Origin of the sequence: Bradyrhizobium sp. 153 (genome assembly GCF_023073835.1) — a bacterium.
Classification (GTDB): domain Bacteria; phylum Pseudomonadota; class Alphaproteobacteria; order Rhizobiales; family Xanthobacteraceae; genus Bradyrhizobium.
The window spans coordinates 1-46397 of the sequence record NZ_JADPKH010000072.1 but is presented as its reverse complement, the minus strand read 5'-3'; the positions used below and the strand labels follow the sequence as shown (position 1 = coordinate 46397).

51 protein-coding genes and 1 tRNA gene are annotated in these 46397 nt (G+C 63.1%); 4 read left to right on the top strand and 48 right to left on the bottom strand.

Annotated features, from left to right (window positions below):
- On the top strand, nucleotides 1–145 hold a 145-nt coding region (locus IVA91_RS16090; protein WP_247279377.1), incomplete at its 5' end, for a porin.
- Nucleotides 146–186: 41 nt separating this feature from the next.
- Here the strand turns inward: IVA91_RS16090 and IVA91_RS16085 are convergent.
- On the bottom strand, nucleotides 187–564 hold the full coding sequence (locus IVA91_RS16085; RefSeq protein ID WP_018647266.1) for a helix-turn-helix domain-containing protein: 378 nt from the start codon (nucleotides 562–564) through the stop codon (nucleotides 187–189).
- 123 nt (nucleotides 565–687) lie between these two features.
- On the opposite strand from IVA91_RS16085, the gene IVA91_RS16080 reads away from it, so the two are divergent.
- The gene (locus IVA91_RS16080) at nucleotides 688–1701 is read left to right on the top strand and encodes a zinc-binding alcohol dehydrogenase family protein (protein WP_247458966.1); all 1014 of its coding nucleotides are present in this window, start codon (nucleotides 688–690) and stop codon (nucleotides 1699–1701) included.
- A 50-nt stretch (nucleotides 1702–1751) separates the two neighbouring features.
- On the opposite strand, the gene IVA91_RS16075 is transcribed toward IVA91_RS16080, so the two are convergent.
- The 45 genes from IVA91_RS16075 to IVA91_RS15855 all read right to left on the bottom strand — a co-directional run bounded on the left by IVA91_RS16075 (nucleotide 1752) and on the right by IVA91_RS15855 (nucleotide 41836).
- Nucleotides 1752–2048 carry a DUF1330 domain-containing protein gene (locus IVA91_RS16075; RefSeq protein WP_247279376.1) on the bottom strand — a complete coding sequence of 99 codons (297 nt, stop codon included), beginning with the start codon at nucleotides 2046–2048 and terminating at the stop codon, nucleotides 1752–1754.
- Between the two features lie 7 nt (nucleotides 2049–2055).
- Nucleotides 2056–2844, bottom strand: coding sequence for an SDR family oxidoreductase (locus IVA91_RS16070; RefSeq protein WP_247279374.1), 789 nt, complete (start codon nucleotides 2842–2844; stop codon nucleotides 2056–2058).
- Nucleotides 2845–3268: 424 nt separating this feature from the next.
- On the bottom strand, nucleotides 3269–3685 hold the full coding sequence (gene rplQ, locus IVA91_RS16065; protein WP_247279373.1) for a 50S ribosomal protein L17: 417 nt from the start codon (nucleotides 3683–3685) through the stop codon (nucleotides 3269–3271).
- Nucleotides 3686–3806: 121 nt separating this feature from the next.
- Nucleotides 3807–4838 carry a DNA-directed RNA polymerase subunit alpha gene (locus IVA91_RS16060; protein WP_247279372.1) on the bottom strand — a complete coding sequence of 344 codons (1032 nt, stop codon included), beginning with the start codon at nucleotides 4836–4838 and terminating at the stop codon, nucleotides 3807–3809.
- A 113-nt stretch (nucleotides 4839–4951) separates the two neighbouring features.
- On the bottom strand, nucleotides 4952–5341 hold the full coding sequence (gene rpsK / locus IVA91_RS16055; RefSeq protein ID WP_007603045.1) for a 30S ribosomal protein S11: 390 nt from the start codon (nucleotides 5339–5341) through the stop codon (nucleotides 4952–4954).
- A 123-nt stretch (nucleotides 5342–5464) separates the two neighbouring features.
- Entirely contained in the window at nucleotides 5465–5833 is a 369-nt protein-coding gene (gene rpsM, locus IVA91_RS16050) for a 30S ribosomal protein S13 (RefSeq protein WP_247279371.1), read from the bottom strand.
- Nucleotides 5834–6018: 185 nt separating this feature from the next.
- On the bottom strand, nucleotides 6019–6888 hold the full coding sequence (locus IVA91_RS16045; RefSeq protein ID WP_247458965.1) for an adenylate kinase: 870 nt from the start codon (nucleotides 6886–6888) through the stop codon (nucleotides 6019–6021).
- 273 nt (nucleotides 6889–7161) lie between these two features.
- A complete protein-coding gene (gene secY / locus IVA91_RS16040) occupies nucleotides 7162–8493 on the bottom strand; it encodes a preprotein translocase subunit SecY (RefSeq protein WP_247279369.1) in 1332 nt (443 codons plus the stop codon).
- Nucleotides 8494–8765: 272 nt separating this feature from the next.
- Nucleotides 8766–9251, bottom strand: a complete 486-nt coding sequence (gene rplO / locus IVA91_RS16035; protein WP_247279368.1) for a 50S ribosomal protein L15 — start codon at nucleotides 9249–9251, stop codon at nucleotides 8766–8768.
- Nucleotides 9252–9327: 76 nt separating this feature from the next.
- Nucleotides 9328–9522, bottom strand: a complete 195-nt coding sequence (gene rpmD / locus IVA91_RS16030; RefSeq protein WP_011088137.1) for a 50S ribosomal protein L30 — start codon at nucleotides 9520–9522, stop codon at nucleotides 9328–9330.
- A gap of 25 nt (nucleotides 9523–9547) precedes the next feature.
- Nucleotides 9548–10144: a 30S ribosomal protein S5 gene (rpsE, locus tag IVA91_RS16025; protein WP_247279367.1), complete on the bottom strand. Its 597-nt coding sequence runs from the start codon at nucleotides 10142–10144 to the stop codon at nucleotides 9548–9550.
- 47 nt (nucleotides 10145–10191) lie between these two features.
- Nucleotides 10192–10554 carry a 50S ribosomal protein L18 gene (gene rplR / locus IVA91_RS16020; protein ID WP_007603036.1) on the bottom strand — a complete coding sequence of 121 codons (363 nt, stop codon included), beginning with the start codon at nucleotides 10552–10554 and terminating at the stop codon, nucleotides 10192–10194.
- Between the two features lie 11 nt (nucleotides 10555–10565).
- The gene (gene rplF, locus IVA91_RS16015) at nucleotides 10566–11099 is read right to left on the bottom strand and encodes a 50S ribosomal protein L6 (protein WP_247458964.1); all 534 of its coding nucleotides are present in this window, start codon (nucleotides 11097–11099) and stop codon (nucleotides 10566–10568) included.
- Nucleotides 11100–11115: 16 nt separating this feature from the next.
- Nucleotides 11116–11514, bottom strand: coding sequence for a 30S ribosomal protein S8 (gene rpsH / locus IVA91_RS16010; RefSeq protein ID WP_008549240.1), 399 nt, complete (start codon nucleotides 11512–11514; stop codon nucleotides 11116–11118).
- Between the two features lie 14 nt (nucleotides 11515–11528).
- Complete coding sequence (rpsN, locus tag IVA91_RS16005) at nucleotides 11529–11834, bottom strand: 30S ribosomal protein S14 (protein ID WP_018647251.1); 306 nt, start codon at nucleotides 11832–11834, stop codon at nucleotides 11529–11531.
- A gap of 46 nt (nucleotides 11835–11880) precedes the next feature.
- On the bottom strand, nucleotides 11881–12438 hold the full coding sequence (gene rplE / locus IVA91_RS16000; RefSeq protein ID WP_247458963.1) for a 50S ribosomal protein L5: 558 nt from the start codon (nucleotides 12436–12438) through the stop codon (nucleotides 11881–11883).
- Nucleotides 12431–12745, bottom strand: coding sequence for a 50S ribosomal protein L24 (rplX, locus tag IVA91_RS15995; protein ID WP_011088142.1), 315 nt, complete (start codon nucleotides 12743–12745; stop codon nucleotides 12431–12433). The genes rplE and rplX overlap by 8 nt, the downstream gene beginning before the upstream one ends.
- Nucleotides 12745–13113: a 50S ribosomal protein L14 gene (gene rplN, locus IVA91_RS15990; protein WP_008549246.1), complete on the bottom strand. Its 369-nt coding sequence runs from the start codon at nucleotides 13111–13113 to the stop codon at nucleotides 12745–12747. Before rplN ends, rplX begins: the two co-directional genes overlap by 1 nt.
- Before the next feature lie 83 nt (nucleotides 13114–13196).
- Entirely contained in the window at nucleotides 13197–13445 is a 249-nt protein-coding gene (rpsQ, locus tag IVA91_RS15985) for a 30S ribosomal protein S17 (RefSeq protein WP_008549247.1), read from the bottom strand.
- A gap of 13 nt (nucleotides 13446–13458) precedes the next feature.
- Nucleotides 13459–13665 (bottom strand): 50S ribosomal protein L29, encoded by a 207-nt coding sequence (rpmC, locus tag IVA91_RS15980; protein WP_011088144.1) that lies wholly within the window; start codon nucleotides 13663–13665, stop codon nucleotides 13459–13461.
- A 5-nt stretch (nucleotides 13666–13670) separates the two neighbouring features.
- Nucleotides 13671–14084: a 50S ribosomal protein L16 gene (gene rplP / locus IVA91_RS15975; RefSeq protein ID WP_018647247.1), complete on the bottom strand. Its 414-nt coding sequence runs from the start codon at nucleotides 14082–14084 to the stop codon at nucleotides 13671–13673.
- 30 nt (nucleotides 14085–14114) lie between these two features.
- Nucleotides 14115–14840 (bottom strand): 30S ribosomal protein S3, encoded by a 726-nt coding sequence (gene rpsC, locus IVA91_RS15970; protein WP_247279364.1) that lies wholly within the window; start codon nucleotides 14838–14840, stop codon nucleotides 14115–14117.
- 17 nt (nucleotides 14841–14857) lie between these two features.
- Nucleotides 14858–15247 carry a 50S ribosomal protein L22 gene (gene rplV, locus IVA91_RS15965; protein WP_035729589.1) on the bottom strand — a complete coding sequence of 130 codons (390 nt, stop codon included), beginning with the start codon at nucleotides 15245–15247 and terminating at the stop codon, nucleotides 14858–14860.
- 10 nt (nucleotides 15248–15257) lie between these two features.
- On the bottom strand, nucleotides 15258–15536 hold the full coding sequence (gene rpsS, locus IVA91_RS15960; RefSeq protein ID WP_008136357.1) for a 30S ribosomal protein S19: 279 nt from the start codon (nucleotides 15534–15536) through the stop codon (nucleotides 15258–15260).
- 12 nt (nucleotides 15537–15548) lie between these two features.
- Nucleotides 15549–16382, bottom strand: a complete 834-nt coding sequence (gene rplB, locus IVA91_RS15955; protein ID WP_194467932.1) for a 50S ribosomal protein L2 — start codon at nucleotides 16380–16382, stop codon at nucleotides 15549–15551.
- Nucleotides 16383–16394: 12 nt separating this feature from the next.
- On the bottom strand, nucleotides 16395–16697 hold the full coding sequence (locus IVA91_RS15950) for a 50S ribosomal protein L23 (protein ID WP_247279363.1): 303 nt from the start codon (nucleotides 16695–16697) through the stop codon (nucleotides 16395–16397).
- Nucleotides 16694–17314: a 50S ribosomal protein L4 gene (gene rplD, locus IVA91_RS15945; RefSeq protein WP_018647243.1), complete on the bottom strand. Its 621-nt coding sequence runs from the start codon at nucleotides 17312–17314 to the stop codon at nucleotides 16694–16696. The genes IVA91_RS15950 and rplD overlap by 4 nt, the downstream gene beginning before the upstream one ends.
- 1 nt (nucleotide 17315) lies before the next feature.
- Nucleotides 17316–18029 (bottom strand): 50S ribosomal protein L3, encoded by a 714-nt coding sequence (rplC, locus tag IVA91_RS15940; protein ID WP_247279362.1) that lies wholly within the window; start codon nucleotides 18027–18029, stop codon nucleotides 17316–17318.
- A 52-nt stretch (nucleotides 18030–18081) separates the two neighbouring features.
- Nucleotides 18082–18390, bottom strand: coding sequence for a 30S ribosomal protein S10 (gene rpsJ / locus IVA91_RS15935; protein ID WP_002712302.1), 309 nt, complete (start codon nucleotides 18388–18390; stop codon nucleotides 18082–18084).
- A gap of 87 nt (nucleotides 18391–18477) precedes the next feature.
- Complete coding sequence (gene tuf / locus IVA91_RS15930) at nucleotides 18478–19668, bottom strand: elongation factor Tu (RefSeq protein ID WP_211406468.1); 1191 nt, start codon at nucleotides 19666–19668, stop codon at nucleotides 18478–18480.
- A gap of 40 nt (nucleotides 19669–19708) precedes the next feature.
- Nucleotides 19709–21781, bottom strand: a complete 2073-nt coding sequence (fusA, locus tag IVA91_RS15925; RefSeq protein ID WP_247279361.1) for an elongation factor G — start codon at nucleotides 21779–21781, stop codon at nucleotides 19709–19711.
- A gap of 33 nt (nucleotides 21782–21814) precedes the next feature.
- Nucleotides 21815–22285: a 30S ribosomal protein S7 gene (gene rpsG / locus IVA91_RS15920; protein WP_035709569.1), complete on the bottom strand. Its 471-nt coding sequence runs from the start codon at nucleotides 22283–22285 to the stop codon at nucleotides 21815–21817.
- Nucleotides 22286–22300: 15 nt separating this feature from the next.
- Nucleotides 22301–22672, bottom strand: coding sequence for a 30S ribosomal protein S12 (rpsL, locus tag IVA91_RS15915; protein WP_007603006.1), 372 nt, complete (start codon nucleotides 22670–22672; stop codon nucleotides 22301–22303).
- 890 nt (nucleotides 22673–23562) lie between these two features.
- Nucleotides 23563–25587, bottom strand: coding sequence for an ABC transporter ATP-binding protein (locus IVA91_RS15910; RefSeq protein WP_247279360.1), 2025 nt, complete (start codon nucleotides 25585–25587; stop codon nucleotides 23563–23565).
- A 132-nt stretch (nucleotides 25588–25719) separates the two neighbouring features.
- Nucleotides 25720–27780 carry an FAD-dependent oxidoreductase gene (locus IVA91_RS15905; RefSeq protein ID WP_247458962.1) on the bottom strand — a complete coding sequence of 687 codons (2061 nt, stop codon included), beginning with the start codon at nucleotides 27778–27780 and terminating at the stop codon, nucleotides 25720–25722.
- A gap of 192 nt (nucleotides 27781–27972) precedes the next feature.
- Entirely contained in the window at nucleotides 27973–32169 is a 4197-nt protein-coding gene (gene rpoC, locus IVA91_RS15900) for a DNA-directed RNA polymerase subunit beta' (protein ID WP_247416824.1), read from the bottom strand.
- A gap of 128 nt (nucleotides 32170–32297) precedes the next feature.
- Entirely contained in the window at nucleotides 32298–36416 is a 4119-nt protein-coding gene (gene rpoB / locus IVA91_RS15895; protein WP_247279357.1) for a DNA-directed RNA polymerase subunit beta, read from the bottom strand.
- Between the two features lie 482 nt (nucleotides 36417–36898).
- Nucleotides 36899–37276 (bottom strand): 50S ribosomal protein L7/L12, encoded by a 378-nt coding sequence (gene rplL / locus IVA91_RS15890; RefSeq protein WP_124157674.1) that lies wholly within the window; start codon nucleotides 37274–37276, stop codon nucleotides 36899–36901.
- Nucleotides 37277–37330: 54 nt separating this feature from the next.
- A complete protein-coding gene (gene rplJ / locus IVA91_RS15885) occupies nucleotides 37331–37849 on the bottom strand; it encodes a 50S ribosomal protein L10 (protein WP_247279356.1) in 519 nt (172 codons plus the stop codon).
- Nucleotides 37850–38435: 586 nt separating this feature from the next.
- Complete coding sequence (locus tag IVA91_RS15880) at nucleotides 38436–39389, bottom strand: 2-hydroxyacid dehydrogenase (RefSeq protein WP_247279355.1); 954 nt, start codon at nucleotides 39387–39389, stop codon at nucleotides 38436–38438.
- A gap of 106 nt (nucleotides 39390–39495) precedes the next feature.
- Nucleotides 39496–40188, bottom strand: coding sequence for a 50S ribosomal protein L1 (gene rplA / locus IVA91_RS15875; protein ID WP_018647230.1), 693 nt, complete (start codon nucleotides 40186–40188; stop codon nucleotides 39496–39498).
- Between the two features lie 6 nt (nucleotides 40189–40194).
- Entirely contained in the window at nucleotides 40195–40623 is a 429-nt protein-coding gene (gene rplK, locus IVA91_RS15870) for a 50S ribosomal protein L11 (RefSeq protein ID WP_012045056.1), read from the bottom strand.
- Between the two features lie 132 nt (nucleotides 40624–40755).
- Nucleotides 40756–41310: a transcription termination/antitermination protein NusG gene (gene nusG, locus IVA91_RS15865; protein ID WP_247279354.1), complete on the bottom strand. Its 555-nt coding sequence runs from the start codon at nucleotides 41308–41310 to the stop codon at nucleotides 40756–40758.
- Nucleotides 41310–41501, bottom strand: coding sequence for a preprotein translocase subunit SecE (gene secE / locus IVA91_RS15860; RefSeq protein WP_027564420.1), 192 nt, complete (start codon nucleotides 41499–41501; stop codon nucleotides 41310–41312). Before secE ends, nusG begins: the two co-directional genes overlap by 1 nt.
- Nucleotides 41502–41760: 259 nt before the next feature.
- A tRNA-Trp gene (locus tag IVA91_RS15855) sits at nucleotides 41761–41836 on the bottom strand.
- 150 nt (nucleotides 41837–41986) lie between these two features.
- On the opposite strand from IVA91_RS15855, the gene IVA91_RS15850 reads away from it, so the two are divergent.
- The gene (locus IVA91_RS15850) at nucleotides 41987–43210 is read left to right on the top strand and encodes a serine hydrolase domain-containing protein (RefSeq protein ID WP_247279353.1); all 1224 of its coding nucleotides are present in this window, start codon (nucleotides 41987–41989) and stop codon (nucleotides 43208–43210) included.
- A gap of 116 nt (nucleotides 43211–43326) precedes the next feature.
- Here IVA91_RS15850 and IVA91_RS15845 read toward each other — a convergent pair whose 3' ends face one another.
- Both IVA91_RS15845 and IVA91_RS15840 read right to left on the bottom strand, forming a co-directional pair.
- Nucleotides 43327–44094, bottom strand: a complete 768-nt coding sequence (locus tag IVA91_RS15845; RefSeq protein ID WP_247279352.1) for an SDR family oxidoreductase — start codon at nucleotides 44092–44094, stop codon at nucleotides 43327–43329.
- A 70-nt stretch (nucleotides 44095–44164) separates the two neighbouring features.
- A complete protein-coding gene (locus IVA91_RS15840) occupies nucleotides 44165–44863 on the bottom strand; it encodes a histidine phosphatase family protein (protein WP_247279351.1) in 699 nt (232 codons plus the stop codon).
- A gap of 133 nt (nucleotides 44864–44996) precedes the next feature.
- Here IVA91_RS15840 and IVA91_RS15835 point away from each other — a divergent pair, with 133 nt between their 5' ends.
- Nucleotides 44997–45782 (top strand): SDR family oxidoreductase, encoded by a 786-nt coding sequence (locus tag IVA91_RS15835; protein WP_247279350.1) that lies wholly within the window; start codon nucleotides 44997–44999, stop codon nucleotides 45780–45782.
- The last annotated feature ends 615 nt before the right edge of the window (nucleotides 45783–46397 follow it).

Below are 46397 nucleotides of genomic sequence, written 5' to 3'. Positions count from 1 at the left end.
GCTCAACTGGTACGTCAACGGCAACGTCCGCTTCATGCTCGACTACCTGCACGGAACTGTGTCACGGCAGGCCTCGCCGATCTCGACCGCCGATGTCGGCTCGAAGTTCGACGCCGTCGCGATGCGCACACAGTTCGCGTTCTGAGGCAATCTCATCCGGGAGCAGAACGATCCGCTCCCGGATGTTTACGCCGCGCGCTTCGGCTTCTTCACCACGACCGGCGGCGGCGCACAGGACAGCCGCTGCTGGTGGCTCTCGCCCCAGGCCTTCAGGATGTCGATGACTGGCTTGAGGCTCTCGCCGAGTTCGGAGAGGCAATACTCCACGCGCGGCGGCACCTCCGCATAGACCTTCCGAATCACGAGCTTGTCCTCCTCCAGCGCGCGAAGCTGCTTGGTCAGCATGCGCTGGGTGATGCCGGGCATCCGGCGGCGCAATTCGCCGAAGCGCTGGGTGCCGCTCTGGAGGTGGTAGAGGATGACACCCTTCCACTTGCCGTCGATCAGATCCAGCGTCGCCTCGACCGAGCAGCCGGGGCGCCGGGCAAAATTGCGCCGTTTCATGCGTGTTTTCCCGATAGTATCCAAACAGGGACTATATCCCCAAATTTACAGTACTTGCCAAATCGGGGCCAGAGCGACAGTTAGGGCGGCGGGCGAACAGAAGCCATCTGATGGAGACAAGCCATGAAGGCCGTCGGCTACAAGAAATCGCTTCCGATCGAGGACGCGGATTCACTCATTGATTTCGAGACCGCAAAACCCGAGCCCGGAGGGCGCGACATCCGCGTCGCCGTGAAGGCGATTTCGGCCAACCCGGTCGACTACAAGGTGCGCAAGCGCGCCACCCCGTCCGAGGGCGAGATCAAGATCCTCGGCTATGACGCGGCGGGCGTCGTCGATGCCATCGGTCCCGACGTCACGCTGTTCAAGCCAGGTGATGAAGTGTTTTACGCTGGTTCTATTCTGCGTCAGGGCACCAACTCGGAATACCACCTGGTTGAGGAGCGCATCGTCGGCAACAAGCCGAAGAGCCTGTCGTTCGCGCAAGCGGCCGCCCTTCCCCTCACCTCCATCACCGCATGGGAGCTTCTGTTCGACCGTCTCGGCGCAGTACCCGGCAAGAGCGTCGATATGCGCACACTGCTGATCACTGGTGGCGCCGGTGGCGTCGGCTCGATTCTGATCCAGCTCGCCCGCCGCCTCACTGGCCTCACGGTGCTCGCGACCGCGACGCGGCCGGAGTCGCAAAAATGGTGCCTCGATCTCGGCGCCCATGCGGTGATCGACCACGGCAAGCCGATGAAGGAGCAGATCGAGAGCTTGAGGCTGCCGCCGGTCGCGTTGGTCGCAAGCCTCACCTTCACTGACCAGCACTACAAGGCGATCGCTGAGTTCATGGCACCGCAGGGCAAGTTCGGCCTGATCGACGATCCGCAGGAATTCGCCATGAGCACATTCAAGGGCAAGGCGATCTCGGTGCACTGGGAGTCGATGTTCACGCGTTCCTCGTTCCAGACCCCCGACATGATCGCGCAGCATCATCTGCTCAATGACGTCGCCGACCTCATCGACAAGGGCGTGTTGCGCACCACGCTCGACCAGACCTTCGGCACCATCAATGCGGCCAACCTCAAGCGCGCGCACGCGCTGCTCGAAAGCGGCAAGTCACGCGGCAAGATCGTGCTGGAGGGGTGGTAGCGGCTCCGGCGTCGGTGCGTAGGGTGGGTTAGCCGAAGGCGTAACCCACCCTACGTTTCCGCCACGCCTTCGACGAACATCAGCCGCCGCTCCAGCGCCGTCTGCCGCACTCTTAGCGCTTCGGCATATTCCGTTGAAGCGTACCATTCCTTCAGCCTCGCCATCGACGGAAATTCGACGATGACGATAGCCTTCGGTGGAAGATTACCTTCGGCCAGTTCAGCCTTGCCGCCGCGGACCAGATAACGCCCGCCGTATTGCGCAATCGTCTTCGCGGCCAGCGTACGATAGGCTTCAAATTCATCGGGATCGCGCATCTCGACTTCGGAAATCACATAGGCTGTCATGCCGGCCTCACGCAATGGTGTTGACGATGCCGCCTTCCGCCCGCAACGCCGCACCGTTGGTCGCGGATGCTTCCTTGGACGCGACATAGACCACCATGTTGGCGATCTCGTCGACGCTGGCGAAGCGTTGCAGCAGCGAACTCGGGCGATGCTGCCTGACAAAATTGGCGGCGGCCTCTTCCACCGACTGTCCGTTCTGCCCAGCGAGATCCTTAACGAAGGTCTCGACGCCCTCGGACATGGTCGGGCCGGGCAGCACGGAATTAACTGTGACGCCGGTGCCGCGAGTGAGCTGCGCGAGGCCCCGCGCGACCGAGAGCTGGGCCGTCTTACTCATGCCGTAGTGAATCATCTCGACGGGAATGTTGAGTCCGGACTCCGAGGAGATGAAGACGATGCGGCCCCAATTGCGCTTCAACATGCCTTTCATATACGCCCGCGACAGACGGACGCCGCTCATCACGTTGACTTCGAAGAAGCGACTCCAGTCCTCGTCGGGAATCTCGAAAAACTCCTTCGGCTCGAAGATGCCGGCATTGTTGATGAGGATGTCGATCTCGGGAAGCGCCGCCACGAGCGCCTCGCAGCCTGCCGCCGTTGAGACGTCGGCGGCGATGCCACGGATCTTGGCGCCGGTCTCTTCCAGCTTGCGGACGGCGGCATCGACCTTGTTCCGGCCGCGGCCGTTGATCACGACGCTGGCGCCCGAAGCGGCAAGGCCCTTGGCGATGGCGCGGCCGATGCCGGCAGTGGAGCCGGTCACCAGCGCGGTTTTTCCCGAAAGGTCGATGTTCATGCGTTATCTCCATTGAGGTTGGTGGAGATATGTGCCCCGCGTGCCATCGCAATCACCGCTCACCGACGCGTGAGTACCAACGGCCACAACACGGGAATCTTAGGGCGCGCAAAGCGAAAGCGTGCCATCATTCAGAGTGCTCGCGAAGCTTTCTGCAGCGTTCGGTGCGAAACGCACGGTCGCCGAATTCTGCAGATCCGGGTCGGGCGTCTTCCAAACTTCGGAAGAGACATCCACATGCACAAGCCACGTTCCGCGGCTATCGTAGGGCTTGCTGCTGATCCTCCGATGGCTTTGATCGAGCTCCTTCGGATTCCCGCTGCTCCAAAAAAGCGAAGCTCCACCCTTCCGGCGCTCGAAGCACGGCACGGAAAAAAAGCGGCGCCCGAGGGCGCCGCTTTCAAATTTCGTACTGCCGAAAGGCTTACGCCGCCTCGGCTTCCTTTTCCTGCACCGGACCAGAATCCTGGCCCTTGGCATCGACGTCGCGATCGACGAACTCGATTACGGCCATCGGGGCGTTGTCGCCGTAGCGGAAGCCGGCCTTGATGATGCGGGTGTAGCCGCCCTGGCGGTCCTTGTAGCGGGTCGCGAGCGTATCGAAGAGCTTCTTGACCATGTCGAGGTCGCGCAGCTCCGCGATCGCCTGGCGGCGCAGCGACAGGCCGCCCTTCTTGCCGAGGGTGACGAGCTTCTCGACGATCGGGCGGAGCTCCTTGGCCTTGGGCAGCGTGGTGACGATCTGCTCGTGCTTGATCAGCGCAGCCGCCATGTTAGCGAACATCGCCTTGCGATGCTCGGCCGTGCGGTTGAGCTTCCGATGAACCTTGCCGTGACGCATGTGTTTATTCCTTACGTATGAACTGCCGCGACGGTTCGTCGGACAAGTTGCTCAGGTGGGCTTCCTGCGTTCGCCCATGAAAATCGTGGCCGGATGTCTCCGGCCACGACGGTGAAGTCGATCAGTAGTGATCCTCGAAGCGCTTGGCGAGCTCGTCGATGTTCTCCGGCGGCCAGCCCGGCACTTCCATGCCGAGGTGCAGCCCCATCTGGGCCAGCACTTCCTTGATCTCGTTCAGCGACTTGCGGCCGAAGTTCGGGGTGCGGAGCATTTCCGCTTCGCTCTTCTGCACGAGATCGCCGATGTAGACGATGTTGTCGTTCTTCAAGCAGTTGGCCGAACGCACCGAGAGCTCGAGCTCGTCCACCTTCTTGAGGAAAGCCGGGTTGAAGGCGAGGTCCGGGATGATCTCCTGGGCAACTTCCTTGCGCGGCTCTTCGAAATTGACGAACACGTTGAGCTGATCCTGGAGGATGCGCGCGGCGTAGGCCACGGAATCATCCGGCGAGATCGCACCGTTGGTCTCGATCGTCATGGTCAGCTTGTCGTAGTCGAGGATCTGACCCTCGCGGGTGTTCTCGACCTTGTAGGAGACTTTGCGGACCGGCGAGTACAGGCTGTCGACCGGGATCAGGCCGATCGGCGCGTCCTCGGGACGGTTGCGCTCGGCGGGCACGTAACCCTTGCCGGTCGAGACCGTGAACTCCATGCGGATCTCCGCACCCTCGTCGAGGGTGCAGATCTGGAGGTCCGGGTTGAGCACGGTGACGTCGCCGACGGTCTGGATATCGCCAGCGGTGACGACGCCCGGGCCCTGCTTCTTCACGACCATGCGCTTGGGGCCCTCGCCCTGCATCTTGATCGAGATGTCCTTGATGTTGAGCACGATGTCGGTGACGTCCTCACGGACGCCAGCGATCGAGGAGAACTCGTGCAGCACGCCGTCGATGTGCACCGACTGCACCGCCGCGCCCTGGAGCGAGGAGAGCAGGATGCGCCGCAGCGCGTTGCCGAGGGTCTGGCCGAAGCCGCGCTCGAGCGGCTCGGCGACGATGGTCGCGAAACGGTTCGAGTCGCTGCCAGGCGTAACCTGGAGCTTGTTCGGTCGAATCAGTTCTTGCCAATTTTTCTGGATCGTCACTGTTTCACCCATACAGGCCAGTCAATTTGAAAAACTCAAATACTGGCGTTGGAGAAAGGCCGCGGATGATTCCCGCGGCTTCGCAAAAAAAACATCGCGAGCGCCGACGCGCTCGCAATTTCGTATTAAACGCGCCGACGCTTCCGGGGACGGCAACCGTTGTGCGGGATCGTGGTCACGTCGCGGATCGAGGTGACGGTGAAGCCCGCGGCCTGGAGCGCGCGGAGCGCCGATTCGCGGCCCGAACCGGGACCGGCCACTTCGACTTCCAGCGTGCGCATACCGTGCTCCTGCGCCTTCTTGGACACGTCCTCGGCTGCAACCTGCGCGGCATACGGGGTCGACTTGCGCGAGCCCTTGAAGCCCATCGTGCCGGCGGAAGACCAGGCAATCGTGTTGCCCTGCGCATCCGTGATGGTGATGGTCGTGTTGTTGAACGACGAGTTCACATGCGCGACGCCGGAGGCGATGTTCTTGCGCTCACGACGGCGAACGCGGGTGGCTTCCTTGCCCATTGAGTCCCTTTCCTGACGATCTCAAACGCCGCCGTAATGCCAGCGGCTACACCTGTGGAACGAAAGGCGCGTGGCGAACGGGTCATCCCCCGTTCACCACACGCCGCGATTGGCTGCGAAAACTTACTTCTTCTTGCCGGCGATGGCCTTCGCCGGGCCCTTGCGCGTGCGCGCGTTGGTATGAGTGCGCTGACCGCGCACCGGCAGACCGCGACGATGACGCAGGCCGCGATAGCAGCCGAGGTCCATCAGACGCTTGATGTTGATACCGACCTCACGACGCAGATCGCCCTCGACGAGATAGTCGCGGTCGATCACTTCGCGGATCTGGAGCACTTCGGCGTCGCTGAGCTGATTGACGCGACGATCCGCGGGGATCTTCACCTTCTCCAGGATCTCACTGGCGATCTTCGGGCCGATGCCATGGATATACTGGAGCGCGATCAGCGCGCGCTTGTTGGTGGGAATGTTCACGCCGGCAATACGGGCCACGGCCTTCTCTCCTATCGCCGATCCTCGTCAGGATCGGGCTTTAAGTGCTTGTGTTCTCGGGCAGGTGTTCACAAACGCGAACACGACGCCCACCCCCGGTCTTCCTGGGGCCCGGCATCGTCTGAAACTATCCGACTTGGATGCGGGGCTTATTAGGGGATTCCGGGGGCGCTCGTCAACCGCTGCTAGCGTTTGGCTCGCTTTTTCGTGACCTTTTTTGCGGCCTTTTTGGCACCCTTCTTGACGGCCTTCTTGGCAGTCTTCCTGGTCGCCTTCTTTGCTGTCTTCCGGGTGGCCTTCCCGGCGCTCTTCAGGGCTTTCTTGGCGGCCTTTTTAGCGGAATTGGCCGCCTTTTTGGCCGTTTTTGCCGGCTTTTTGGCCGCTGTCTTCGCTGCCTTGGCCTTCTTGGCCGGCGCAGCCTTGGCCGCGCTGCGGGCATGCGTCTTGCCGTGGGTCTTGGGCTCGACCGCCCCGAGCGCCAGGAGCTGGCGGTGGATGGCACGGGTGACCTCGTCGATGGCCATCATGCCGTCGATGGTCGAGAGCTTCCGCCGCTCGGAATAGTAGTGAATCAGCGGTTCCGTCTGGCTGCGGTAGCTGGCGAGGCGCTTGGTCAGGACCTCCGGGGTGTCGTCGACCCGGACCTCCTCCCCGCGCTCGCGCATCTGGGCGACGCGGGTCTCGACGCGGTTCAGGAGTGCGCTCTCGTTGACACGCAGCTCGATCACGGCATCGAGCTTGAGATGCTTGCGCTTGAGCAGCTCGTCCAGCGCCTCGGCCTGCGGCACGGTGCGTGGGAAACCGTCGAGGATGAAACCGTTCTTGGCATCCGGCTGGTCGATGCGGTCGGAGATGATTCCGACCACGACCTCGTCGGGCACGAGGCCGCCACTCGCCATGATCTCCTTGGCCTTCAGCCCGACCGGCGTTCCTGCCGCAACGGCCGCGCGCAGCATCTCGCCGGTCGAGAGCTGGACGATGCCATAGCGCTGCACCAGCAGCTGCGCCTGGGTCCCCTTGCCCGACCCCGGCGGTCCCAGAAGTATAATTCTCATCGGCGTACGCCCCCCGGATTGGTGAGCGATACGTCGCGCACCTGTGTTTGAAGATCAAGGACAGTGCAAACCATAATCGGCGCTGCACCGCTACCCACATCATAGGGGAGCGGATGGGCTGTCGCCAAGAAGGGCTTTGAAATCAGTGATTGTGCTGCTGTGAGAACAGCTCTGCCGATATGACCGAATGGCTGCTGCTGCCGTGCAGGCGCCGCGTGTTGCTGGCGGAGCGAATCGGCGGCGCAATCGCGCCGCCTTCGGGGGACGCTGCGCTTAGCGGCGGCGGCCGCGCAGCTTCGACTTGCGGATCAGGCCTTCGTACTGATGCGCCAGCAGATAGCCCTGCACCTGCGCCACGGTGTCCATGGTGACGCTGACGACGATCAGCAGCGAGGTGCCGCCGAAGTAGAACGGCACCGAGGCGTAGGAGATCAGGATCTCCGGAATCAAGCAGACGATCGCCAGATAAATCGCGCCGAGCACGGTGATGCGTGACAGCACGTAGTCGATATATTCGGCGGTGCGCTCGCCGGGACGGATGCCCGGAATGAAGCCGCCGTGCTTCTTCAGATTGTCCGCGGTCTCGGTCGGGTTGAACACGATCGCGGTGTAGAAGAAGGCGAAGAAAACGATCAGCGCCAGATACATGATCAGGAACAGCGGACGGCCGTGGCCGAGCTGGGTGGTGATCCACTGGAACCATTCCGGTCCGCTGCCGGCGTTGAAGTTCGCCACCGTGGTCGGCAGCAGCAGCAGCGAGGACGCGAAGATCGGCGGGATCACGCCCGAGGTGTTGAGCTTGAGCGGCAGATGTGAGGACTGGCCCTCGAACATCTTGTTGCCGACCTGACGCTTCGGATACTGGATCAGCAGGCGGCGCTGCGCGCGCTCCATGAACACGATGAAGGCGATCACGGCGACCGCCATGATGATGACGACCAGGATCAGACCGGTCGACATCGCACCCTGACGGCCGAGCTCGAGCATATTGGCGAGCGCCGCGGGCAGCTCGGCGACGATGCCGGCGAGAATGATCAGCGAGATGCCGTTGCCGATGCCGCGCGAGGTGATCTGCTCGCCGAGCCACATCAGGAACATGGTGCCGCCGGTCAGTGTGATCGCCGTGGACAGGCGGAAGAATAGGCCAGGCTCGCTGACGACGTTGCCGGCGCCCTCGAGGCCCACCGCGATGCCGTAGGACTGGAACGCGGCCAGGATGACGGTGAGATAGCGGGTGTACTGGTTCAGCGTCTTGCGGCCGGCCTCGCCTTCCTTCTTCAGCGCCTCAAGCTGCGGTGAGACGGTGGTCAGGAGCTGGATGATGATCGAGGCCGAGATATACGGCATGATGTTCAGGGCGAAGATCGCCATGCGGTGGATGCCACCGCCGGCGAACATGTTGAACATGCCGAGGATGCCGCCCGCCTGGGACCGGAACACCTGCTCCCAGATGTTGGGATCGATGCCGGGCAGCGGGATGTAGGTGCCGAGCCGATAAACGAGCAGCGCACCCAGAGTGAACCAGATGCGCTTCTTCAGTTCGTCGGCCTTGGCGAACGCGCCGAAATTGAGATTGGCTGCCAGTTGTTCCGCTGCAGAGACCATCTTGGACTTTCTCCCGCCGCCTGTTGCGCCGTCATGCCCGCGGCCGGGCTACTCTAAAGCGCGATGAGATCAGGATGCCTCACCGTCGCGCTCTAGATTGTCGTTTTCAGCATGATCTTCTCGGAAAACCGCTTCACACTTTGCGTTAACGCGGTCCTTCGGGTCCCGATCATGCTTTAGCGGACGCCGGACATTATCTGGGGCTCGGCTCCGATAAGTCCATCGTCCCGCATGCGTAAAGGCCCGCGAGGCGCGGGCCAATGACGCAGTTGTTACGCCGCCTCGCCTTCTTCCTTGGCAGGGGCGAGGATCTTCACCGAACCGCCGGCCTTCTCGACCGCCGCGATCGCGGTCTTGGAGGCGCCATGCGCTTCGATGTTGAGCTTGGACTTGAGCTCGCCGCGGCCGAGCAGCCGCAGACCGCCCTTGGCGCGGCGCAGCACGCCGCCCTTCACCAGCGCCTCGACGTTCACGACGCTGCCGGCGTCGATCTTCTTGGCATCGACTGCCTCCTGGAGCCGGTCGAGATTGATCTCGGCGAACTCGACGCGGAAGATGTTGTTGAAGCCGCGCTTGGGCAGACGGCGATGCATGGGCATCTGGCCGCCTTCGAAACCCTTGATGCGCACGCCCGAACGCGCGGTCTGGCCCTTGCCGCCGCGGCCCGACTGCTTGCCCTTGCCCGAACCGATGCCGCGGCCGACGCGCATACGCTTCTTGCGCGAGCCGGCGTTGTCGGCGATATCGCTGAGCTTCATCGCCCTTCTCCTTGTGTCTTGCGCACGATCTTCACCGAAAACCGGGTGCCCGCTTTTCGGGATCCTGCGCCGCTTCTTACTTCTCGTCGACGATGCGGACGAGATGGTGAACCTTCTCGATCATGCCGCGAACGGCCGGGGTATCCGGCAGTTCGCTGGTGCGCCCGATCTTGTTGAGCTTGAGCCCGATCAGCGTCGAGCGCTGCGAGTGATGGCGGCGGATCGCGCTGCCGGTCTGCTCGAGCTTGATCGTCTTTGCGGCCTTGGCCATGGGAGTCTACTCCGAAAAGCTTCCGTTAGTCGGCAGTCGCCTCGGCGTCACCGCCGATACGACGGGACTGGAGGGTGGACACCTTGATGTTGCGGCGGGCAGCAACCGAGCGCGGCGAATCCTGATGCTTCAGCGCGTCGAAGGTGGCGCGAACCATGTTGTACGGGTTCGACGAGCCGATCGACTTCGCCACCACGTCCTGGACGCCGAGCGTCTCGAACACGGCGCGCATCGGGCCACCGGCGATGATGCCGGTGCCGGCCGGGGCGGCACGCAGGTAGACACGGCCCGCGCCATGACGGCCGGCGATGTCGTGATGGAGCGTGCGGCCCTCGCGCAGCGACACGCGAGTCAGGTTGCGCTTGGCGGATTCGGTCGCCTTGCGGATCGCCTCAGGCACTTCGCGCGCCTTGCCGTGACCGAAGCCGGCGCGGCCCTTCTGATCGCCGATCACGACCAGCGCTGCGAAACCGAAGCGCTTGCCGCCCTTGACGACCTTGGCCACGCGGTTGATGTGGACGAGCTTGTCGACGAACTCGCTGTCGCGCTCCTCGCGCTCCCTGCGTTCACGTCCGCCGCCGCGTTGATCGCGTCCACCACGTTGTTCGCGTTCAGCTGCCATGGTTTTTCCAATCCTTCAGAGGCTTGCGCCTCAATCCTCAAATTCTGTTAGAAGCTCAGCCCACTCTCACGCGCGGCGTCGGCAAGAGCCTTGACGCGCCCGTGATAGAGATAGCTGCCGCGATCGAACACGACTTCCTTGACGCCCTTCTCGGCAGCGCGCTCCGCCAGCAGCTTGCCGACCGCCTTCGCCGCATCGATGTCGGCGCCGGTCTTGCCGCCGTCCCGCATCGACTTCTCGAGCGAAGAGGCAGAGGCCAGCGTCTCGCCCTTCAGGTCGTCGATGACCTGGGCGTAGATGTGCTTGGACGAGCGGAACACCGACAGGCGCGGACGGCCACCACCGGAGCGGCGCAGCTTCAGCCGCACACTCCGCTTGCGCCGGGCATTCGTAACCTTGGCTTTCGACATGACCGGCTCCGTTACTTCTTCTTGCCTTCCTTGCGGAAGATGAATTCGCCAGCATACTTCACGCCTTTGCCCTTATAGGGCTCCGGCGGGCGATAGCCGCGGATCTCGGCTGCGACCTGGCCAACGCGCTGGACGTCGCTGCCGGTCACCGTGATCTCGGTCGGCTTCGGCACGGTGATCGTGATCCCTTCCGGGATCGGATAGATCACGTCGTGGCTGTAACCGAGCGCAAGCTGCAGGTTCTTGCCCTGCATCGCGGCGCGGTAGCCGACGCCGGTGATCTCGAGCTTCTTCTCGAAGCCCTTGGTGACGCCCTCGACGAGGTTCGCGACCTGAGCGCGAGCGGTGCCGTACAGCGCCCGCGCGCGATTGGTCTCGAACCGCGGCTTGACCTTGATCTCGCCGCTCTCGAGCTTCACCTCGACGTCGTCATGGACGACGAACTGAAGCTGGCCCTTCGGCCCCTTCATCTTGACGGTCTGCCCATCAACGGTCGCGGTAACGCCCGACGGAACCGCTACAGGCCTTTTGCCAACACGTGACATGGATCAAAAATCCTTCTCAGAACACCGTGAAGAGGACTTCGCCGCCCACATTCGCGTCGCGCGCGCTGTGGTCGGCCATAATCCCCTTCGGCGTCGACAACACCGAAATGCCGAGTCCGTTGTTGACCCGCGGCAGAGCCTTCACCGAGGCGTAGACACGACGCCCCGGCTTGGAGACCCGTTCGATCTCGCGGATGACGGGCTCGCCGTCGAAATACTTCAGCTCGATCTCGATCTCGCTGCGGCCCGAGGGATGCTCAAGCGTGGCGTAACCGCGGATGTAGCCCTCGGACTTCAGCACCTCGAGCACGTTCTCGCGCATCTTCGAGCCAGGCGTGGAGACCTTGGTCTTGGAGCGCATCTGCGCGTTGCGGATGCGGGTGATCAGATCGCTGATTGGATCGTGCGTAGACATCTAAACGACCCTCCTTACCAGCTCGACTTGACGAGGCCCGGGACCATGCCCTTGGAGCCAAGGTCGCGCAGCGCGATACGGGACAGCTTGTTCTTGCGGTAGTTCGAGCGGGGACGGCCCGACAGCTCGCAACGCAGACGGATGCGGGTCGCCGACGAGTTGCGCGGCATTTCCGCCAGCTTCAACGTCGCAGCGAAGCGCTCTTCCATCGGTAGCTTCTTGTCGGCGATGATCGCCTTCAACCGCTCGCGCTTGGCGGCGGCGTTCTTCACCATCCGCTTGCGCCGGTTGTTCTTCTCGACTGAACTCTTCTTTGCCATGCTTGGCTCCTGGGTATCCGCGTTTGAGAGGCTTTAGCTCAGCGTCTCACTGCCGGAACGGGAAATTGAAAGCGGTCAACAAGGCCCTCGCCTCTTCGTCGGTCTTGGCCGTGGTGCAGACGGTGATGTCCATACCGCGGGCTTCCGTGACCTTGTCGAAGTCGATCTCGGGGAAAATGATGTGCTCCTTGATGCCGAGCGAGTAGTTGCCGCGGCCGTCGAAGCTCTTCGGGTTCAGGCCGCGGAAGTCGCGGACGCGCGGCAGCGCGACCGTCACTAGGCGATCGATGAACTCGTACATGCGCGCCTTGCGCAGCGTGACCTTGCAGCCGATCGGCTGATTCTCACGCAGCTTGAAGGTCGCGATCGCGACGCGCGAATAGGTCACGATCGCCTTCTGGCCGGCGATCTGGGTCAGTTCGGCAGCGGCGGTCTCGGCCTTCTTGCGATCGTTGACGGAATCGCCAACGCCCATATTTAGCACGACCTTATCCAGACGCGGAACCTGCATGACGTTCTCGTAACCGAACTTCTCGGTCAGAGCCGTGCGGATCTTCCCATCATATTCCGCGCGCAGGCGCGGCGTGTAAGCGGCCTCAGCCATCGATCTCAGCTCCCGAGCTCTTGGCGATGCGGACCTTCTTGCCGTCCGCCAGAATCTTGAATCCGACGCGGGTCGGCTTTCCGTCCTTGCCGACATACGCGATGTTGGACAGTTGGATCGGCGCCTCTTTCGAGATGATGCCGCCCTCCTGGGCCTGCGTCTGCTTCTGGTGACGCTTGACCATGTTGATGCCGCGCACGAGCGCGGTCCCGGCGTCGGGGCGCACCTCGAACACCTCGCCGGTCCGGCCCTTGTCGCGACCGGTCAGCACGACGACCTTGTCGCCCTTGCGGATCTTCGCAGCCATCACAGCACCTCCGGCGCGAGCGAAATGATCTTCATGTGGTTCTTGGCGCGCAGCTCGCGCGGCACGGGCCCGAAGATGCGGGTCCCGACCGGCTCGGCCTGGTTGTTGATCAGGACGGCCGCGTTGCGGTCGAAGCGGATCACCGAACCGTCGGCGCGGCGGATGTCCTTGCGGACGCGCACCACGACGGCCTTCATCACGTCGCCCTTCTTCACCTTGCCACGCGGAATGGCTTCCTTGATCGAGACGACGATGATGTCGCCGATCGTGGCGTAGCGGCGCTTGGAGCCTCCGAGCACCTTGATACACATGACACGGCGTGCGCCAGAATTGTCGGCCACGTCGAGGTTGGTCTGCATCTGAATCATTGATGCACCTCGTCCTCTTCTCTTTGCGCCAGCCCAGCCGGCGCTCAACATTTCCCTGAAGTCGGTCGGCTAAAGCCAACAGATCAGGCGCTTTTCTTGTGCTCGCCCCGGATCACGACCCAGCGCTTCAACTTCGAAATCGGCTTCGATTCCTCGATCCACACCACGTCGCCCGGCTTGAACTGGTTGCTCTCGTCGTGCGCGTGATAGTTCTTCGAACGGCGGATCGTCTTCTTGTAGATCGGGTGCGTGAAGCGGCGGTCGACGCGCACCACGATGGTCTTGGCTTGCTTGTCGCTGACGACCACGCCCTGCAGAGTACGTTTCGGCATCTTCGTAAGCCTCTTACTTCTTCTTCGCGCGCGTCTGCGCGGCGACGGTCTTGATCCGGGCGATGTCGCGCCTAGCCTCGCGCAGGCGCGAGGTGTTCTCGAGCTGCCCAGTGGCGCGCTGGAAGCGCAGGTTAAAGCGCTCCTTCTTCAGGTTCAGGATGGCATCATCCTGCTGGTCGGGGCTCATCGCGCGGATGTCTTCGATCTTCATCTGGGCCATGGGCATTACTCCGCAATGCGCTCGACGAAGCGCGTCTTGATCGGCAGCTTGGCGGCCGCCAGGGTCAGCGCCTCGCGCGCGGTCTGGGTGTTGACGCCGTCGATCTCGAACAGCACCCGGCCCGGCTTGACGCGCGCGACCCACAGTTCCGGCGAACCCTTGCCGGAGCCCATGCGGACTTCGGCCGGCTTCTTCGACACCGGAACGTCGGGGAACACGCGGATCCAGACGCGGCCGGCGCGCTTCATGTGGCGGGTCAGCGCGCGGCGGGCGGCTTCGATCTGCCGCGCGGTGACGCGCTCAGGCTCGGTCGCCTTCAAGCCGTACTGGCCGAAGGCCAACGTCGCGCCCGAAGACGCAACGCCGTGGATGCGGCCCTTATGCGCCTTCCGGAACTTCGTTTTCTTAGGTTGCATCATGGCTTTAAGCCCTCAAATTCCTGTGCTGGCTCAGGCTGCAGCCGAATCGCGGCGCTGACGGCCACCACGATCACCACTGCCGCCCGTCTCGCCTTCGGCCATTCTCTTGTCCTGGGCCATCGGATCGTGCTCGAGGATCTCGCCCTTGAAGATCCAGACCTTGACGCCGCACGTGCCGAAGGTTGTGAACGCGGTCGCAACGCCGTAGTCGATGTCGGCGCGCAGCGTGTGCAGCGGCACGCGACCTTCGCGGTACCACTCCATGCGCGCGATTTCCGCACCGCCAAGGCGTCCCGAGCAGTTGATGCGGATGCCTTCCGCGCCGAGACGCATTGCCGATTGCACGGCGCGCTTCATGGCGCGGCGGAACGCCACGCGGCGCTCGAGCTGCTGCGCAATCGACTCGGCCACCAGCGTCGCGTCGAGCTCCGGCTTGCGGATCTCGACGATGTTGATGACGACGTCGGACGAGGTAATGTCCGCGACCTTCTTGCGCAGCTTGTCGATGTCGGCGCCCTTCTTGCCGATCACCACGCCCGGACGGGCCGAGTGGATGGTGACGCGACACTTCTTGTGCGGACGCTCGATCACGATGCGGGCGACGGCGGCCTGCTTGAGTTCCTTGTGCAGGATCTCGCGGATCTTGACGTCCTCGTGCAGCAGCTTGCCGTATTCCTGCTTGCCGGCGAACCAGCGAGAATCCCAGGTCCGGTTGATGCCGAGACGCAGACCGATCGGATTGATCTTTTGACCCATCGTGTTCTCCTGCGCCTTTAAGCGGCTGCTGCTTCGGCTTCGACCTGACGAACGATGATCGTCAGTTGCGAAAATGGTTTGTAGACACGGCCCGAGCGGCCACGGCCGCGGGCGGCGAAGCGCTTCATCACGAGGCCATTGCCGACGAAAGCCTGCGCCACGACGAGATCATCGACGTCGAGGTCGTGATTGTTCTCGGCATTGGCGATAGCCGATTCCAGGCACTTCTTCACATCGACCGCGATCCGCTTGCGCGAAAACTGCAGGTCAGCGAGCGCGGCAGACGCCTTCCGGCCGCGAATGAGCTGGGCGACCAGGTTGAGCTTCTGCGGGCTTACCCGCAGCATCCGGGCGACCGCCTTGGCCTCGTTGTCGGCGAGGCTCCGTTCGCGCTTAGGTTTGCTCATCGTTTAATCCTCAAGCCTTCTTGGCTTTCTTGTCGCCGGAGTGGCCATGGAAGGTCCGGGTCGGCGAGAACTCGCCGAACTTGTGACCGACCATTTCCTCGTTGACGGCCACCGGCACGTGCTTCTGACCGTTGTAGACGCCGAAGGTCAGGCCGACGAACTGCGGCAGGATCGTCGAGCGACGGCTCCAGATCTTGATGACGTCGTGACGGCCGGACGCGCGCGCGGCATCTGCCTTCTTGAGCAGAGAACCCTCGACGAACGGGCCTTTCCAGACTGAACGAACCATGTCCGGCGTTCCTTACTTCTTCCGCTTGTGGCGGCTTAGGAGGATGAATTTGTTGGTCGACTTGTTGGTGCGGGTCTTCTTGCCCTTGGTCGGCTTGCCCCACGGAGTGACCGGGTGGCGACCGCCCGAGGTACGACCTTCACCACCGCCGTGCGGATGGTCGATCGGGTTCATCGCGACACCGCGGTTGTGCGGCCGACGGCCCATCCAACGCTTGCGGCCGGCCTTGCCGATCGAGGTGTTCATGTGATCCGGGTTCGACACGGCGCCGATCGTGCCGCGGCAACGGCCGTGCACGAGGCGCTGCTCGCCCGAGTTCAGGCGGATGATGACGTAGTCTTGGTCGCGACCGACGAGCTGGGCGTAGGTGCCCGCGGAACGGGCGAGCTGGCCGCCCTTGCCGATCTTGACCTCGATGTTGTGGATGATCGTGCCGACCGGCATGTTGCCGAGAGGCATGACGTTGCCCGGCTTCACGTCGACATAGTTGCCGGCGACGATGGTGTCGCCAACGGCCAGGCGTTGCGGCGCCAGGATGTAGGCCTGCTCGCCGTCCTGATACTTGATCAGGGCGATGAATCCGGTGCGGTTCGGATCGTATTCGAGCCGCTCGACCGTCGCGGGCACGTCGATCTTCTCGCGCTTGAAGTCGACGGTGCGCAGCGTCTGCTTGTGACCGCCGCCGCGGAAGCGCACGGTGATGCGGCCGGTGTTGTTGCGACCGCCCGAGGACTTCTTGCCCTCGGTCAGCGCCTTCAGCGGCTTGCCCTTGTAAAGGGCCGAACGATCGACCATGACCAGCTGGCGCTGGCCCGGCGTCGTGGGATTGAATGTCTTCAGTGCCATCGTCGTACGACCTTACAGACCGGTGGTGACGTCGATCCGGTGACCCTCTTCGAGGGTCACGATCGCGCGCTTGGTGTTCGACTGCGAGCCGAGATTGCCGCGGAAGACCTTGGTCTTGCCCTTGCGGACCAGCGTGTTGACGCTCTTGACCTTGACGTCGAACAGCTTCTCGATCGCTTCCTTGATCTGCGGCTTGGTCGCCTTCGCGGCCACCTTGAACAGCACCTTGTTGTGCTCCGAGGCGATCGTCGCCTTTTCGGTCACGACCGGCGACAGGATCACGTCGTAGTGGCGAGGCTCAATGTTCTTCGTCATTTGAAGCGCGCCTCCAGCGCATCGATGGCGGCCTTGGTCAGAACGAGCTTCTGACGGCGCAGGATGTCATAGACGTTGATGCCCTGGATCGGCAGCACGTCCATGTTCGGGATGTTACGCGCGGCCGCGGCAAATCCGTTGTTGAGCTCGGCACCATCGATGATCAGCGCGTTGGTGAGTCCCAGGCCCGAGAAGTGACCGAGCAACGCCTTGGTCTTGGCGGCTTCCAGCGCGGCCTTCTCGATCACGACGAGATCGCCGTCCTTGGCCTTGGCCGAGAGCGCATGCTTCAACGCGAGCGCGCGGACCTTCTTCGGCAGGTCGGTGGCGTGCGAGCGCACCACCGGGCCGAAGGCACGGCCGCCGCCACGGAACTGCGGCACGCGGGCCGAGCCGTGACGAGCACCGCCGGTGCCCTTCTGCTTGTACATCTTCTTGCCGGTGCGCCAGATCTCGGCGCGGCCCTTGGCCTTGTGCGTGCCGGCCTGGCGCTTGTTGAGCTGCCACTGCACGCAGCGCGCGATGATGTCCTCGCGCGGCTCGAGGCCGAAAATGGCGTCGGAAAGCTGGACCGAGCCGGCTTCCTTACCTTCGAGGGTCGTGACCTTCAATTCCATCTCACGCCTCCTGCGCAGCCGGGGCGACTTCCGCTTCGCCAGCAACCTTGAACTTGCCGGGCTTCGGAGCTTCCTTCGGCAGCGGCTTCTTGACGGCGTCGCGCACGCGGATCCAGCCGCCCTTGGAGCCGGGAACGGCGCCTTCGACGAGGATCAGGCCGCGCTCGACATCGGTCTGGACGACACGAAGATTGAGCGTGGTGATGCGATCGACACCCATGTGGCCGGGCATCTTCTTGTTCTTCCAGGTCTTGCCGGGGTCCTGACGGCCACCGGTCGAACCGATCGAGCGGTGCGAGATCGACACACCGTGCGTGGCGCGCAGACCGCCGAAGTTCCAGCGCTTCATACCGCCGGCAAAACCCTTACCGACGGAGGTGCCGGTCACGTCGACGAACTGGCCGACGACGAAGTGATCGGCCTGGATCTCGGCGCCGACCGGGATCATGGCATCCGCGGTGACGCGGAATTCCTCGACCCGGCGCTTCGGCTCGACCTTGGCGACGGCGAACTGACCGCGCTCGGCCTTGGGCATGTAAACGGTCTTGCGGCTGCCAGAACCGAGCTGGAGCGCGACGTAACCGTTCTTCTCTTCGGTGCGGTGGCCTACGACCTGGCAATTGCCGAGCTTCAGCACGGTCACGGGGATATGTTCGCCGGCCTCCGTGAAGACCCGCGTCATCCCGACCTTTTGTGCGATCACTCCGGAGCGCATCGGCTTGCTTCCTGTTCTTTCTGTCCGCTTGACGCGAACGGGATCCAAAATCTTAGAGCTTGATCTCGACGTCGACACCGGCGGCAAGGTCGAGCTTCATCAAAGCATCGACGGTCTGCGGGGTCGGATCGACGATGTCGAGCAGGCGCTTGTGAGTGCGCATCTCGAACTGTTCGCGGCTCTTCTTGTCGACGTGGGGCGAACGGTTGACGGTGAACTTCTCGATGCGGGTGGGCAGCGGAATGGGTCCGCGGACCTGCGCGCCGGTGCGCTTCGCCGTGTTCACGATCTCACGGGTCGACGTATCGAGGATACGATGGTCGAACGCCTTGAGACGGATACGAATGTTTTGGCCGTTCATTGCCGTGCTTTCTTTGAGTAGAGTGGCGAGTAGCGAGTAGCGAAATAGAACTCCCTATTCGCCACTCACCATTCCCTATTCGCTTGTTTACTCGATGATCGAGGCGACGACGCCGGCACCGACGGTGCGGCCGCCTTCGCGGATCGCGAAGCGGAGCTTCTCTTCCATCGCGATCGGCACGATCAGGTGCACTTCCATCGCGATGTTGTCGCCCGGCATCACCATCTCGGTGCCTTCCGGCAGGTGCACGACACCGGTCACGTCGGTGGTGCGGAAGTAGAACTGCGGACGGTAGTTGGTGAAGAACGGGGTGTGGCGACCGCCCTCTTCCTTGGTGAGGATGTAGGCCTCTGCCTTGAACTTGGTGTGCGGCTTGACCGAACCGGGCTTGGCCAGAACCTGGCCGCGCTCGACGTCCTCGCGCTTGGTGCCGCGGAGCAGCGCGCCGATGTTGTCGCCGGCCTGGCCCTGATCGAGCAGCTTGCGGAACATTTCGACGCCGGTGACGGTGGTCTTCTGGGTCGCGCGCAGACCGACGATCTCGATTTCCTCGCCGACCTTGACGACGCCGCGCTCGACACGGCCGGTCACGACGGTGCCGCGGCCCGAGATCGAGAACACGTCTTCAACCGGCATCAGGAACGGCTGGTCGATCGGACGCTCCGGCTGCGGGATGTACTCGTCGACGTTGCGCATCAGCTCGAGGATGGCGTCGTGGCCGAGCTTCTTGTCGGAATCTTCGAGAGCGGCCAGTGCCGAACCCTTGATGATCGGAATCTTGTCGCCGGGGAATTCGTACTTCGAGAGCAGCTCACGGACTTCGAGTTCGACGAGCTCGAGCAGCTCCGGATCGTCAACCATGTCGCACTTGTTGAGGAACACGACGAGCGCGGGCACGCCGACCTGACGGGCGAGCAGGATGTGCTCGCGGGTCTGCGGCATCGGGCCGTCAGCGGCCGACACGACCAGGATCGCACCGTCCATCTGGGCGGCGCCGGTGATCATGTTCTTGACGTAGTCGGCGTGGCCGGGGCAGTCGACGTGGGCGTAGTGGCGGTTCTTCGTCTCATACTCGACGTGGGCGGTCGAGATGGTGATACCGCGCGCCTTCTCTTCCGGCGCCTTGTCGATCTGGTCGTACGCGGTGAACGTCGCGCCGCCGGTCTCGGCGAGGATCTTGGTGATCGCCGCGGTCAGCGACGTCTTGCCATGGTCGACGTGACCGATGGTGCCGATGTTGCAGTGCGGCTTGTTACGTTCAAACTTTGCTTTGGCCATTTGACTCTCCGTTCAATCGTCAGCTTGAGACCGACGACAATCAGGCAAACTTCTTCTGGACTTCTGCCGACACGTTGGCCGGCGCTTCTGCGTAGTGGTCGAACTGCATGGTGAAGGTCGCGCGACCCTGGCTCATCGAGCGCAGATTGTTCACGTAACCGAACATGTTCATGAGCGGCACCATCGCATTGATGACGTTGGCGTTGCCGCGCATGTCCTGACCCTGGATCTGACCGCGCCGGGAGTTCAGGTCGCCGATGACCGAGCCGGTGTAGTCTTCCGGGGTCACCACTTCGACCTTCATGATCGGCTCGAGCAGGACGGACTTGCCCATCTGGAGCGCTTCGCGGAAGCAGGCGCGCGAGGCGATTTCGAAGGCGAGCGCCGACGAGTCGACGTCGTGATACTTGCCGTCGACGAGCGTCACCTTGACGTCGACCACGGGGAAGCCAGCGACCACGCCGGACGACAGCACGCTCTCCAGGCCCTTCTCGACGCCGGGGATGTATTCCTTCGGCACCGCGCCGCCGACGACCTTCGATTCGAACTCGAAGCCCTTGCCGGGCTCGTTCGGCTCGACGATGAACGACACGGCCGCGAACTGGCCGGTACCGCCGGTCTGCTTCTTGTGGGTGTAGCTGTGCTCCACCCGCTTGGTGATGCGCTCACGGAACGCCACCTGCGGCGCACCGATGTTGGCGTCGACCTTGTAGGTGCGCTTGAGGATGTCGACCTTGATGTCGAGATGAAGTTCGCCCATGCCCTTGAGGATGGTTTGGCCGGACTCGTGGTCGGTCGACACGCGGAAGGACGGATCCTCCGCGGCGAGCTTGGCCAGCGCCACGCCCAGCTTCTCCTGGTCGGCCTTGGACTTCGGCTCGATCGCGATCTCGATGACCGGCTCGGGGAATTCCATCTTCTCCAGAATCACCTGCTTGTCGGGATCGCACAGCGTGTCGCCGGTGCGCGCTTCCTTCAGGCCGGCCAGCGCGACGATGTCGCCGGCATAGGCTTCCTTGATGTCCTCGCGGTTGTTCGCATGCATCAACAGCATGCGCCCGATGCGCTCCTTCTTCTCGCGGGTCGAGTTCACGACGCCGGTGCCGCTCTGTAGAACGCCGGAGTAGATGCGGCAGAAGGTGATGGTGCCGACGAACGGGTCGTCCATGATCTTGAACGCGAGCAGCGCCAACGGCTCCTTGTCGTCCGCCTTGCGCACGACTTCGTTGCCCTTGTCGTCGGTGCCCTTGATCGCGGGCACGTCGAGCGGCGACGGCAGATAGTCGACGACGGCGTCGAGCAGCGGCTGCACGCCCTTGTTCTTGAAGGCCGAGCCGCACAGCACGGGATAGAACGCGCCGGTCAGCACCGCCTTGCGGATCAGCCGCTTCAACGTCGCCTCGTCCGGCTCCTTGCCGTCGAGATAAGCGGCCATGGCGTCGTCGTCGAGCTCGACGGCGGCTTCCACCATCTTCTCGCGGTATTCCTTGGCCTGATCGACGAGCTCTTCCGGAATATCGACATAGTCGAACTTCGCGCCGAGCGATTCATCGTTCCAGACGACGCCCCTCATCTTCACGAGGTCGACGAGACCCTTGAAGTTGTTCTCGGCACCGATCGGAAGCTGAATCGCGACGGGCTTGGCGCCGAGGCGATCGACGATGTCAGCCAGGCACTTGAAGAAGTCCGCACCGATCTTGTCCATCTTGTTGGCGAAGACGATGCGCGGAACCTTGTACTTGTCGCCCTGGCGCCAGACCGTCTCGGTCTGGGGCTCGACGCCCTGGTTCGAGTCGAGCACGCAGACGGCGCCGTCGAGCACGCGCAAGCTGCGCTCAACTTCGATGGTGAAGTCGACGTGGCCGGGCGTGTCGATGATGTTCAGGCGCTTGCCGTTCCAGAACGCGGTGGTCGCAGCCGAGGTGATCGTGATGCCACGCTCCTGCTCCTGCTCCATCCAGTCCATCGTCGCGGCACCTTCGTGCACTTCGCCGATCTTGTGGCTCTTGCCGGTGTAATAGAGGATGCGCTCGGTCGTCGTCGTCTTGCCGGCGTCGATATGCGCCATGATACCGAAATTACGGTAGTCCTCGATGGCATGTTGGCGGGGCATGGGGTGTTCCTTGCGAGTCCGTTGGTTTCGCCGTTACCAGCGATAGTGCGAGAAGGCGCGGTTGGCTTCCGCCATGCGGTGCACGTCTTCGCGCTTCTTGACGGCGTTCCCCCGGTTGTTCGATGCGTCCAAAAGCTCCGCCGAGAGCCGCTCGGTCATCGTCTTCTCGTTGCGCTCGCGCGCGGCCGCGATCAGCCAGCGAATGCCGAGAGCCTGCCGGCGGGTCGAGCGAACCTCGACCGGAACCTGGTAGGTCGCGCCGCCGACGCGGCGGGAACGCACTTCGATCGTCGGCATGACGTTCTCGAGCGCCTGCTCGAACACGCCGAGCGGGTTCTGCTTGGTCTTGGTTTCGATGATACCGAACGCACCGTAGACGATGCCCTCGGCGACCGACTTCTTGCCGGCATACATCACCGAGTTCATGAACTTCGTGACGATGATGTTCCCGAACTTCGGATCGGGAAGGACTTCACGCTTTTCAGCAGAATGGCGACGAGACATGGACGAGGTTCCCGCTTACTTCGGACGCTTGGCGCCGTACTTCGAACGACGCTGCTTACGGTTCTTGACGCCCTGGGTATCCAGAACGCCGCGGAGGATGTGGTAGCGCACGCCGGGCAAGTCCTTGACGCGGCCGCCGCGGATCATGACCACCGAGTGCTCCTGGAGGTTATGACCTTCGCCGGGGATGTAGCCGATCACCTCGAAGCCGTTGGTCAGGCGCACCTTGGCGACCTTACGAAGCGCCGAGTTCGGCTTCTTCGGGGTCGTGGTGTAGACGCGGGTGCAAACACCACGCTTTTGCGGCGACTGCTGCAGCGCCGGCACCTTCTTGCGCGACTTCTGCACTTCCCGCGGTTGAGCGATCAGCTGGTTGATCGTCGGCATCCTGGCCTTACCCTTTGTTCTGCCGCGGCCCCTTTCGGGTCCGCTGTCTTGCCGCGGCCCGTTGCCGGGACCGCAAATTCTTTCGAGCTACCGGCCCGACGGAGCCGCCTTGCGCAGATCAATCCGCACAAAGCGAAATTGCGCCAACCGCTCCATCACCGAGCGGAAAGCGCTTCGACGCCACAGAGGACCGCAGTATTGGACCGGTCAGCACAATGCCGTGGCCCGCGCACTGAGGTCATGCATCCGAGTTCGATCTCATGAGAACGTGCTCAAGAGAACTAAAATCGCACTGGCATTGCCTAGCTATGATCGACAGCGTTTGAGCGGCATTCGTCGAGGTTGGTGCCCGCCTTAGCGATCCCCTGAGGGATCAAACGGGTGGCCCGTTCCGACGCTGGCGATGCTCACCGCCTGTCGTTAAGTGAGGCGCTTTCTATAAGTGAGAATCGATCAAGTCAAGGTGAAACGACAGTCACAAAGCGCTTCAGGCGCCTGCAGAAACAGCCTCTTGGCCACCTCACTGCCCCTGCCTCACATGGGAATGAAGCGCTCCATTTGCTAGGTCCGAAGACAATTATACCCGGACTAAATGTAGCTTTATTACCAAAGTGAGCGTGTTTTCCAGCCCACACCCCAATCCGCTGGCTCGTGGCAGGCTTTCCAGTCTTCCGTGGCGCGCCACGATGCCCAGTCTCGCCTGGATTTTCGGCTAGCGTTGGTCGATCCCCGATGGGCCGGCGCGCCCAATCCAAGGGCCGAAAATCTGCGGCTTCGCGTCGGCCGAACGCCACGCATCAGGGAATCAGCGACTCGGTGCCGGGGTCCGCGTTCTGGGCGAGGAGACATGGATCGCGCACGGCGATTGCTTTGCAGCCGAACGACCCCGGTCACTCCTCCTCGTCGTCCTCATCATCATCGAGGTCTTCATCCTCGTCAACATCGTCGCTGTCGCCGTCGGCGTGAGCCACCGCGCCATGGGGCTGGTGGACCTGATCGTTCCACAGCTTGCGATAGGTGCCGTTGCTGGCGAGCAGCTCGGCATGGGAGCCGCGCTCAATCGCCTTGCCCCCTGATATCACGATGATCTCGTCCATCTCGACCACCGAGGTCAGGCGGTGGGTCGACCAGATCATGGTGCGGCCCTTGGCGACCTTCAGCAGCGTGCGGTTGATCGCGGCTTCCGTGGTCTGGTCGAGCGCCGAGGTGGCTTCGTCCAGCAGCAGCACCGACGGATTGCGGATGATCGCGCGCGCGATCGCGATGCGCTGGCGCTGGCCGCCCGAAAGCGTATCGCCGCGCTCGCCCACCGGGGTGTCGTATCGCTGCGGCAGGCCCATGATGTAGCGGTGGATCTCGGCCTTTTTGGCCGCCTCCTCCACCTCTTCATCGGTCGCACCCTCCTTGCCGAGCCGGATGTTCTCGCGGATCGACATGTTGAACAGCATGTTCTCCTGAAACACTACCGCCATGCTCCGGCGCAGCGAATCCAGCGTCACCTTGCGGACGTCGACGCCGTCGATGGTGAGGCGGCCTTCGTCGGGCACGTAGAGCCGCAGGATCAGATTGAGCAGCGTGCTCTTGCCGGAGCCGGAGGGACCGACGATGGCAATGCGCTTGCCGGCATTGAGCTTAAGGCTGAGATTGTCCAGCACCGGCGTCTGGCTGCCTTCGTATTGGAACGTCACACGGTCGAAGGTGATGTCGTGGGTGATGCGTGGCAGGTCGGGCGCGCCAGGGCGATCGGCGCCGCGCGTCGGTTCGTCCAGCAATTCCTGGATGTGCCGGATCGCGGCGGCCGAGGAGATCGACACCGGAATGAAATGCATCACATGGGCGATGTTGTAGGAGACCTCCCAGAACGCGCTCTCGAAGGTGACGAAGGTGCCGATGGTGATCTGGCCCTTGGTCGCCAGATATGCGCCGATCGCGAGCACGACCAGGTGCAGGAGCAGCACCGAGATGGTGACCGTCCGCTCCACCATGGTCGACAGGAACGCGGCGGAGGCGATCTTGTTGCGCGTCTCGTCGTTGCGGAAGGTGAAGAAGCCGAACATCTTGCGCTGCAGGCTGAACGCCTTGATCACGGCCTGGGCCGCCACGTTCTCCTGCACCATGCCGAGCAGCGCACTCTCGTTGAGCTTCTGCTCGTAATTGGCCTGCACTGCCTTCGGAGTGAGGATGCGCGGACCGATCAGCGTGATCGGGAACACCAGCAGCGCGACCGCCGCGAGCTGCCAGTTCAGGAACACCATCAGGATGATGCCGGCGATCAGCTCCAGGAACGGCAGCGCTGCGCTATTGGCAAAGGTCTTGACCGAACCTTCGAAGGCCGAGAGATCGACGGAAAAGCGCGACAGGATCTCGCCGCGCCGGGTGCGGCCGAAATAGGCCGCCGGCAGATCCTGGACGTGCTCGAACAGGCGTTTGCGCACGTCGGAAATGATGCAGGCAGCGAGCCGCGCGTCCCAGCGCTCGTACCAGACCGCGACGATCGAGGTGAAGATGCCGGCGACCGCGAGCACGCCGAGGATCTTGTAGAGGGCCTGGAAGTCCTCCTCGCCGAGCGCGTCGTCGATGAGGTACTTCAGGCTGAGCGGCATGATGACGTTGAACAGGGTCTCGACCAAGACGCCGAACGCCACGAATGACAGCATCCGCTTGTAGTTGGTCAGATAGGGCCTGACGAACCCGACAATGGTGGCGAGCGCACCGGCAGCCTCGCGCGCAGTAAAGACGACGAGATCCTCGTCCTCATCGTCCTCATCGAGCTCCAGCTCATGCTTCCCCTTGCCTTCGTCATCCTCATGGTCCTCGAGGTCCGGCTTGGCGCTGGAGGCGAGCCTGTCGTCGCGCTCGGCCGCCTCTTCCACGGCGGGCTTCTGTTTGTCGGGCGAGAGGGGCTTGGACGCCATGAAACCAACCGATGCTGACGGCCGGCATGACCGCAGAGAAAGCAGGAATAGCGGCAACCGCTATTGCACCGATTCTATGCGATCAAGATGAATTCGGCAAACAATTGGCAAATTCGGGGGGGCCGCGGCTTGCTAGTCGTCGTCCTCGTCCTCGACCTTGTCGAAGAAGGAATAGCGCAAGCTGTCAGCGTCGGCATACCACTGGCCCGGCCCCTTGTTGGCGGCGAGCGTGGCCTCCCAGAGCGCATCGGTGCAGTCCTTGCGGTGCATCGACAGATCGAAGCCGTTGCCGAAGAACAGTTCGGACCATTCCCACCAGGTGCCGAGCTTCTTGACCCCGCGCAGCAGGTCGTAGCGGTCGATCAGTGCCGGCGCCATGTCCGAGGTGATCGAGCCGAACACGACGCCGGTCTTGACCACACGATTCAGCTCGCGGATCGCGCGGGCCACCTGTTTCGGGGAAACGTGGCAGAGGCTGGTCTCGAACACGAAGTCGAACGCACCGTCCTTGAACGGCATGTCTGTGATCGAGCCGAGCTTGTTGAACTTCTTCAGTGCCTTCGGCGTCTTGGCATGAATGGCGCGGTTGTTCTCGATTCCCCATGCATCGATGCCGCGATCGCGCAGTGCACCGACCAGTTCGCCGCTGGCGGAGCCCGCGACCAGCAGCTTGGCGCCCCTCGGCTCGCCCCAGACGATGCCGACCAGCTTGGTGAGATAATCGGGATCGGTGAAGTGGCGCCACGCCTCGTGATAGGGACCGAGGCCGCGATAGTTCTCGAAATAATTGCGGTCGATCTTGTCGGAGCGCGGCTTGTCCTCCTGCGCGCGCTCGCGGCGCAGCCGCATCATCTCCGTCAGGATGATGTCGGTCGCCGCATCCGAGGAGTCGAGCAGACCGTTCAACGTCGAGTCGAACAGATAGTCGCCGACCACGACGATACCGGGATGCTCCTTCGGCTCGGGCCGGTGATTGGTCATCACGTCGCGCACCGGCAGACCGCCCGGCAGCGCGTTCACCGACGACAGCCAGCGGTGGATCTTGCCTTCCATAAAATGCGAACGCGCGTTGCCGAGGAATGCCGGCAGCGATTTCAGCGCCGCGTCGATCAGCTCCTGGTCCGACAGATTGGCAAAGGCCAGCGCGTCAGAGCCGGCAATGAGCCAGTTCAAGACGCCATGCTTGCCGACGTCGTGGCGCGCGCCCTCATTGTAGACGCAGCAGCCGCCGAAGGCCTCCGACATGAACCAGGCGCCGGAAATCTTCTGGCCCCAGAACGGCTCGTCGAACAGGATCGAGACGCGCAGGTAATGCGCGGGGCGGTCGAAGTATGAGACGTGCTTGACCATCGACTTGCGCAGCTGCTCGCCTTCCCAGCCGACGGTGGCGAGCCAGGAATGCGACAGGCACATCAGCACGAGATCGAAATCGCGCGTCTCGGGCCCCCTGCCGTTCATCATCTTGAGCTGGTAGCGACCGGTCGGCGCCTTGCCGACGGTGAGCACCCGGTGGTTGAGTTGGATGTCGGCATTGACTTCCGACTGGAGGCACTCGATCAGTTGCTCGTTGCCGTTCTGGATGGAATAGAGGCCGATATAGCCGTCGACGTCCATCAGATAGTTCTTGAGCGCATTGAGGCCGTTGGTGTTGTGGCTCTCGGTCGCAATGTCCGAGCGCGCCATGACCTTGAAGAAGCGCTTTGCCGTCTCGTCCTCGACCTCCTCGTCGAGGACCTGCTCGGCGGTCTTGTAGGCCCAGGGGTTCTCGTTGTCGTGCGCGCCGACGCCCTCGTAATATTCGATCGGCGACATCACCTCGGTACAGCGCTTGCGGAATGCCTCGATCGCGGCCGCGGTCTTGGCGCCATATTTGCGGCGCATGCCCGCGACGTCGTTGAGGAGCTCGCCGCCGAACTGGACCTGCTCGGCATCCATCGGAATGGTCTGAAGCCCGAAATGCTGGATCAGTTCGCGCAGCGGATCGGGGCCGGTCATCGAGTAGTCGTAGATCTCGGCCACGCCGGCCTCGTACATCGCGGGCGCAGAATCGAATTTGCGCGTGACGATCTTGCCGCCGAGCCGATCGGATGCCTCGAAGATGGTGACGCGGCAGAGGTCGCCGAGCTTGCGCTTCAGATACCAAGCGCTCATCAGCCCGCCGGGGCCGCCGCCTACGATTGCAAGATCAAGCATGTGAGTTCCGTGGTCTCCGGCCCTGCCCCCGACACGGGACCACCGGCCTAAGCTCTCCTAGCAGAAGCGCTTTTGCGGCTGAAGGAAAGATGAACAAGAGCTGATCCCGCATCGCAATAAACATGGAAAGCAGCAAAAAGGCCGGCAAAAGCCGGCCTTTTCATTGTCCTCGGTATTCCTACGGATGAAGCATCATTCCGCCGGCGGCAGCGCCATCGGCTCCGCTTCCGGGGCGGGCGACACGACGGCCGCCTGCTTCTCGCGCTCGTCCAGGATCAGCTTGTCGCGCTTCATGGCGACTTCGCGGATCTTGGCCATGGAGGCGCCGGTGCCTGCCGGGATCAGCCGGCCGACGATGACGTTCTCCTTGAGGCCTTCGAGCGGATCGATCTTGCCGTTGACCGCCGCTTCCGTGAGGACGCGGGTGGTCTCCTGGAACGAGGCCGCCGAGAAGAACGAGCGGGTCTGGAGGCTGGCCTTGGTGATGCCGAGCAGAACCGGCGTTCCCGTGGCGGGCTTCTTGCCCTCTTCCCTGGCCTTCTCGTTCAGCGCGTCGAACTCGATCTTGTCGACCTGCTCGCCCGAGATCATGTCCGTGTCGCCCTGGTCGGTGACTTCCACCTTCTGGAGCATCTGGCGAACAATCACCTCGATGTGCTTGTCGTTGATGAGCACGCCCTGGAGCCGGTAGACCTCCTGGATCTCGTTGACCAGATAGGCCGCGAGTTCCTCGATGCCCTTGATCGCCAGAATGTCGTGCGGCGCCGGGTTGCCTTCCACGATGAAGTCGCCCTTTTCGACGACGTCGCCGTCCTGAAGGTGGATGTGCTTGCCCTTCGGGATCAGGTACTCGCGCGGCTCCTCGGTCTTGTCCATCGGCTCGATCGAGATGCGACGCTTGTTCTTGTAGTCGCGGCCGAACCGGATGGTGCCCGCGATCTCGGCGATGATCGCCGCATCCTTCGGACGCCGTGCCTCGAACAGCTCCGCCACCCGCGGCAGACCGCCGGTGATGTCGCGCGTCTTGGCGCTTTCGGTCGAGATACGGGCGAGGATGTCGCCCGGCTGAACCTTGGCTCCGATGTCGACCGAGAGAATGGCGTCGACCGACAGCATGTAGCGGGCATCGCCGCCACGGGCGAGCTTGAGCACCTTGCCGTCCTTGCCCTTGACCACGATGGCCGGACGCAGGTCCGAACCGCCGCGGGTCGAACGCCAGTCGATGACCACGCGCTTGGCGATGCCGGTGGCCTCGTCCAGCGTTTCCGAGATCGACTGCCCTTCGACCAGATCCTCGAAGCCGATGGTGCCCTCGACCTCGGTGAGGAGCGGACGGGTATAGGGATCCCACTCGACGATGCGCTGGCCGCGCTTGACGTTGTCGCCCTCGTCGACGTGCAGGCGCGAGCCGTACTGGATACGGTGCGTCGCACGCTCGGTACCGTCGGCATCGACGATCGCCACCACCATGTTGCGCACCATCGCGATCAGGTGACCTTCGCTGTTGCGGGCGATGGCCTTGTTCCTGATCATGATCTTGCCGTCGAAGTTGGCTTCGACGAAGGACTGCTCGTTGAGCTGCGCCGCACCGCCAATGTGGAAGGTGCGCATGGTGAGCTGGGTGCCCGGCTCGCCGATGGACTGCGCCGCGATGACGCCGACCGCTTCGCCGTGATTGACCGGCGTGCCGCGGGCGAGGTCGCGGCCGTAGCACTTGCCGCAGATGCCGTTGACGAGCTCGCAAGTCAGTGCCGAGCGGATCTTCACCTCCTGCACGCCACCCTGCTGGATGGCATCCAGATGGCTCTCTTCCATCAGCGTGTCGCGCTTGATGATCACCTTGCCCGAGCTGTCACGCACGTCTTCGCAGGCCGTGCGTCCGAGGATGCGCGAACCAAGCGAGGCGACCACGGTGCCGGCATCGACGATGGCACGCATCTTGATGCCGAGCTTGGTGCCGCAATCGCTCTGCGTGATGATGCAGTCCTGCGCCACGTCGACCAGACGACGGGTCAGGTAGCCGGAATTCGCGGTCTTCAACGCGGTGTCCGCGAGGCCCTTGCGGGCGCCGTGGGTCGAGTTGAAGTACTCGAGCACCGAGAGGCCTTCCTTGAAGTTCGAGATGATCGGCGTCTCGATGATCTCACCCGACGGCTTGGCCATCAGGCCGCGCATGCCGGCGAGCTGACGCATCTGGGCCGGCGAACCGCGGGCACCGGAGTGAGCCATCATGTAGATCGAGTTGATGTCGGCGTCGGCTCCGCTCGCCGTCTTCTTGGTGGCGGAGATCTCCTTCATCATCGCCTTGGCGATTTCTTCCGTGGCCTTCGACCAGGCGTCGACGACCTTGTTGTACTTCTCGCCATGAGTGATCAGGCCGTCGTTGTACTGCTGCTCGAAATCCTTCGCCAGCGTACGGGTGGTATCGACGATCTTCCACTTGCCGTGCGGCACGACCATGTCGTCCTTGCCGAACGAGATGCCGGCCTTGAACGCGTTGTAGAAGCCGAGCGCCATGATGCGGTCGCAGAAGATCACCGTTTCCTTCTGGCCGCAATGACGGTAGACCTGGTCGATCACGCCCGAGATCTCGCGCTTGGTCATCAGCTTGTTGATGATCTCGTACGAGATCCGCGGATTCTTCGGCAGCAGATTGCCCAGCATCACGCGGCCGGCGGTGGTCTCGATCCAGCGCCTGGAGACCTTGCCGGTCTCGTCCATGCCTTCCCACCGGTACTTGATCTTGGTGTGGAGGTGGATGACCTTCGCGTGTAGCGCGTGCTCGAGCTCGGCCATGTCGCCGAAGACCTTGCCCTCGCCGGGCAGGCCTTCGCGCATGATCGAGACGTAGTACAGACCCAGCACGATGTCCTGCGACGGCACGATGATCGGCTGGCCGTTCGCCGGATGCAGGATGTTGTTGGTCGACATCATCAGCACGCGCGCTTCCAGCTGCGCTTCGAGCGACAGCGGAACGTGCACGGCCATCTGGTCGCCGTCGAAGTCGGCGTTGAACGCGGAGCAGACCAGCGGGTGCAACTGGATCGCCTTGCCCTCGATCAGCACGGGCTCGAACGCCTGGATGCCGAGGCGGTGCAGCGTCGGTGCGCGGTTGAGCAGCACCGGATGCTCGCGGATCACCTCGTCCAGGATGTCCCAGACCTCGGGCCGCTCCTTCTCGACCAGCTTCTTGGCCTGCTTCACGGTGGTGGACAGACCCTTGGCGTCAAGCCGCGAATAGATGAACGGCTTGAACAGCTCGAGCGCCATCTTCTTCGGCAGGCCGCACTGATGCAGACGCAGCTCGGGACCGACCACGATCACCGAACGACCCGAATAGTCGACGCGCTTACCGAGCAGGTTCTGACGGAAGCGGCCCTGCTTGCCCTTGAGCATGTCGGCGAGCGACTTCAGCGGGCGCTTGTTGGCACCGGTGATGACGCGGCCGCGGCGGCCGTTGTCGAACAGCGCATCGACCGCTTCCTGAAGCATGCGCTTCTCGTTGCGGATGATGATGTCGGGCGCGCGCAGCTCCATCAGCCGCTTCAAGCGGTTGTTGCGGTTGATGACGCGGCGGTAGAGGTCGTTGAGGTCCGAGGTCGCAAAGCGGCCGCCGTCCAGCGGCACCAGCGGACGCAGGTCCGGCGGGATCACCGGGACCACGGTCATGATCATCCATTCCGGCTTGTTGCCGGAGTGGCGGAACGCTTCCACGATCTTCAGGCGCTTGGCCAGCTTCTTGTGCTTGATGTCGGAGTCGGTCTCCTGCATCTCGAGGCGCAACGAGGCCTCGAGCTTCTCGAGGTCCATGCCCTTGAGCAGCTCGCGGATCGCTTCCGCGCCGATCATGGCGGTGAAGGAATCCTGGCCGTACTCGTCCTGCGCCTTCAGATACTCGTCTTCCGACAAGAGCTGACGGTCCTTCAGCGCGGTGAGGCCCGGCTCCAGCACGACGTAATATTCGAAGTAGAGGATCCGCTCGAGATCCTTCAGCGTCATGTCCAGCAGGAGGCCGATGCGCGAGGGCAGCGACTTCAGGAACCAGATGTGGGCGACGGGGGCTGCGAGCTCGATATGGCCCATGCGCTCGCGCCGGACGCGCGACAGCGTGACCTCGACCGAGCACTTCTCGCAGATGATGCCCTTGTACTTCATGCGCTTGTACTTGCCGCACAAGCACTCGTAGTCCTTGATCGGCCCGAAGATGCGGGCGCAGAACAGGCCATCGCGCTCGGGCTTGAAGGTACGGTAGTTAATGGTCTCCGGCTTCTTGATCTCGCCGTAGGACCAGGACAGAATCTTCTCTGGAGACGCGATCGAGATCCGGATCTGGTCGAAGACCTGAGCCGGCGTCGTCGGGTTGAAGAGATTCATAATTTCTTGGTTCATCGTCTTCTCCTCGCGTGCCGGTCGCCTCCGGCCGCAAATTCGAAAATCACTTAGCGGGGCGCCCTGCCCTCAAGGCCTCAGGCGGGGCGCCAATGCCCGGCCGCGAAGGCCGGGCACGACAGGTCGAATTACTCGGCCGCTTCCGACGTCGGCGCCGGTCCCATCTTGGAGTTGTGCAGGTCGACGTTGAGGCCGAGCGAGCGCATTTCCTTGACCAGCACGTTGAACGATTCCGGAATACCGGCCTCGAACGTGTCGTCGCCGCGCACGATCGCCTCGTACACCTTGGTGCGGCCGGCGACGTCGTCCGACTTCACCGTCAGCATCTCCTGGAGCGTGTACGCCGCGCCGTAAGCCTCGAGCGCCCACACCTCCATTTCGCCGAAGCGCTGGCCGCCGAACTGCGCCTTGCCGCCCAGTGGCTGCTGGGTGACGAGCGAGTACGGACCGATCGAACGCGCGTGGATCTTGTCGTCGACGAGATGGTGCAGCTTGAGCATGTAGATGTAGCCGACCGTCACCTTGCGATCGAACGGATCGCCGGTACGGCCGTCATAGACGGTCGACTGCCCCGAAGCGTCGAGACCGGCGAGCTTCAGCATCTCCTCGATGTCGGCTTCCTTGGCGCCGTCGAACACCGGCGTCGCAATCGGCACGCCGCGGCTCAGATTGTGGCCGAGCTCGATCAGTTCGCTGTCGTTGAGCGACTTGATCGTCTCGTCCTCGCCATAGACCTTCTTCAAGGTTTCCTTCAGCGGCTTGATGTCCTGCTTCGACAGGTAAGCATCGACCGTCTGGCCGATCCGCTTGCCAAGGCCGGCACAGGCCCAGCCGAGATGGGTCTCGAGAATCTGTCCGACGTTCATGCGCGAGGGCACGCCCAGCGGATTGAGCACGATGTCGGCATGCGTGCCGTCTTCGAGGAACGGCATGTCCTCGATCGGCACGATCTTGGACACCACGCCCTTGTTGCCGTGGCGGCCGGCCATCTTGTCGCCGGGCTGGATCTTGCGCTTCACCGCGACGAAGACCTTGACCATCTTCATCACGCCGGGCGGCAATTCGTCGCCGCGCTGAAGCTTCTCGACCTTGTCGAGGAAGCGCTGTTCCAGCCCCTTCTTCGACTCGTCGTACTGCTTCCGCATGGCCTCGATCTCGGCCATCAGCTTGTCGTTCGGCGAAGCGAACAGCCACCACTGCGACTTCGGGTACTCCTCGAGCACCGCACGGGTGATCTTGGTGTCCTTCTTGAAGCCCTTCGGACCGGCGATGCCCTGCCGCCCTTCGAGCAGCTCGGCAAGACGGTTGTAGACGTTGCGGTCGAGGATCGCCTGCTCGTCGTCGCGGTCCTTGGCCAGACGCTCGATCTCTTCCCGCTCGATCGCCAGCGCACGCTCGTCCTTGTCGACGCCGTGACGGTTGAACACGCGCACTTCGACGATGGTGCCCTGCACGCCCGGAGGAACGCGCAGCGAGGTGTCGCGAACGTCGGAAGCCTTCTCGCCGAAGATGGCGCGCAGGAGCTTCTCTTCCGGCGTCATCGGGCTTTCGCCCTTGGGCGTGATCTTGCCCACCAGGATGTCGCCGGCGCGCACTTCCGCACCAATGTAGACGATACCGGCTTCGTCGAGGTTCTTCAGCGCTTCTTCCGAGACGTTCGGAATGTCGCGGGTGATTTCCTCGGGCCCGAGCTTGGTGTCGCGGGCCATCACCTCGAACTCCTCGATGTGGATCGAGGTGAAGACGTCTTCCTTCACGATCCGTTCGGAGAGCAGGATCGAGTCTTCGAAGTTGTAGCCGTTCCACGGCATGAACGCGACCAGCACGTTGCGCCCCAGAGCGAGCTCGCCGAGATCGGTCGAGGGACCGTCGGCGATGATGTCGCCCTTCTTGACGACGTCGCCGACCTTCACCAGCGGACGCTGGTTGATGCAGGTCGACTGGTTGGAGCGCTGATACTTCATCAGCCGGTAGATATCGACGCCCGACTTGGTCGGATCGAGATCTTCGGTGGCGCGGATGACGACGCGGGTCGCGTCGATCTGGTCGATCACGCCCGAACGGCGCGCCGCGATCGCGGCACCCGAGTCACGCGCAACCACGCCTTCCATGCCGGTGCCGACGAACGGCGCCTCGGCGCGAACCAGCGGCACCGCCTGACGCTGCATGTTCGAGCCCATCAGCGCGCGGTTGGCGTCGTCGTTCTCGAGGAACGGGATCAGCGCCGCGGCCACCGAAACGAGCTGCTTCGGCGACACGTCCATGTAGTCGACCTTGTCAGGCGTCACCGGCAAGACTTCGCCGGCGTGACGGCAGACCACGAGGTCTTCGGTGAAGCGGCCCTTCGGGTCGAGCGGCACGTTGGCCTGCGCGACCGTGTAGCGGCCCTCCTCCATCGCCGAGAGGTACACGACCTCGTCGGTGACTCGGCCGTCCTTGACCTTGCGGTACGGCGTCTCGACGAAGCCGTACTTGTTCACGCGCGCGAAGGTCGCGAGCGAGTTGATCAGGCCGATGTTCGGGCCTTCCGGCGTCTCGATCGGGCAGATGCGGCCGTAATGCGTCGGATGCACGTCGCGCACCTCGAAGCCGGCACGCTCGCGGGTCAGACCGCCCGGTCCGAGCGCCGACAGGCGTCGCTTGTGGGTGATCTCGCTGAGCGGGTTGGTCTGGTCCATGAACTGCGAGAGCTGCGAGGAGCCGAAGAACTCGCGCACGGCGGCGGCCGCCGGCTTGGCGTTGATCAGGTCCTGCGGCATCACCGTGTCGATGTCGACCGAGGACATGCGCTCCTTGATCGCGCGCTCCATGCGCAGGAGGCCGATGCGGTACTGGTTCTCCATGAGCTCGCCGACCGAACGCACGCGGCGGTTGCCGAGATGGTCGATGTCGTCGATCTCGCCCTTGCCGTCGCGCAAATCCACCAGCGTCTTGATGACGGAGAGGATGTCTTCCTTGCGCAGGGTACGCTGAGTATCGGGCGCATCGAGGTCGAGGCGCATGTTCATCTTGACGCGGCCGACCGCGGAGAGGTCGTACCGCTCGGCGTCGAAGAACAGCGACTGGAACATGGCCTGCGCCGATTCCAGCGTCGGCGGCTCGCCCGGACGCATCACACGGTAGATGTCGAACAGCGCGTCCTCACGCGTCATGTTCTTGTCGGCCGAGAGCGTGTTGCGAATGTAGGGGCCGACATTGACGTGGTCGATGTCGAGCAGCGGCAGCTCCTTGTAGCCCTGCTCGTTGAGCGCCTTCATCAGCTTGTCGGTGATTTCCTCGCCGGCTTCAGCGTGGATCTCGCCCGTCTTCGGATTGACGAGGTCTTCGGCGACGTAGTTGCCGACCAGTTCCTCATCGGCCATGCGCAGCGCCTTCAGCCCCTTCTCTTGGAACTGGCGGGCGGCACGGACGGTGAGCTTCTTGCCGGCCTCGAGCACGACCTTGCCGGTATCCGCGTCGATCAGATCGTTGACGGTCGAGTAGCCGCGGAAGCGATTGGCGTCGAACGGAACGCGCCAGCCTTCCTTGGTCCGCTTGTAGAGGATCTTCTTGTAGAACGTGGACAGGATCGCCTCGCCGTCGAGGCCGAGCGCGAACATCAGCGACGTCACCGGAATCTTGCGGCGACGGTCGATACGCGCATAGACGATGTCCTTGGCGTCGAACTCGATGTCGAGCCAGGAGCCGCGGTACGGGATCACGCGGGCGGCGAACAGCAGCTTGCCCGAGGAATGGGTCTTGCCCTTGTCGTGGTCGAAGAACACGCCGGGCGAACGGTGCATCTGCGAGACGATGACGCGCTCGGTGCCGTTGACGATGAAGGTGCCGTTCATCGTCATGAGCGGGATGTCGCCCATGTAGACGTCCTGCTCCTTGATGTCCTTCACCGACTTCGCGCCGGTCTCCTCGTCGATATCGAATACGATGAGGCGCAGCGTTACCTTGAGCGGAGCCGCGAAGGTCATGCCGCGCTGGCGGCACTCGTCGACGTCGTATTTCGGCTGCTCGAACTCGTAGCGGACGAATTCCAGCATCGAGGTGCCCGAGAAGTCGGAGATCGGAAACACCGAGCGGAACACCGCCTGCAGACCCTCGTCAAGACGGCCGCCCGGCGGTTCGTCGACCATCAGGAACTGGTCATACGACGCCTTCTGAACCTCGATGAGGTTCGGCATCTCGGCGACTTCCTTGATGTGTCCGAAGAACTTGCGAACGCGTTTGCGACCGGTGAATGTCTGCTGCGCCATCGTGGCCTCTCATTTCGTCGCCCGCTTGGGCGCGCCGTCCGGAACGCGGCTGCCGCCGCTCCCGGGTTGAATTTTTCGAACCCGTCTTGGGGGCCAAAAGCTCAGTTCAGGCGGGAATGTCCTGAATCTGTTCTTCAGACCTTCAAAACGCAAAACGACGCGCGGGGCGCAGAAGCGCGCCCGCCCGTCACAACGATTGTCTTCACGGACTGCAAAAGCCCGAAATAGCCTGCTCTCCCAACGGCTTACAGGGAAATCCGGCATCCCTGCCCACCGCGCTTTCGTGCTGCCGACCCGATATGGGGCGACAATAGTGGAGATTCGAGGGGTAAACCCTCAAATCCCCACACTTTTTCGTGTTCGGCCTGCGTCGGGACGTTCCGTCGCACGCCTTTTGCATCCGGCTCACCCCTTCGATGAGGAGCGGACCAAGACCCCGGGTCGGGCTGATGCTCGCCCGGGACCTCACCAGCAAGCTGCGCTTACTTGAGCTCGACCTTGGCGCCAGCCTTCTCGATCTGCGCCTTGATCTTCTCGGCTTCTTCCTTGTTCACGCCTTCCTTCAGCGGCTTGGGAGCACCCTCGACGAGGTCCTTTGCTTCCTTCAGGCCGAGACCGGTGATGGCGCGGACTTCCTTGATGACCTCGATCTTCTTGTCGCCAGCGCTGGCGAGAACGACCGTGAACTCGGTCTTCTCTTCCGCCGGAGCGGCAGCGGCGCCGCCAGCGGCCGGGCCGGCCACGGCGACAGCCGCGGCAGCCGAAACACCCCACTTCTCTTCGAGGAGCTTCGCGAGTTCGGCAGCTTCGAGCACGGTGAGGCTCGAGAGGTCGTCAACGATCTTCTGCAAGTCAGCCATTGTTCAGTTTCCTTACGTGTAAGTCTGGTTCGGGTTTGAGTTTTGCGAAGGGTGTCAGGCCGCTTCGCCCTTTGAGGCATGAGCCTGGATGACGCGCGCGAGCTTGCCCGCGGGCGCGTTGGCGAGCTGAGCGAGCTTGGTCGCCGGGGCCACGATGAGGCCGACGATCTTGCCGCGCAGTTCGTCAAGCGACGGCAGCGAGGCAAGCGCCTTCACCCCGTCGACATTCAGGACGGTCTTGCCCATCGAGCCGCCGACGATGACGAACTTTTCGTTCGCCTTGGCGAATTCGATGGCGACCTTTGGCGCCGCTACCGGATCGTTGGAAGTCGCGATCACGGTCGGCCCCTTCAGCATGGGGCCGATGGCAACGACGTCAGTGCCTTCAAGAGCAATTTTGGCGAGACGGTTCTTCGAGACCTTCACCGAGGCGCCAGCCTGCTTCATCTGCGTGCGCAGCTTCTGCATCTGGGCAACGGTGAGGCCGGAATATTGAGCAACGATCGCGACGCTCGTGGTCTTGAAGACCTCGTTGAGCTGTTCGACCGCTTCCTTTTTTGCCGCTCGTTCCACAGCAAGCTCTCTCCGGTTGGCGGTCATCGCGAGAAGCGGGACCGCCGGGTTGCACCCATCGTCCCGCCCAAACCTGAACCTCCGGGCCAAACCCATCGGACACGCCGGGCAAGACGACAATTCAAAGCCTGCCCTCCGGGAGCCCATGAGGCCCACGGCGTGTCGAGGTCCGAACCAGACCCCGTTTCGCGAAGCCAGTTTTGAAGCTGGGGCGCGAAGTGAAATCCGGTCTTCACCCGTCTATGCAGGCCATGCGATTAAGCCGTTGAGAAATCGAAATTCCCCGCGGACGCCTGCAGTCTTGGACAGGACAAGGTCAGCCGGCGAACCGTCCGACCTCTGTCCGCATTCCACCAAATGACGGGCTCTCTTTCCTTGTCCGGAAAATCCTTACGGACGTCCTGGAAAGGAATGATCTCCTGTCGTGTCGGGTTTTCGGAATGCGAGCACGAACGCGCCAGCCGAGGCCGGCACGTCCGGAAGCGGTTCTTTAACCGCTCGGAGCCGGCTTGCCAAGAGCAAAATTCGCACCAGTTCCAAGCCGCTGCCGCAAGCGTTTGACCAATTAGGGCAGAGAAGGATCGATTCAGGCCTTTTTGACCTCATAGGGCAGCGGCCTGCCATCGAAAAACGCGGTCAGGTTGGCCAGCACGCAATTCTGCATGGCGACGTGCGATTCGAGGGTATGGCCGCCGAGATGGGGGGCGAGCACCACATTGGGCAGCGCGGTTAGCGCGTCGGGCGCGTGCGGTTCCCTCTCATAGACGTCGAGGCCGGCGCCGGCGATGGTCTTGTCGGTCAGCGCCGCGACCAGGGCCTTCTCGTCGATGACCGAGCCGCGGGAGATGTTGATGACATACCCGTCCGCGCCAAGGCGCCTCAGGATGTCGGCGCTGACGACGTGCTGGGTCTCGGCCCCTGCCCGGACCGCAATCATCAGCACGCTGCACCAGTCGGCGAGTCCTTCCAGCGACGGGAAATATTGATACGGCAAATCGTATTTGGTGCGGCTGAAATAGCCGACTTCGCTCTCGAAAGCGGCGCAGCGCGCCGCGATCTTGCGGCCGATCTCACCCATGCCGTAGACGCCGATGCGGCGGCCGGGCATGCCCGTCTGTGGCCGCATCATCGGCGAGGGTTTTGACGCCGCCCAATCGCCGCTGCGGACATATTGGTCGGCAGCCAGGATCCGCCGCGTCGTCGCCAGCATCAGGGTCATCGCAATATCGGCGACCGAAGCTGCGTTGGCACCCGGACTGTGGCCGACCGCAACGTTGCGCGCGGCGGCCGCCTCCAAGTCGACGCCGTCATAGCCGGTGCCGTAGCAGACGATCGCACCGAGCTTGGGAAACAGGTCCATCGCCTCCGCTCCCAGCGGGGTGCCGCCTGCCGTCAGTACCGCGCGGATGCCGCCGAGCTCGTCGGCCGAAAACACCTCGCGCGCGGGCTTGCCGCCAGTGTCGAGCAGTTCGAAGCGCTCGGCGAAAAGCACCATCATCGTCTTGGGAAAGCGGGAGTAGATCAGGACCTTGTCAGCCATTGTTCTTGTTTCCCGTGAACGCGGTCACAAACGACGAGGGGCGGAATCGGTTGCCCAATTCCGCCCCTCGCCTCATGCAATTTGCAAATCTCAGCCGAGGCAAGCCTTAGCCGAGGATGGTGCCCGGCTCGACCTTCACGCCGGGGCCCATCGTCGAGGACACCGCAACGCGCTGGATGTAGGTGCCCTTGGAGCCGGCCGGCTTCGCCTTGGAGACGGCGTCTGCCAGGGCCTTGATGTTCTCAACCAGCTTCTCCTCGGAGAACGACGCCTTGCCGACGCCGGCCTGCAGGATGCCGGCCTTCTCGACACGGAACTCGACCGAGCCACCCTTGGCACCCTTCACCGCGCCGGTGACATCCATGGTCACCGTGCCGATCTTCGGGTTCGGCATCAGGCCGCGCGGGCCGAGCACCTTACCGAGGCGGCCGACCAGCGGCATCATGTCGGGGGTGGCGATGCAGCGGTCGAAATCGATCGAGCCGTTCTGCACCTTCTCGACCAGGTCCTCGGCGCCGACGACGTCAGCACCCGCCGCCTTTGCCTCGTCGGCCTTGGCGCCACGGGCGAACACGCCGACGCGGAGCGTACGGCCGGTGCCGTTCGGCAGGGTCACGACGCCGCGAACCATCTGGTCGGCGTGACGCGGATCGACGCCGAGATTGATCGCGACCTCGATGGTCTCGTCGAACTTCGCCTTGGCGCGTTCCTTGACCATCTTGATCGCGTCCGCGAGCGGGTAAAGCTTTTCGCGATCAATGCCTTCGCGGGCTTTGTTCAAACGCTTTCCGATTGCCATGACCGCTTACCCCGCAACTTCCAGACCCATCGAACGGGCGGAGCCCTCGACCATCTTCATGGCCGATTCGATGCTGTCGCAATTCAAGTCCTTCATCTTCTTCTCGGCGATCTCGCGCACCTGCGCCTTGGTCACCTTGCCCGCCTTGTCACGGCCCGGTGCTTTCGAGCCGGACTGAATCTTGGCGGCCTGCTTGAGGAAGTAGGACATCGGCGGCGTCTTCATCTCGAAAGTGAAGGAACGGTCCGCATAGATGGTAATGACCACCGGGATTGGGGTGTTCTTCTCTTCCTTCTGGGTCTGCGCGTTGAACGCCTTGCAGAACTCCATGATGTTGAGACCGCGCTGACCGAGCGCGGGACCGATCGGGGGCGAAGGATTCGCCGCACCGGCCGGGACCTGAAGCTTCAGGTATCCGGTCACTTTCTTTGCCATGTATCACTCCTGTTGTGCCGGCATGTCCGCCGGCGGTTTCAGGTTCGTGGTCTGGGTCGGATGCGGCTGGCAACCGCCCTCTCCCTCCCACGGCCTCTTGCTGCGCAAGACCGAAGTCTCACGCCTACCCGGTCAGACCTTCTCGACCTGACCGAATTCCAGTTCGACCGGCGTGGCGCGGCCGAAGATCGACACCGCGACCTTCACGCGCGAGCGCGCCTCGTCGATTTCCTCGACCACACCCGAGAACGAGGCGAACGGGCCGTCGGCCACGCGCACGTTCTCGCCGATTTCGAACGAGACCGACGCCTTCGGCCGTTCCACGCCCTCCTGCACCTGATGCAGGATGCGCATGGCCTCGGCTTCCGAGATCGGCATCGGCTTGTTCTCGGCGCCGAGGAATCCCGTCACCTTCGGCGTGTTCTTGATCAGATGGAACGCCTCGTCGGTCAGCTTCATCTTCACCAGCACATAGCCGGGGAAGAACTTGCGCTCGGCGTCGATCTTGCGGCCGCGGCGCACTTCCGTGACCTTCTCGGTCGGCACCAGTACCAGGTCGAACAGCTCCTCGAGCCCGCGCTGCTTGGCCTGCTCGCGGATCGATTCGGCGACCTTCTTCTCGAAGTTCGAATAGGCGTGGACGATGTACCAGCGCTTGTCGGACACTTGAGCGGTTGCTGTTGCCATCAGTGGATGCCCAGAAGGAAGGTGATGAGGTAACGGATGATCTGGTCGGCGGCGAAGAAGAAGACCGAGGCCACGGCAACCATGACGAACACCATGATGGTGGTGATCGTGGTCTCACGACGGGTCGGCCAGGTGACCTTGGCGGTCTCCGAGCGCACTTCCTGCAAGAACTTGAACGGGCTGACTGCCATCGTTTGATGTCCAACGTCCGTCGCAAGACGGCTACTGATTTCAAAGGGATCCGAACAGCCGCCTTTGGCCCAGCCCTCGTCTGAAGGATGAGCCGGAAACCGGGCTCGATTGTTCGGGGATTTCAAAGCCGCGCCGGAAATCCGCGTCTAACGGGCCGGCTGCGAGTGCGGGGTAAATACTGCGAATGGGGCCAAAGGTCAAGATATGGGGACGGCTTGCGCGGCAAGCGAGCGGATCGAGCCGCCTAATTGATTTTGCTGGCAGGAGTGGCAGGGCTCGAACCTGCGACCCCCGGTTTTGGAGACCGGTGCTCTACCAATTGAGCTACACTCCTACAGACCCCGCGTCGCCTTAGGATCAGGGCCGCTTTCAAGCACAGGGGACGGCCGGTTTGCAAGGGTGAACCGCGCCGGCTTCGCTTGTTTGTGCCGGGGTTTTGGGGCCACAGTCCATTCCAGATAATCAAGAGCAACCGGGAGCGCCCATGACCGCCACAGCCGCCCAACACGCCACGATCGCGCCGCAGACCCCGCCTCTGCCGGAAGCCCGCCCCGAGACGCTCGGGCTGTCGCGTCCCCGCCTCCAGGCCATGTCGGACGCCTTCAAGCGCGAGATCGACAGGGGAACCGTTCTCGGCGTCACCGTGCTGGTGGCCCGCCGCGGCCAAATCGGCTGGTTCGAGGCACTGGGACGGCAGAGCCCGACGGGCGCGGCGCCGATGGCGCGCGATTCGATCTTCCGGATCTTCTCGATGACCAAGCCGATTGTCTCGGTCGCTATCATGGCGCTGATCGAGGATGGCCATCTCCTTCTCAGCGACGCGGTCGCCAAGTTCATTCCGGAGTTCGCCGAGCAAAAGGTCGGCGTGGTCAGCGGCGGCCGGCTCAACCTGGTTCCGCCGAGGCGGCCGATGACGGTGCAGGACCTGCTCCGTCACACCTCGGGCCTGACCTACGAGCACCAGGGCGACGGCCCGGTGCACAAGCTCTACCAGGAGTCCCGCGTCCGCAGCCGCAAGATCACCAATGCCGAGCACGCCGCGCTGGTGGCGAGCTTTCCGTTGATCTGCCATCCCGGCGACGAGTTCAACTACAGCCGCTCCACCGACATCCTCGGCCGCATCGTCGAAGTCGTCAGCGGCAAGTCGCTCGGCGCGTACCTCGCCGAACGCGTCCTCGCGCCCTTGCAGATGGCCGAGACCGGCTTTGCGACGCCCGAGACCAATTCCGGCCGCCTCGCCGAACCGTTCGCGGCCGATCCCTGGACCGGCGACAAGGTCGCGCTCTTCAACATGCTCGAGCAGCCGGTGATGGAGTCCGGCGGTGGCGGGCTGGTCTCGACCACGATGGATTATGCGCGCTTCTGCCTGATGCTGCGCAACGGCGGCACGCTCGACGGCAACAGGATCATCGGCCGTAAGACGCTGGAGCTGATGGCGTCCGATCATCTCGGGCCGCATGTTGCAACAAATGGCACGCTGCTGTCGCCCGGCCACGGCTTCGGTCTCGGCTTTGCCGTGCGCCGCGAGGCCGGCATCGCGCCCTTCCCCGGCAGCGTCGGCCAGTATTTCTGGAGCGGCATTGCGGGCACGTTCTTCTGGATCGATCCGAAGGAGGATCTGTTCGCGGTGTTCATGAGCCAAGGCCCGGGCCAACGCGACTATACGCGTACGCTGGTGCGGGATCTGGTTTACGCGGCGGTGGAGTGACCCGAAGGGTCATTCCGGGGCGATGCAAAGCATCGAACTATGGTGCGCAATTGCGCACCTGAGAATCTCGCGATCCCGGGTTCACGCTTCGCGTGCCCCGGGATCACGCCAAAGCCTCAACTGATCGTCGCGCCGCCGTCGATCACCATGGTCTGCCCGGTCATGAAGTCGCCGGCCTTCGAGCCGAGGAACACCGCCGCGCCCGCGATCTCGTCTGGCATGCCGATGCGCAAGAGAGGCGAGCGCGAGGTCGAGGCTTTCAGATTCTCCGGATTGTCCCACAGCGCTTTCGCAAAGTCGGTCTTGATCAGGCCGGGCGCGATGCAGTTCACGCGGATATTGTGCTTGCCGTATTCGCAGGCGAGGTTGCGCGCGAGCTGCATGTCGGCGGCTTTCGAGATCGCGTAGGCACCGAGGATGGTCGAGCCCTTGAGGCCGCCGATCGACGAGACGATGATGATCGAGCCGTCCTTGCGCTCGATCATCTGCGGCACCACCATCGAGATCAGCCAATTGTTGGCGACGATGTTGTTGTCGAGGATTTTTCTGAACTGATCATCGGAGATGCCGGCGAGCGGACCGTAGTACGGGTTCGACGCCGCGTTGCAGACCAGCACGTCGATCTTGCCGAAAGCGCGGTTGCTCTCGTCGACGAGGTTTTGCAGATTCTCTTTCGAGGAGATGTTGGCGGCGATCGCGACCGCGGTGCCCTTGCCGAATCTATCGTTGATGCTATTGGCCACCTGCTCGCAAACGTCGGCCTTGCGCGAGGAGATCACCACCTTAGCGCCGTGCTCGGCCATACGCTCGGCGATCGCGAGCCCGATGCCGCGGGTCGAGCCGGTGATGACGGCAACTTTCCCCTTCATGTCGAACAAGGTCATGTTTCTCTCCCAGAGTATGATTTGACTTGGCTTTGAACCTTACGCCGCAGCCGCGCGGCCGGACAACGGCTCACGCAAGCTTCTTGACTTCCGGTCCCGCAGGCTGGTGCATCGCTGCGTGCGCAGCATCGGCGATCCACGGCTGCTGGTTCACCATCGGCAACCGCCAGACCGTGCGCTTGGGGCTTGCGAAATGATCGAGCCGCGTCACCGAGCAATTGTCGATATCGAATGCGAGCCCCTGCTCCGGCAAGCCGCCGAGCGCAAGGCCTACGGCCGCCTTGATGGTGCCACCATGCGCGACCGCGATGATGTCCTGCCCGGCCGCTTCCACATTGATCCGTTCGATGGTGCGCCGCGTGCGATTATAGAGGTCCATGAAACTTTCGCCGCCGGGCGCGGGCTCGTTGATGTCGGCGAACCAGCTGGCGCCGACGGGGCGGCTCGCGATGAACTCGGCGCGGTTCATGCCCTGCCAGCGGCCGAGATTCTGCTCGGCGAGATCCGCTTCCCATTTCATCGACGCAGGCCGTGGAAAGCCTGTTGCCCAGATCGCCTCGGCCGTCTGATGTGTGCGCATTAGATTGCTCGAATACCAGACTGCGTTGCGTGGCAGCACCTTGGCAACAGCGTTGAACACATAGGTGTCGCTGATGTCGCAGGCGATGTCGGACTGGCCGTAGATGTTGCCGCCGTCATCGCGCACCGGCGCGTGCCGGACCCACCACCACCGTGTCGTGACCACATTCGGCTTGTCTGCGCCTGCCATCGAAACCCTTCCATCCCGCGTGATGTCGCTGTACGTCAGTAGCGAACGTGTCTCAAGACACTTTGCCGTTTGAAATGTTGTTTGAAATTCCGTCGCGCGGCAAGGGCCGCGTGCGAGCCAAAGGGAGAAGCGCATGGGCCGCTTGCAAGGCAAATCCGTCATCATCACCGGCGCCGGCAGCGGCATCGGCCGCGCCGCTGCGCTGCTTTTCACCAGGGAAGGCGCAAAGCTCATCGCCGTCGATCGCACCGAAGCGGTGAAGGAGACCGTCGAGGAGATCAAGAACGCCGGTGGCATCGCGGAAGCCATGATCGCGGATGCCGGCTCCGAGACGGACGTCATCGCAATGATCGACAAGGCCGTGAAGGCGCATGGCCGGCTCGACGTGATCTGGGCCAATGCCGGCATCTCGGGCGGGCTCATCCCGCTCGCCGAGCAGACGGTGGAGCACTGGCAGGAGATTTTGCGCGTCAACCTCATCGGGCCGTTCCTCGCGGTGAAATACGCGATGCCGCACATGGTCAAGCAACAGTCCGGCGCGATCGTGCTGACGGCGTCCGTCGCCGGCCTCAAGGCCGGCGCCAGCGGACATCCCTATGCGGCGAGCAAGGCGGGCGTGATCAGCCTGGTGCAGACCACAGCCTATTCGCTCACCGGCACCGGCGTGCGCATCAACGCGGTGTGCCCCGGCCTGATCGAGACCGGCATGACCAAACCGATCTTCGACCGCGCCAAGGAGCGCGGCACTCAAGACAAGATCGGCCAGCTCAACCCGCTCAAGCGCCCCGGCCAGCCGCACGAGCTCGCGGCGATGGGACTGTTTTTGGCCAGCGACGAGGCCTCGTACGTGAATGGTCAGGCATTCCCCGTCGACGGCGGCCTGACGGCATCGATGCCGTATACGGGCAAGCCGGTTTAACTGAAGGTCTCGTGTCCCGGACGCGACGCAGCGCGCAAGCGATGTGGCGCAGAGCCGGGACCCAGCAGGCCACCGCACTAGCGGATGGGCCCCGGCTCGGCAGCGCACCGCTGAAGAAGCGCTGCGCTGCGTCCAGGGCACGAGCGGAGAGTTTTGTCGCGCGCCTGTATCAACATCGTCATTGCGAGCGCAGCGAAGCAATCCAGAATCTATCCGCGGATACATTTTTGGATTGCTTCGCTGCGCTCGCAATGACGGAGTGTGGGGTGATGGCATCGCGCTTTCAATTCGCTTTCAATTGCAGACACACCTTCGCATCTTCGCGGCTTGTTCGCCCGAGCTCTGCTTCGATGCCTTGCCCTCTCATGAAAGAGGGCGCAGGGAAGACCGGGAGCCGGTTGGCTCCCATGGGCCGCCATGCCAAGAGCAGATTGCGTGTGCTTCATGCATAGCGGACAACAGGGCAACCGGAGACATCCCGGCCTTCCCTGCGCGGATGGTTGGAACGGCTTATGTCGCGCTCTTGTGTCTGGGAAATCTGCCAGAATGTGCAAACGGGCGGTTCTCGCAAAACCGCCCGTTGCTGGATCTGAGCCCGGTCGCGCTCAAAGGCCG

Excerpts from the sequence above, each read along its gene's own strand:
- rpsQ (WP_008549247.1), bottom strand. The coding sequence starts at position 13,445 with ATGCCGAAACGTACTCTGCAGGGCGTGGTCGTCAGCGACAAGCAAGCC.
- IVA91_RS15835 (WP_247279350.1), top strand. The coding sequence starts at position 44,997 with ATGGGCCGCTTGCAAGGCAAATCCGTCATCATCACCGGCGCCGGCAGC.
- rpsK (WP_007603045.1), bottom strand. The coding sequence starts at position 5,341 with ATGGGCAAGGAAGCCACCCGCGTTCGCCGTCGTGAGCGCAAGAACATC.
- IVA91_RS15905 (WP_247458962.1), bottom strand. The coding sequence starts at position 27,780 with ATGCTTGATCTTGCAATCGTAGGCGGCGGCCCCGGCGGGCTGATGAGC.
- rplL (WP_124157674.1), bottom strand. The coding sequence starts at position 37,276 with ATGGCTGACTTGCAGAAGATCGTTGACGACCTCTCGAGCCTCACCGTG.
- rpsH (WP_008549240.1), bottom strand. The coding sequence starts at position 11,514 with ATGTCTACGCACGATCCAATCAGCGATCTGATCACCCGCATCCGCAAC.
- secY (WP_247279369.1), bottom strand. The coding sequence starts at position 8,493 with ATGGTCTCTGCAGCGGAACAACTGGCAGCCAATCTCAATTTCGGCGCG.
- IVA91_RS16045 (WP_247458965.1), bottom strand. The coding sequence starts at position 6,888 with ATGAGAATTATACTTCTGGGACCGCCGGGGTCGGGCAAGGGGACCCAG.
- rpmD (WP_011088137.1), bottom strand. The coding sequence starts at position 9,522 with ATGGCCAAGGCCGCAAAGACGATCAAGCTCGAGCAGACCGGCAGCGCG.
- rpmC (WP_011088144.1), bottom strand. The coding sequence starts at position 13,665 with ATGGCCCAGATGAAGATCGAAGACATCCGCGCGATGAGCCCCGACCAG.
- IVA91_RS15845 (WP_247279352.1), bottom strand. The coding sequence starts at position 44,094 with ATGACCTTGTTCGACATGAAGGGGAAAGTTGCCGTCATCACCGGCTCG.
- rplP (WP_018647247.1), bottom strand. The coding sequence starts at position 14,084 with ATGATGCAACCTAAGAAAACGAAGTTCCGGAAGGCGCATAAGGGCCGC.
- IVA91_RS16060 (WP_247279372.1), bottom strand. The coding sequence starts at position 4,838 with ATGGGTGAAACAGTGACGATCCAGAAAAATTGGCAAGAACTGATTCGA.
- IVA91_RS15910 (WP_247279360.1), bottom strand. The coding sequence starts at position 25,587 with ATGGCGTCCAAGCCCCTCTCGCCCGACAAACAGAAGCCCGCCGTGGAA.
- rplC (WP_247279362.1), bottom strand. The coding sequence starts at position 18,029 with ATGCGCTCCGGAGTGATCGCACAAAAGGTCGGGATGACGCGGGTCTTC.
- IVA91_RS15880 (WP_247279355.1), bottom strand. The coding sequence starts at position 39,389 with ATGGCTGACAAGGTCCTGATCTACTCCCGCTTTCCCAAGACGATGATG.
- IVA91_RS16070 (WP_247279374.1), bottom strand. The coding sequence starts at position 2,844 with ATGAACATCGACCTTTCGGGAAAAACCGCGCTGGTGACCGGCTCCACT.
- rplA (WP_018647230.1), bottom strand. The coding sequence starts at position 40,188 with ATGGCAATCGGAAAGCGTTTGAACAAAGCCCGCGAAGGCATTGATCGC.
- rpsL (WP_007603006.1), bottom strand. The coding sequence starts at position 22,672 with ATGCCGACGATCAACCAGCTGATCGCTCAACCGCGGGAAGTGCAGAAG.
- rpsN (WP_018647251.1), bottom strand. The coding sequence starts at position 11,834 with ATGGCAAAGAAGAGTTCAGTCGAGAAGAACAACCGGCGCAAGCGGATG.
- rpsG (WP_035709569.1), bottom strand. The coding sequence starts at position 22,285 with ATGTCTCGTCGCCATTCTGCTGAAAAGCGTGAAGTCCTTCCCGATCCG.
- rplN (WP_008549246.1), bottom strand. The coding sequence starts at position 13,113 with ATGATTCAGATGCAGACCAACCTCGACGTGGCCGACAATTCTGGCGCA.
- rplO (WP_247279368.1), bottom strand. The coding sequence starts at position 9,251 with ATGAAGCTCAGCGATATCGCCGACAACGCCGGCTCGCGCAAGAAGCGT.
- rpoB (WP_247279357.1), bottom strand. The coding sequence starts at position 36,416 with ATGGCGCAGCAGACATTCACCGGTCGCAAACGCGTTCGCAAGTTCTTC.
- tuf (WP_211406468.1), bottom strand. The coding sequence starts at position 19,668 with ATGGCCAAAGCAAAGTTTGAACGTAACAAGCCGCACTGCAACATCGGC.
- rpsE (WP_247279367.1), bottom strand. The coding sequence starts at position 10,144 with ATGGCAGCTGAACGCGAACAACGTGGTGGACGCGATCAACGCGGCGGC.
- IVA91_RS15850 (WP_247279353.1), top strand. The coding sequence starts at position 41,987 with ATGACCGCCACAGCCGCCCAACACGCCACGATCGCGCCGCAGACCCCG.
- IVA91_RS16080 (WP_247458966.1), top strand. The coding sequence starts at position 688 with ATGAAGGCCGTCGGCTACAAGAAATCGCTTCCGATCGAGGACGCGGAT.
- rpoC (WP_247416824.1), bottom strand. The coding sequence starts at position 32,169 with ATGAACCAAGAAATTATGAATCTCTTCAACCCGACGACGCCGGCTCAG.
- rplD (WP_018647243.1), bottom strand. The coding sequence starts at position 17,314 with ATGGAATTGAAGGTCACGACCCTCGAAGGTAAGGAAGCCGGCTCGGTC.
- rplV (WP_035729589.1), bottom strand. The coding sequence starts at position 15,247 with ATGAGCAAACCTAAGCGCGAACGGAGCCTCGCCGACAACGAGGCCAAG.
- rplB (WP_194467932.1), bottom strand. The coding sequence starts at position 16,382 with ATGGCACTGAAGACATTCAATCCCACGACGCCGGGCCAGCGCCAGCTG.
- rplX (WP_011088142.1), bottom strand. The coding sequence starts at position 12,745 with ATGGCTGCGAAGATCCGCAAGGGCGACAAGGTCGTCGTGCTGACCGGT.
- rplR (WP_007603036.1), bottom strand. The coding sequence starts at position 10,554 with ATGTCGAAAGCCAAGGTTACGAATGCCCGGCGCAAGCGGAGTGTGCGG.
- IVA91_RS16075 (WP_247279376.1), bottom strand. The coding sequence starts at position 2,048 with ATGACAGCCTATGTGATTTCCGAAGTCGAGATGCGCGATCCCGATGAA.
- rplK (WP_012045056.1), bottom strand. The coding sequence starts at position 40,623 with ATGGCAAAGAAAGTGACCGGATACCTGAAGCTTCAGGTCCCGGCCGGT.
- rpsJ (WP_002712302.1), bottom strand. The coding sequence starts at position 18,390 with ATGAACGGCCAAAACATTCGTATCCGTCTCAAGGCGTTCGACCATCGT.
- IVA91_RS15950 (WP_247279363.1), bottom strand. The coding sequence starts at position 16,697 with ATGACGAAGAACATTGAGCCTCGCCACTACGACGTGATCCTGTCGCCG.
- nusG (WP_247279354.1), bottom strand. The coding sequence starts at position 41,310 with ATGGCAACAGCAACCGCTCAAGTGTCCGACAAGCGCTGGTACATCGTC.
- IVA91_RS15840 (WP_247279351.1), bottom strand. The coding sequence starts at position 44,863 with ATGGCAGGCGCAGACAAGCCGAATGTGGTCACGACACGGTGGTGGTGG.
- IVA91_RS16085 (WP_018647266.1), bottom strand. The coding sequence starts at position 564 with ATGAAACGGCGCAATTTTGCCCGGCGCCCCGGCTGCTCGGTCGAGGCG.
- rplF (WP_247458964.1), bottom strand. The coding sequence starts at position 11,099 with ATGTCACGTGTTGGCAAAAGGCCTGTAGCGGTTCCGTCGGGCGTTACC.
- rpsC (WP_247279364.1), bottom strand. The coding sequence starts at position 14,840 with ATGGGTCAAAAGATCAATCCGATCGGTCTGCGTCTCGGCATCAACCGG.
- fusA (WP_247279361.1), bottom strand. The coding sequence starts at position 21,781 with ATGCCCCGCCAACATGCCATCGAGGACTACCGTAATTTCGGTATCATG.
- rplQ (WP_247279373.1), bottom strand. The coding sequence starts at position 3,685 with ATGCGTCACGGCAAGGTTCATCGGAAGCTCAACCGCACGGCCGAGCAT.
- rpsS (WP_008136357.1), bottom strand. The coding sequence starts at position 15,536 with ATGGTTCGTTCAGTCTGGAAAGGCCCGTTCGTCGAGGGTTCTCTGCTC.
- rplE (WP_247458963.1), bottom strand. The coding sequence starts at position 12,438 with ATGGCTGAGGCCGCTTACACGCCGCGCCTGCGCGCGGAATATGATGGG.
- secE (WP_027564420.1), bottom strand. The coding sequence starts at position 41,501 with ATGGCAGTCAGCCCGTTCAAGTTCTTGCAGGAAGTGCGCTCGGAGACC.